Source organism: Paractinoplanes maris, from assembly GCF_023544465.1.
In the GTDB taxonomy this organism is placed as follows: Bacteria; Actinomycetota; Actinomycetes; order Mycobacteriales; family Micromonosporaceae; genus Actinoplanes; species Actinoplanes maris.
Genome location: NZ_JALPVL010000004.1, coordinates 229,004 through 286,674, shown reverse-complemented (window position 1 = coordinate 286,674; position 57,671 = coordinate 229,004). Strand labels below are relative to the sequence as shown.

Below are 57,671 nucleotides of genomic sequence, written 5' to 3'. Positions count from 1 at the left end.
TCTTGTAGGCCAGCGCGTGGCTGCGGTCCTCGAAGACGCTGACGATCACCGGAATGATCTCGCCGCGGTTCTTCGCCGTCGCCTCGTCGTACTCGACCTTGACCGCACGCATGTTGGCCCCGGTCGGACCAAGCATCTTGCCGAGGTCGACCATCGCGGCGTTACCCGCCTCAAGCGCGAGGGTTACCTCATGGGTCTTTTTCTTGGGCGGCATTGCGTAAGGCTCCTTAAGGTGAGCTGCACGGGCCGTCTTGAGAACGCAGCTCGCCAGCTTCTTCGACACACGACAACCCCGAGACCTTACACTCGCCGCTGGAAGCGGGTCAAAACAGGTCTCGGGTCTGCCGACAAGTGTATCTCGGCGCTCAGAACTGGTCGCACTCGCACCGGTTCATCAGCGAGCGCACCGCCGCCACGTACTTCGGATTGGGCAGCGTCTTGCTCTGCGCCGCCGCCTCGATACCGCCCTGACCTGCGTTGTAACCCGAGATGACAACGTTGAGCAGGCACCACGACGTGTGCGACTTGCACTTGCTGGGACTGAGGTTGTAGTTCTCGCCGAAGTAGTTCTGCCCCGCCCATCGGGTGAACCAGGCCATGTAGTTGGCGCCGGCGAACGCGTTGTCCTTGTAGTTCTGGGCGTCGTACTCCAGCCCGAACCGGCCGTTGATGAAATCGACGGTGTCGGGCATCACCTGCATGACGCCGGTGCCGCCGTCGCAGTTGTGGATGTTGGTCTGCCAGCCACTCTCCTGCCATGCGACCGCCTTGACCAGGGGATAGTTCAACTTCAAGGTCGGCGCTTCGGTACGCCAGTAGACGCGCGCCGAGGCGGCCTTGAGCGCCTTCTTGACGGTCCGGCGCGGCACCGGCTTCGTCTTGTCCTTGCGCGCGCACGCCGGCAGCTCGCTCCAGAAGGCGGGCTCGGTGGGCTCGGCCGCCTTGGTCGTCGGCTTGCGGGACGGCTTCTTCGTGGTCGGCGCCGGGGTCGGCGACTCCGTGACCTCGGCGATCGGCTCCGGCTCCCCGGTCGGCTCGGGTGACGCACTCACCTCGGACGCCACCGAAGCCGGCGCGGCCACGTCGTCGTCCTTGCCGCCGGCCAGGCCACACCCCGCAGCCATGATCAACGCGGCCACCGCCGCGCCAACTTTCACTCCTCGCGCCATCAACCCGACCTTCCTCCCCGTTCGTCCTGTGCTGGCGCACGGTAGGCCTTCGTCCCGGTTCGGCGCTGCACCCTTAAAGCAGGGCTGAAACGTCGATCGACCCCGACCCGCGACCGCAACTTTCTCCGGGGACAATGGGTGTATGCAGACCCGCACCGACCTACGCAACGTCGCCATCATCGCCCACGTCGACCATGGCAAAACCACCCTGGTCGACGCCATGCTGCGCCAGGGGAGCCAGTCCCACGCACGGGGCGAGATGGCCGACCGCGTCATGGACTCCGGAGACCTGGAGCGGGAAAAGGGCATCACCATTCTCGCCAAGAACACGGCGATCAGCTACCGGCCCTCCGGGACCGACGAGCCCGTCACGATCAACATCATCGACACCCCCGGCCACGCCGACTTCGGCGGCGAGGTCGAGCGCGGGCTCACGATGGTCGACGGGGTTGCCCTGCTCGTCGACGCGTCCGAGGGCCCGCTGCCGCAGACGCGATTCGTGCTCCGCAAGGCGCTGGCCGCCAAGCTGCCGATCATCCTGATCATCAACAAGGTCGACCGTCCCGACGCCCGGATCAAGGAGGTCGTCGACGAGACGTACGAGCTCTTCCTCGACCTCGACGCCGACGAGCACCAGATCGAGTTCCCGATCGTCTACGCGTGCGCCCGCGACGGCATCGCCTCACTCAACCAGCCCAAGGACGGCACCGTCCCCGAGGACGCGACCGACCTCGAGGTGCTGTTCAACACGATTCTCGAGACCATTCCCGCGCCGACCTACACCGAGGGCGCGCCGCTGCAGGCGCACGTCGTCAACCTCGACGCCTCCAACTTCCTCGGTCGTCTCGCGCTGTGCCGCGTGCACGAGGGCACCATCCGCAAGGGCCAGACCGTGGCCTGGTGCAAGACCGACGGCACGATCAGCAACGTCCGGATCTCGGAGCTGCTGATCACCGAGGGCCTCGAGCGCAAGCCGGCCGAGAGCGCCGGCCCGGGCGACATCATGGCCGTCGCCGGCATCGCCGACATCATGATCGGTGAGACCCTGGCCGACGCGGAAAACCCGATCCCGCTCCCCCTGATCACCGTCGACGAGCCGGCCATCTCGATGGTCCTCGGCACCAATACGTCGCCGCTGGTCGGCAAGGTCAAGGGGGCCAAGGTCACGGCCCGCATGGTCAAGGACCGCCTCGACCGCGAGCTCATCGGCAACGTCTCGCTGCGCATCCTCAACACCGAGCGGCCCGACGCCTGGGAGGTGCAGGGTCGTGGCGAGCTCGCCCTGGCCATCCTGGTCGAGCAGATGCGCCGGGAGAACTACGAGCTCACCGTGGGCAAGCCGCAGGTGGTCACCAAGACCATCGACGGCAAGGTCCACGAGCCGGTCGAGCGCCTGACGATCGACGCCCCCGACGAATACATGGGCGCCATCACCACCCTGCTGTCCACCCGCAAGGGCCGGATGGAAGAGCTGATCAACCACGGCACCGGCTGGCTGCGCATGGAGTGGCTCGTCCCGGCGCGCGGCCTGATCGGCTTCCGCACCGAGTTCCTCACCGAGACCCGCGGCACCGGCATCATGCACCACCTGTTCGAGGACTACGAGCCGTGGTTCGGCGAGCTGCGCACCCGCAGCAACGGCTCGATGGTGGCCGACCGGGCCGGCGCCGTCACCGGCTTCGCGATGATCAACCTGCAGGAGCGCGGCCAGCTCTTCGTCGAGCCGGCCACCGAGGTGTACGAGGGCATGATCGTCGGCGAGAACTCGCGCGAGGACGACATGGACGTCAACATCACCAAGGAGAAAAAGCTCACCAACATGCGGGCCGCCGCCGCCGACAACACCGAACGGCTGATCCCGCCGCGCAAGCTCTCCCTGGAGCAGGCGCTCGAGTTCTGCCGCGAGGACGAGTGCGTCGAGGTGACGCCGGCCGCGGTGCGCATCCGCAAGGTCGTGCTCGACCAGCAGACCCGAGGCCGCGCCGCCGCCCGCCGCAAACACCAGCAGTAGTCCACCGTCGAAGGTTCGTAAATCGCCACGTCAACGGCAGATGTCGTAGCGGGGTGAGTGGTACGGACCGCTGCTCCCGCCGAGGGCCCGGGCAGGGCGAGCAGGGCGCTGGCGCGCCCAGAGCGCTCGCCCCACCCGGGCGACCTGCGTGAGCGGTCACCCTCGAAACCAATCAACCCCTCAGGCCGCCCGGCTTGAGGGGTTGATCTTTGTATTGGGCGTTACCCATCACTCACGTCGCGTGGGTGGGGTGAGCGTTCTGGGCGCGCCAGCGACCAGCTCGCCCCGCCCGCGCGTTCGGCGGGAGTGCCCTGTGTCAACCATTGGGTTGTGGAACTTTGTGGAGCAGGGTTTGGAGGGCTTGATGCTGGGCGGGGTCGTAGGGGGTGGTCCAGCATTTCCAGATCACGGCGAGCCAGGCGCAGGCGAGGATGCGGATGGCGTGGTTGTGTTTCTTGCCGCGGGCACGGGCACGGGCGTAGAGGTCGGCCGGCCACGGGTTCGCTCGGCGGCTGCCGTCGGCGAAGTCGCAGACCGCGGCGCGCAGCTGTTTGTCGACAGCCCAGCGGAACGCGACCACCCGGGTTTTGCCGGACTGCCGGGTCGCGGGGGTTTTCCCAGTCGACACCCGCGAGCATCGCTTCCGCCGACCCCACCTGCTCAGGCACCCTCAACACTGCTTGACCTCGCTGCTCGTATCAGCTGGACAAGCACCTGGCGGGTCCCGGGACATCACTGCCGGACGCTCATTGAAGGCGCTCAACGGCGCAGTAGCCCTGTCGCCAGTCGGGATGTCCCGGACCGCCAGACCCCCGCAAGCCCTCAACCCGGGGTCAGCAACGGTGGGCGGTGAACCCGACGGCCCAGATGCTGCCCCGCCCTACCGGGCCGGGGCAGCATCAATGGTCCAGCAATGAGCAGCGGTCCGAACCACCCACACCGCTACGACATGACCTGCTCTGGTAATTGATCCCGCCGGCTCTGGACGTTGCTCCAGTGGTTGGAGCCGCCGCTCTTGGCGTCGTGTTGGTCTAGTGGTTGGAGGCTGCCAGTTGTTTTTTGGCGTCTCGGGAGGATTTGACGAGGCTGGCGGCGGTGGCGATGCCCAGGGTGCCGATGATGATCAGCAGACTCAGCCAGATCGGGATCTCCGGCGCCCAGTGCACTCCGTGGCCACCGTTGATGAACGGGATGGTGTTGGTGTGCAGCGCCTCGAGGAAGAGCTTGACGCCGATGAAGGCGAGCACCGCTGACAGGCCGTAATTGAGGTAGACGAGCCGCTCGAGCAGACCGCCCAGCAGGAAGAACAGCTGGCGCAGACCCATCAGGGCGAAGACGTTGGCCGTGAAGACCAGGTACGGCTCCTTGGTGATGCCGAAGATCGCCGGGATCGAGTCGAGCGCGAAGAGCAGGTCGGTCGTGCCGATCGCGATCATCACGATCAGCATCGGCGTGAACAGCCGCTTGCCGGTCTCGGTGACCACGGTCATCGTGCCGGGGCCGAACGACGACGAAACCGGCAGGGCGCGCTTGGCCCAGCGGATCAGCATGTTCTCCTTGAAGTCGTCCTCGTCGTTCTCCCCCTCCTTGAGCAGGGAGATCGCCGTGTAGACGAGGAACGCGCCGAAGATGTAGAAGACCCAGGAGAACTGCGCGATCAGCGCGGCACCGGCCGCGATGAACGCGCCGCGCATGAGCAGGGCCAGCACGATGCCGATGAGCAGCACCTTCTGCTGGAGCTGCCGCGGCACGGCGAACCGGCCCATGATGATCATGAAGATGAAGAGGTTGTCGACGCTCAGCGAGTATTCGGTGAGCCAGCCGGTGTAGAACTCCGCGGCGGGCTGCCCACCGGCGAAGAACCAGATGCCGGCTCCGAAGGCGAGGGCGAGCGCCACGTAGAAGGCGACCCAGCCACCCGACTCCTTCATCGAGGGCTCATGCGGTCGACGGCCGACGATCAGCAGGTCGACGGCGAGGACCGCGAGGACGGCAACCAGGGTGACGATCCAGACCCAGGCGGAAATATTCAAGCTATGCCTCCGGCAGACACGGTGCGGCGCTGCGCCCGCACCGGGTGGCGGGAACAGCGGCGTGCGACTGTCGGAGGTCTCTTCCGCCGCCTGCGGCGACCGCCGGCCCCGGGCGCGCCCTGTAGGGGGTGGGCGCTCCGTGTTGACGAGACCGGCACGAGGGAATACTCCCCTCCTACGGCGCTATTGTGTCGCATCGGGCGGCACAACGGCAGGGCACCCCGGCAAACCGTGTCGAGTCTCATCTTCGCGGTAAGCTCCGGGCATCCATCTCCACGCTACCTCCAGCTCATCGCACCCGCTCTAGGCATCCTAGGAACCTAGATTGATGAGGTCTGTGGGAGGCTGTCGGTCATGGTTCTCGAGGTCGCCCTGATCGACATCATCCCCGGCTCCGAAGGGGCTTTCGCCGCCGCCTACAAGAGCGCCCACCCGATTCTGGCCGGCACCCCGGGCTGCCGTTCGGTCCGGATGACCCGGGGCGTCGAGTCACCGTCCCGCTTCGTGCTCCTGGTCGAGTGGGAGAGCGTCGAGGCCCACTTGGAGAATTTCCGCAACAGCGAGCGCTTTCCCCAGTGGCGCGACCGGATCGGCGAGTTCTTCGCCAAGCCACCCCTGGTGGAGCACTACCTGGACGTCCCAGCCGGCACTCACTCCGACGCCGGCCACATCATCCCCGAGTGACCACCCCGCACCTTTGTTGCGAGCCCGCGCTGATCTGCTCTGACCAGCACCGCCGTTCCCCCGCTGAGTCCAGAGCCGGACCGCCGTATAGGCCTCAGCCGGACAGCAGGCAGCAGCCCACAGCCCGTGCGGCACAGCAAGCCACGGCCGGACGGCACAGCAGGCCACGGGCCGGACGGCGGTTCTGCCCCCAGCCGGAGGGCGGTTCAGTCTTCGGCGGGGTTGCCCTTTGTCAAGCAGTAGATGCCGCCGGCCGGGTCGCGGAACGTCGTCCAGTGCGGCCACTCGCCGAGGAAGGTCGCGCCCAGTGACTCGTGCCAGCGGCGCGCGGCTGGGATGTCGGAGCACGACACGTCCAGGTGAGCCGACGCGGGGCGTTCCTCGCCGAGCCGCTGCAGCAGGAACCGGACGGGAATCGGCGGCTCGGGTTGCAACCGCACGAATTCGTCCTCCTTCTCACCCTCGTCGAGCCGCCAGCCGGTCACGGTCTGCCAGAACCGCACCTCTTCGTCGTACACCGAAGGGGCGAGATCCAAGCAGAGCTGATGCGGCCGCAGCGTCACCCCGTCGGGACCGTTGAAGGGCCTCGGACGTACGTGTTGATCACGCACCTCAGCCGTGCAGAACGGCAGTCCAGCCGGCGACCGGAGCGTCTGCCAGCTGCCATGATCAGCCAGCAGGGTTGCCCCGGCCGTGAACGCCCGCCCGTTGAAGCCGGCCAGATCATCCACCCAGAGATCAGGGTGATGGCCGCCGCTCCCTTCACGGACACCCTGGATCTCGAGCCAGTCGTCGCCCGCCGCCGTCTTCAGCCGCACAAAGCCGGGATCTTTCTGCGGCGCCGGCTGCGAGCCGGTCACCGTCGCCCAGAACGCCACCGCGGCATCCAGCGACTCGTTCGGCCGGTCGAGGAAGGCATCCACCCACCGGATCATCGAAGTCACACCTCCGGAACGAGAACCAGCCGGTACGGTCCGCCGGGCGCTGCTCTCGACCCCGCGACCAGGCACGGCGTGTACCCACTTCGACAGCGGCGATACCCCCGGAACGCTCGATCGCCGACGCGCTCACCCGGCCGGTCAACGCACACCGGCACAGGGTCCGCCGGCCCCCGCTCACGGTCAACTTCCACCCGGACCGGGGCTGCTCTCGCACACCGCACAGTTCTCGCGCCGCAGCGCCGCAGCACCGCAGCACCGCAGCACCGCAGCACCGCAGCACCGCAGCAGCGCGACAGCGCGACAGCGCGACAGCTCAGCGTTGAAGAAAGCGCTGTTGCTCACAGAACGAGTGGCAGCTCACGGCTGGAAACGCGCCCGGCGGCCACGGTCGGTGAAGCCGAGACGGCGATAGAGGGCGGCCGCGTCCGGGTTGTTGACGTTGACGGTCAGCCAGGCTTGGGTGCCGCCGACGGCCCGCAGGCGGGACAGCGACTCGGTGATCAGTGCCGCGGCCAGCCCTCGGCGCCGGGCGGCGGGCACCACGCCGACCTGGACCACCCAGTCGCGGGCGATCGTGATGAAGCCGGCGTCGCCCACGTCGGGCAAGGCGACGAGCAGTGAGCAGCCGGGGAGGAAGTCGTCGTCGTCCTCGTTCTCGGCGATCCAGTCGTCGGCCGGCTCGGCCGGGAAGCCGGGGCGGTCCCGGAACGAAGCTTGATAGGTGGAGTGGAAGCGCCGCGCGGCCGGCCCGCTCCAGCTCTCAACGGTCGCACCGTCGGGCCACGCCGCAGCGGGCATGGGGCCGGAGAGGTCGATGCGCATGACGTCCTCGGCGAACACCTGCCGCAGCCCGCGCGACGCGAACAGCGCCACCGCGCCGTCAGTCAAAGTTTCGCTCTCCACCGTGACGACACCGCCGGCGCCGTCCCCGGAGCCGGCGCTTTGAGCCCCCGCCGTGGGAGCACCCGCTGTGTCAGCACCGGCCAGGGAGACGCCCGCCGCATGAGCGCCCACCGCGTGAGCGCCAACCGCGTGCGCGCCCGCTGTGTGAGCGCCGGGCGGGCCGTCGTCGCCGGAGGCCAGGGCCAGGCCGTAGTCGAGCAGGTCGGCGCCCAGCCCGAGGCCGCGGGCGTCCGGGTCGACCAGGCCGGTGAAGGCCGGGCCGCTCGGCGTGAGGCGGACCGCGCCGGCCGCGAGCAGACCGCCACCGTCGTCGGCCGGCAGACCGAACGCCGACACGTCCTCCCCCGCCCAGCGCCGCCCGAGGAAGCCGGGCTCGCCGGCCAGCGGCAACCCGCCGTCAGCCTCGAGGCAGCGCCGCGCGAGGGCGAGCAGCTCCGCCGGGAGGCCGGTCAGCTCGGTCCACCTGGTCTGGCCGCTCGATGTCATCCGGCCAGATTACGCACGGCCCCAGCGGGGCTCGACTTATTTCACCCCCGCCGCGTCCATGCCGCGCAACTCCTTCTTGAGCTCGCCCATCTCGTCGCGGATGCGGGCGGCCAGCTCGAACTGCAGCTCGCGCGCGGCACCCAGCATCTGCTCGTTGAGGTCCTGGATGAGCTGAGCCAGCTCGGTGCGGGCCATGCCCTTGCCGGCCGTGGCCCCGGTCGTGGCGCGGCCCTTGGACCGGGTCTCGGGCACCGGTGCCTTGCCCCGCGAGATCTGCCGGCCACCGCCGCCGACCATCGGGTTGACCTGGGCGTCGGTGTCCTCGGCCTCACGGTAGATGTCGTCCAGGATGTCGTGGATCCGCTTGCGGAGCGCCTGCGGCACGATGCCGTTGGCCGTGTTGTGCGCGATCTGCTTGTCCCGCCGGCGGTTGGTCTCGTCGATGGCGTCGCGCATCGACGGGGTCATCTTGTCGGCATACATGTGGACCTCGCCGGAGACGTTTCGCGCCGCCCGGCCGATCGTCTGGATCAGCGACCGGCCGCTGCGCAGGAAGCCCTCCTTGTCGGCGTCGAGGATCGCGACCAGCGACACCTCGGGCAGGTCGAGGCCCTCACGCAGCAGGTTGATGCCGACGAGCACGTCGTAATCACCCTTGCGCAGCTCCTTGAGCAGCTCGACCCGGCGCAGCGTGTCCACCTCGGAGTGCAGGTAGCGCACCCGGATGCCGTTCTCCAGCAGGTAGTCGGTGAGATCCTCGGACATCTTCTTGGTCAGGGTCGTCACCAGCACCCGCTCGTCGCGCTCGGTGCGGAGCTTGATCTCGTGCATCAGGTCGTCGATCTGGCCCTTGGTCGGCTTGACCACCACCTGGGGGTCGACCAGACCGGTCGGGCGGATCACCTGCTCGACATACTCCCCCTGGGCCTGCTGCATCTCCCACGGGCCGGGGGTCGCGGACAGGTAGACCGTCTGGCCGACCCGCTCGAGGAACTCGTCGAAGCGAAGCGGACGGTTGTCGGCCGCGCTGGGCAGGCGGAAGCCGTGCTCGATGAGGATGCGCTTGCGGGACGCGTCACCCTCATACATGCCGCCGATCTGCGGGATCGTCACGTGGGACTCGTCGATGACGGTGATGTAGTCGTCGGGGAAGTAGTCGAGCAGCGTGTAGGACGGCTCGCCGGGTGAGCGCCCGTCCATGTGCATCGAGTAGTTCTCGATGCCGTTGCAGAAGCCGACCTGCCGCATCATCTCGACGTCGTAGGACGTGCGCATGCGCAGCCGCTGCGCCTCGAGCAGCTTGCCCTGCCGCTCCAGCTCGGCCAGTCGCTCCTCCAGCTCGGCCTCGATCTGGTGGATCGCCCGCTCCATGCGCTCGGGGCCGGCCACGTAGTGTGACGCCGGGAAGATGACCAGGTGCTCGACCTCGCGGACGACCTCACCGGTCAGCGGGTGCAGGTAGTAGAGCTTCTCGATCTCGTCACCGAACAGCTCGATGCGGACGGCGAGCTCCTCGTAGGCCGGGATGATCTCGAGGGTGTCGCCCCGCACGCGGAACGTGCCGCGCTGGAAGGCCATGTCGTTGCGCGAATACTGGATGTCGACCAGGCGGCGCAGCAGCTTGTCGCGGTCGACCTCCTCGCCGACCTTGAGCCCGACGGAGCGGTCGAGGTATTCCTGCGGGGTGCCCAGGCCGTAGATCGCGGAGACGGTCGCGACCACGATCGTGTCGCGCCGGGTGAGCAGCGACATGGTGGCCGAGTGACGCAGCCGCTCGACCTCTTCGTTGACCGACGAGTCCTTCTCGATGTAGGTGTCGGTCTGCGCGATGTAGGCCTCGGGCTGGTAGTAGTCGTAGTAGCTGACGAAGTATTCGACGGCGTTGTTGGGCAGCAGCTCGCGGAACTCCTTGGCGAGCTGGGCGCACAGCGTCTTGTTGGGCGCCAGCACCAGCGCGGGCCGTTGCAGCTTCTCGATCAGCCAGGCGGTGGTGGCACTCTTGCCGGTGCCGGTCGCGCCCAGCAGCACCGTGTTGCGGTCGCCGCGCCGGACGCGCCGGTCGAGCTCGGCGATGGCCGTCGGCTGGTCACCGGCCGGCTGGAATTCACTGATGACCTCGAAGCGGCCGTCGAGTCGGGGAAAGTCGAGCGCCATGGGACCTACCGTACGTCTAGGGTCTGACAAGTTTTCGCCGTCGCACGGGCCGTTGCGGCGCCCGTTGGCGACGGGCGTGCGCAGGGTGCACATTCGGCCGTGCCCGGCGGCATTGTTCCCGGTTGCAGGGGGCGCCTACCCTGGTGCGGTAGGCCGCTCGCGGCGGTCGCCCGGCACCGAGCGGGACCACCACACGGTCCCCTCAGCCGGCCCGTGGTTGTTGCGCCCCGGCTTTCCGGCGTGTGCACCCGCAGGTGGTCGCGCCCAGCGCAGACCAGCCGCCGCGAGCGCCCTAATTCCAACCCCAGGGTCAACCCCTTTCTTCCGTACGCCCTGACGTGCGCCGTGCGGAGGCGATGAAACGCTGGGCCGGCTGTACCCCCGACGTGCGCATTGCGGGACGAGGACACGCTTGGCACGCCGTACCGCGTTGCGGAGACGGGACACGCTCGGCACGCCGTACCGCGTTGCGGAGACGGGACACGCTCGGCACGCCGTACTGCAATGCGGAGACCGGACGCGCCGGGCGGGGACGCGGGGCCGGGTCAGACCGGGCGAGCGTCCGGGGGCGGCTGCCAGGCGGTCGCCTCGGCCCAGTCGTCGGCGGCGCGGGCCTCGTCGTCGAACCAGGGTTCCTTGGCCTCGGCGTACGTGTAGCGGTCCTGGTGCTCGGCGGCCCACCGGGCTTTGGCGGCGGCGTAACAGTCACGGGCCTCGGGAACAGCCCGCAGGTGGTCACGCATCAGCAGGGCGAACCGCCAGCCGGGCGACCCGGTGACCCGGACGTGCAGGTTCACCGGCCGGCCGGGGTCGGTCCCGCCGTGCAGGCGCTTGGGCCAGGTCTCGCCGGGCATGCCGCGCGCGTTGTCGACCCACTCCCCCGGCCGTTTCGGGAAGCCGGCGCCGGCCAGCCGGTCGGCCAGCGCGTCGGCCTCGTCGAGGGTGCGCACGGCCAGCATGAGATCGATGATGTCCTTGGCCGGCAGCCCGGGGACGGCCGTCGAGCCGATGTGCGACACCGTGACGCCCGGCGGCAGGGCGTGGCCGATCCGGGCGATGAGGCGTCCGGCCTGCTCGGGCCAGGTGGGGTCGGGCTCCGCGATGTGCAGCCGGCGGTCGGGGCGGGCCGAGACGCGTAGCCGCAGGTTGTGCTCGTACGGGCGCAGCCTCACCCGGTGGAGCCGGTCGACCTGGGCGTTCAGCTCCTCGAGCGAGCCGTCGTTGGTCAGCACCACGTCGGCCGCGCGGCGCCGATCGTCGTCGCCGGCCTGCGTGGCGATGCGGGCCTCGGCCTGCTCGGCGGTCATGCCGCGGGTCTCGACCAGCCGCCGGATCCGCCGGTCGCAGCCGGCCTCGACGACGAGCACCAGATGATAGGACGGGGCCAGCCCGGTCTCCACGAGCAGCGGTACGTCGTTGACGACGATCGCGTCGGCCGGGGCCCCGGCGGTCAGTTCGACGGTCCGGGCTCGTACCCGGGGGTGAATGATCTTTTCCAGGGTGCGGCGGGCCGGCTCGTCACCGAAGACCTTGGCCGCCAGCGCCGGTCGGTCGAGCTCGCCGCCGGCCGTGAGCACGCCGGCCCCGAACGCCGCGACGATCTCGGCCAGCCCGTCCGTGCCGGGCGCGACCACCTCGCGCGCCAGCACATCGGCGTCGATGATCAGCGCTCCGCACTGAGCGAGGCGTCGCGCCACCGCGCTCTTGCCCGCCCCGATCCCACCGGTCAGCCCCACCTTCAGCACCCGCTCAGTATTACCGGGCCGGCTGTGAACGGAACAGCCCGTCCCATCGGAACAGCTGGGTACAGCGAAAGGCCGCCCCGACCGAAGTCGGAGCGGCCTTCCTACGCTGCTGCGGGCTGACTCAGCCGGTGGGGCTGGATCAGGCCTTGCCGCCGGCGAGCTTCTCGCGCAGAGCGGCGAGGGCCTCGTCGGTGGCCAGGGTGCCGGACGGCTCCTCGTTGGTGCGCGCCGGGGCCGGCGAGCTCGACGAGGAGGAGGACGACGTCGACGTGGACGACGAGGTGGTCGCCGCACCGACCGGGGTCGGGTTGAGAGCGGCCTCGGCGTCGGCGTCGCGAGAAGCCTGCACCTGCTTGGTGTGGGCCTCCCAGCGCTCGCGGGCGTCGGCGTACTGCTTCTCCCACGTCTCGCGCTGCTTGTCGAAGCCCTCGAGCCACTCGCCCGTCTCGGGGTCGAAGCCCTCCGGGTAGATGTAGTTGCCCTCGTTGTCGTAGGTCGCAGCCATGCCGTAGAGGGTCGGGTCGAAGTGCTCCTCGCCCTCGACGAAGCCCTCGTTGGCCTGCTTGAGCGACAGCGAGATGCGACGACGCTCGAGGTCGATGTCGATGACCTTGACCAGGACGTCGGAGCCCACCTGCACGACCTGCTCGGGCAGCTCGACGTGCCGCTCGGCCAGCTCGGAGATGTGCACCAGACCCTCGATGCCGTCGTCCACGCGGACGAAGGCGCCGAACGGAACCAGCTTGGTGACCTTGCCCGGGACGATCTGGTTGATCGCGTGGGTGCGGGCGAACTGGCGCCACGGGTCTTCCTGGGTCGCCTTCAGCGACAGCGAGACGCGCTCGCGGTCCAGGTCGACGTCGAGCACCTCGACCTCGACCTCCTGGCCGACCTCGACAACCTCGGAGGGGTGGTCGATGTGCTTCCAGGAGAGCTCGGAGACGTGCACCAGGCCGTCGACGCCGCCGAGGTCGACGAACGCGCCGAAGTTGACGATCGAGGACACGACGCCCTTGCGGACCTGGCCCTTCTGCAGCTTGTTGAGGAACTCGGTGCGGACCTCGGACTGCGTCTGCTCGAGCCAGGCACGGCGGGACAGGACCACGTTGTTGCGGTTCTTGTCCAGCTCGATGATCTTGGCTTCGAGCTCGCGGCCGACGTAGGGCTGCAGGTCGCGGACGCGACGCATCTCGACCAGAGAAGCCGGCAGGAAGCCGCGGAGGCCGATGTCGAGGATGAGGCCACCCTTGACAACCTCGATGACGGAGCCGCGAACGACGCCGTCGTCCTCCTTGATCTTCTCGATGGTGCCCCAAGCGCGCTCGTACTGCGCGCGCTTCTTCGAGAGGATCAGACGACCTTCCTTGTCCTCCTTGGTGAGGACGAGGGCTTCGATGTGGTCACCGACCGACACCACTTCCGCGGGGTCCACGTCATGCTTGATCGACAACTCGCGCGAGGGGATGACACCCTCGGTCTTGTAGCCGATGTCGAGCAGGACCTCGTCCCGATCGACCTTGACGACGGTGCCTTCGACAATGTCGCCGTCGTTGAAGTACTTGATGGTCTCGTCGATGGCGGCGAGGAATGCTTCCTCGGACCCGAGATCGTCGACGGTGACCCGGTTGGCGCTCGAGGTGGCCTCGATGCTGCTCGTCATGTGGACTGTTGCTCCGAACGGATGGATTCGTGGTGTCTCTCGCGCGCCGCGGAACTGCCGGCGGGCACGGCACGAACGAAGCAACCGGACCGGGCTACCCAAAAGCACCAGAATCCCTGCAGTCGATCATGTCGAGACCGACGACCACGGAACCTGCTCCCTGCCGAGGCACACGATCCGCGAGCGCATCGACTAGCTTACCGTGCGCATTACCACAGGTTGCAAGCCCTCCTGACGAGCCAGGCACAATGTTCGGTCGAAAGCCCGCAGCATGCCCGTTATGTGCGGAATCGGGACAGCCGGTCGTCCTGCCGTACCGTGTCGGCGTGACCGAGATCAACCCGCCCGCCGCCGGCGAGCCCCGGCATCGGGCGATCACCGACGCTCAGAGCCGGGTCGCCAGCCGCGGCTGGTGGGATTCCGATGCCGACGACTACCAGGCCGAACACGGCGCCTTCCTGGGCGATCTCGACTTCGTCTGGTGCCCCGAGGGGCTGCGCGAGGCCGACGCGCGGTTGCTCGGCGACGTGCGCGGCAAGCGGGTGCTGGAGCTCGGCGCCGGCGCCGCGGCGGGTGCGCGCTGGCTCGCCGGGCAGGGGGCCGAGGTGACTGCTCTCGATCTCTCGGCGGGCATGCTGCGGCACGCGCGGGCGGCCGAGGATCGTACGGGGGTGAGCGTGCCGCTCGTGCAAGCCGACGCGCTCGCGCTGCCGTTCGCGGACAGCGTATTCGACATCGTGTGCACGGCCTTCGGGGCGATCCCGTTCGTGGCCGACTCGGGCGCGGCGATGCGGGAGGTGGCGCGGGTCCTGCGTACGGGAGGCTCCTGGGTCTTCTCGATCACGCACCCGATGCGCTGGATCTTCTGGGACGAGCCCGACGAGAGCGGCCTGATCGCCCGCAACTCCTACTTCGACCGCACGCCGTACGTGGAGACCGACGAGAACGGGGTGCCGGTCTACGTCGAGCAGCACCGCACACTCGGCGACCGGGTGCGGGAGCTGGTGGCGGCCGGGTTCGTGCTGCGCGACCTCGTCGAGCCGGAGTGGCCGGCCGGGCACGAGCAGATCTGGGGTCAGTGGAGCCCGCTGCGCGGCCGGCTCTTCCCGGGCACCGCGATCTTCGTGTCGGACCTGCCGGATTGAGTCGTTTTCGCAGGCTGTGCCGGGGTATCCGGCAGTCATGGCGGACGACAAGGGCCTGAAAAAGGGCGACGACGTGACCTGGAAGAGCCATGGGCAGAACGTCCACGGCGAGGTCGAGCAGAAGATCACGAAGCGGACCGAGGCGGCCGGGCGCACCGTCGACGCCTCCCCCGACGATCCGCAGTACAAGGTCAAGAGCGACAAGACCGGGCGCGAGGCCGTGCACAAGCCGGGAGCGCTGAAGAAGGATGGCTGAGCAGGACACGTACGCCGAGTTCCAGGACGCGGTGAACATGACCGCGAGCGAACTCGACAAGTGGCTGAAGACGGACGAGTCGAAGGAGGTCGGCCAGAAGTCGTCGGCCGGCGCCGAGTCGGTCGGGCACGACTCCGGCCGGAAGATCATCAAGATTCTCGGTACGAAGAAGGCCGACCTGACCGAGGCCGACGAGGCGCACATGCGCAAGGTCGTGGGCTACGTGCACCGGCACCTGGCCCAGCACCCCAAGGGTGACGTCGAGGACACCAAGTGGCGTTACTCGTTGATGAACTGGGGCCACGACCCGCTCAAGAAGTGAGCCTCAGACCGGATTGCAAGTCTCGAGCGTCAGACCGGGATGCCCGTCTCGAGCAGGGCGCCCATGATCGCCAGGGCGGCCGGGATCATGCGGTAGTAGACCCAGGTGCCCCGGCGGTCGCTGTCGACCAGGCCCGCCTCGCGCAGCACCTTGAGGTGGTGCGAGATGGTCGGGCCGGTCAGATGGAACTCGCCGGTCAGGTCGCAGACGCACACCTCGCCGCCGCGGGCCGAGGCGATCATCGACAGCAGCCGCAGGCGCACCGGATCGCCGAGCGCCTTGAACATCGGCGCGAACGTGTCGGCCTGCGTCGAATCGAGCGGCTCGCGGGTGAGCGGCCCCCCGGCTGCGGCGTTTTCCATCGTCTGCCTCCCCATGGCGTCACCCTTGCAAAGCGGCGCAACCGCGACCGATCACGGCGCTCCGACTCCCGCGGCCGCGACAGCACGACCGCGGAGAGCGTACGCCGTCAGATCAACTGATGGTGATCCGGAACCGCGTGCCATGGTCGGCCGGGTCGGCATCGGTGAGCTCGGTCACCCACGACGCGCCGGCGGCCACCGGGCCGGTCAGTGGTCGGCGCCGTTCCAGTCGCGGCCGTGGCCGACGGAGACCTCGAGCGGGACGGACAGCGGGTAGGCGCCGCCCATCTCGCGGCGGACCAGCTCCTCCAGTTGCTCGCGCTCGCCGGTGGCCACGTCGAAGACCAGCTCGTCGTGGACCTGCAGGAGCATCCGGGACGCGAGGCCGGTCTCTTTGATCGCCCGGTCGACCCGGAGCATCGCGACCTTGATGATGTCGGCCGCGGAGCCCTGGATGGGGGCGTTGAGCGCCATCCGCTCGGCCATCTCGCGGCGCTGACGGTTGTCGCTGGACAGGTCGGGCAGGTAACGACGCCGGCCCATGATGGTGGCCGTGTAGCCGTCCTGGACCGCGCGTCTCACCACGGCCTGCAGGTAGTCGCGAACGCCGCCGAAACGCTCGAAATACTCGTCCATGAGGCCGCGGGCCTCGTCGGTCGGGATGGTGAGCTGGTTGGACAGGCCGAACGCGCTCAGGCCGTAGGCCAGGCCGTAGTTCATCGCCTTGATCTTGCGGCGCTGGTCGGGCACGACCTCCTCGACCGGCACGTGGAACACCGACGAGGCGGTGGCCGCGTGGAAGTCGAACGCCGAGTTGAAGGCGGCGATGAGCGCCTCGTCCTTGGACAGGTGCGCCATGATGCGCATCTCGATCTGGCTGTAGTCGGCCGTCATGAGCTCGTCGAAACCCTCACCGACGACGAACGCCCGGCGGATGCGGCGGCCCTCCTCGGTGCGGATCGGGATGTTCTGCAGGTTGGGGTCGGTCGACGACAGCCGGCCGGTGGCGGCGACGGTCTGGTTGAACGTGGTGTGGATGCGCCCGTCGTCGGAGACCGACTTGAGCAGCCCGTCGACGGTCGACTTGAGCTTGGCCACGTCGCGGTGGCGCAGCAGGTGCTCGAGCAGCGGGTCGGCGGTCTGGGTGAACAGGCTCTGCAGCGCGTCGGCGTCGGTGGTGTAACCCGACTTGATCCGCTTGGTCTTGGGCAGGTTGCGCTCGACGAACAGGATCTCCTGCAGCTGCTTGGGTGAGCCCAGGTTGAACTCGCGGCCGACCTCGGCGTGCGCGGCCTGCTGGGCCGACTTGACCTCGGCGGCGAAGTGCGACTCGAGCTCGGACAGGTAGACCGTGTCGGCCGCGATGCCCAGGTGCTCCATCTCGCCCAGCACCTCGGACAGCGGCTGCTCGACCTCGATGAGCAGCGTCTGGGACTCGCCGCCGTCGCGGGAGAGCTCCTCGGTGAGCACGTCGGCCAGGTCGAGCGTGGCCCGGGCGCGCAGCATGACGTTCTGCTCGGCGGCGCCGTCGTTGCCGTCGAGGCCCTGCAGCAGGTCGAGCTGGCCGGTCGCCGGCTCCTCGACCCGCAGCTCGCGCTTGAGGTAGCGCAGGGCGAGGTCGGTCAAGTCGTAGGCCCGCTGGTCGGGTTTGGCCAGGTAGGCCGCGAGCGCCGTGTCGACCCGGACGCCGACCAGGTGCCAGCCGTGGGCGCGCATGGCCAGCGAGGCCGGCTTGGCGTCGTGCAGCACCTTGGGCCGGTCGGGGTCGGTGAGCCAGGCGGCGACGGCCCGCTCGTCGGTCTCGTCGAGGGCGGCCGGGTCGAACCAGGCGGCCGGGCCGTCGCCGGTCGCCACGGCGACACCGGTGAGCGAGCCCGTGCCGCGGCCGAACGTGCCCGTGACGGCCACCCCGACCGGTGCCGCGGCGGCGTGCGCGGTCAGCCACGGCGCCACCTCGCCCGCGCCGAGCACACGACCCTCGATGTCGAAGCCGGCCTCGGCCTCGGGCTCGACCGCGTCGAGGTAGGAGTAGAGACGCTCGCGCAGCACCCGGAACTCGAGCGCGTCGAAGACCTGGTGGACGGCCTCACGGTCCCAGCCGTGCCAGCGCACGTCCTCGGGGCGCAGCGGCAGCTCGAGGTCTGTGCGCAGGGCGTTGAGCTCGTAGTTGAGCATCACCGACGACAGGTGGGCTCGCAGGTTGTCACCGGCCTTGCCCTTGATCTTGTCAGCGTTGGCCACGACGCCCTCGATGCCGCCGAACTCGGTGATCCACTTGGCCGCCGTCTTGGGCCCGACACCGGGGACGCCGATCAGGTTGTCGCTGGTCTCGCCGACCAGGGCCGCCTTGTCCCGGTAGAGGTGGGGCGGGACGAGCTGCTTCTCCTCGACCAGCGCGGGGGTCATCCGCCAGACCTCGGACACGCCGCGGCTCGGGTAGAGGACCGTGGTGTGCTCGTCGACCAGCTGCAGGGCGTCGCGGTCACCGGAGGAGATGAGCACCTGCATGCCGGCCGCACGGGCCTGGGTGGCCAGGGTGGCGATGACGTCGTCGGCCTCGAAGCCGGGCTTCTCCACATAGGGGATGCGCAGCGCGTCGAGGATCTCCTTGACCAGGCTGACCTGGCCCTGGAACTCCGGCGGCGTCGCGGATCGGCCGGCCTTGTACTCCGGGTATTTCTCGGTGCGGAAGGAGACGCGGGAGACGTCGAACGCGACCACGATGTGCGTGGGCTTCTCGTCGCGCAGCATGTTGATCAGCATCGAGGTGAAGCCGAAGACGGCATTCGTGTGCTGACCGGTCTGCGTGCTGAAATTCTCCTTGGGCAGCGCGTGGAACGCGCGGTAGGCCAGGGAGTGGCCGTCGAGCAGCAGCAAACGGGGGGTCTGGGCGTCGTCGCTCACGTCGAGGAACTCTAGTCGTGAGGTGTGACAGAAACCGGGACCACCCCGTTCACTCAGAGCACCTTGCTCAAAAATGCCCTGGTTCGCTCATGCTGCGGGTTGGTGATCACGTCACGGGGCGTACCCTGCTCCACCACGACCCCGCCGTCCATGAAGATCAGCTTGTCGCCGACCTCGCGGGCGAAGCCGATCTCGTGAGTCACCACGACCATCGTCATGCCGTCCTGGGCCAGGCCCTTCATGACGTCGAGGACCTCCCCCACCAGTTCCGGGTCGAGGGCGCTGGTCGGCTCGTCGAAGAGCATCAGCTTGGGCCGCATGGCCAGCGCCCGGGCGATCGCCACCCGCTGCTGCTGACCGCCGGAGAGCTGACCGGGGTAGTTGCCGACCTTCTCGCCCAGCCCGACCCGCTCGAGCAGGCTCAGCGAGCGGTCCCGGACCTCGGCCTTGGACTCGCGCTTGACCCGGCAGGGCGCTTCCATCACGTTGTCCAGCACCGTCATGTGCGGGAACAGGTTGAAGCGCTGGAAGACCATGCCGATCGACCGGCGCTGCTTGGCCACGTCCTTCTCGCCGAGCTCGTGCAGCTTGCCGCCGCGCTCGCGATAGCCCACCAGCTCGCCGTCGACCAGGATCCGGCCCGCGTTGATCTTCTCGAGGTGGTTGATGCAGCGCAGGAACGTCGACTTGCCGGAACCCGAGGGCCCCAGCACGCAGCACACCTCACCCGGCTTGACCACCAGGTCGATGCCCTTGAGCACCTCGAGCGAGCCGAACGACTTGTGCACGTTGTCCGCGCGCACCATCTCGGTCGCGGTCATGGTCCCTCCCCGACGCCGGTGATCCGGCCTCCCTGCTCGACCTGGATGTCCCGCAGCCGCTGCCGGGCCTTGGCGGCCGCGCCGTACCCCTTGCCGAAGTGCCGCTCCACGAAGAACTGGGCGACCATCAGCACGGTGCACAGGATCAGATACCAGATCAGCGCCGCGACGATGACCGGCAGCACCACGAACGTACGGGCCGAGACCTGTTGCAGTTGGAACCACAGCTCGAAGGTCACCGGCACGAACGCGACCAGCGACGTGTCCTTGACCATCGCGATGATCTCGTTGCCGGTCGGCGGCACGATCACCCGCATCGCCTGCGGCAGGACGACCCGGCGCAGCACCTGCCCGCGGGACATGCCCAGCGCGACCGCCGCCTCCGACTGCCCCTCGTCGATCGACTGGATGCCGGCCCGCACGATCTCGGCCATGTAGGCCGCCTCGGACAGGCCCAGCGCCAGCATGCCGGCCACAAAACCGGCGAGCAGGTCGCTGGCCTTGATGCTGTAGAACTGCCCGTCGAAGCCGTCGAGGCCGAACAACTTGCCGATCTGGGTGCCGAACGGCAGGCCGAAGCCGATCCGCTCCCACAGGATGTTCAGGTTTCCGAAGAGCACCGCCAGCACGAGCCGCGGCACCGCCCGGAAGAACCAGGTGTAGACGAAGGCCACCGACGACAGGATCCGGTTCTCCGACAACCGCATGATCGCGATGACGATGCCGAGCCCGATACCGATCGCCATCGACGAGATCGTCAGCAGGATGGTGCCGCGCAGGCCGTTCAGGACCGGCTCGGTGAACATCACACCGCGCTTGCCGTCCTGATACTCCAGGAAGATGAACGACCAGCGGAACCGGTCGTTGGTCACCAGCAGGTGCACGAACATCGCGACCAGGATCGCGATGACACCGAGGCCCACCCAGCGGGCGGGGTGCCGCACGGGCACGGCCTTGATCGGTTCAGGCCGTGCCCGTACGGATGTGGATTCGTCGCTCATGCCAGGGTCAGACCGACGGGTTCACTTCGGCGGTGGTGACCGCGCCCGCGGTGACGCCCCACTTGTCGAGGATCGTCTTGTAGGTGCCGTCGGCGATCAGGGCCTGCACCGCCTCGCCGATGACATCGGCGAACTCGGTCTGGTCCTTGGCGATCGCGTAGCCGTACGGCGCCGCGTCGTAGATCTCGCCGACCAGCGCCAGCTGCCCGCTCGTCTGCTTCACCGCGTACGCCACGATCGGCGAGTCGGCCAGCATGGCCTCGTCCTTGCCGGTCACCACGGCGTTGGTGGCGTCCGACTGCTTCTGGTACTGGTCGATCGTGATCTTGGCCTTGCCGCCGTCGGTGCACTTCTTGGACCGGGCGTTCAGGTCGTCCACCTGCACGGTCGCGGTCTGCACGGCGATCTTCTTGCCGCACACGTCGTCCGGGTTGATCGTCACGCCGGTCTTGGCGGCCCACTGGGTGCCCGCCGAGAAGTAGGAGACCATGTTGACCTCCTTCAGCCGATCCGCGTTGATCGTGAACGAGGAGACCCCCACCGCGTACTTCTTGGTGGTCACGCCCGGGATGATGCTGTCGAACGTGGCCGAGGTCCACTCCGTGGTCAGGTTCAGCTTCTGCGCGACCGCGTTGAACAGGTCGACGTCGAAGCCGATGACCGTCTTGCCGTCGCTGTCGAGATATTCGTTCGGCGCGTACGACGAGTCGGTCCCGATGGTGAGCTTGCCCGCGCTCTTGATGTCGGCGGGAACCTTGTCGGCCAGAGCGGTGTCGGCGGACGCGCTCGGCGCCGGGGCGCCGCTCGAGCCCGAGTCGTCCGACTCCGAGCCGCAGGCGCCCAGCGACAGCGTCAGCGCCGCCGCGGCGGCCAGGCCGAGGATCGCCCGGCGGCCGGGGGTGGTGCGGAACATGATGACTCCTAGTCGTCGAAAATCGTGTTACGCGACGCCGAGGTAGGCGTCCTTGACGGCCGGGTCGTGCAGGAGCTCGGCACCGGTGCCTTCCTTGACGATCCGCCCGGTCTCCAGAACGTACGCGCGATGCGCGCGGGACAAGGCCTGTTGGGCGTTCTGTTCCACGAGCAGCACGGTCGTACCCTGCTGGTTGATCTCCACGATGATGTCGAAGATCTGCTGGATCAGCATGGGGGCGAGACCCATCGACGGCTCGTCCAGCAGCAGCAGCTTGGGCCGGCTCATCAGCGCCCGGCCGACCGCGAGCATCTGCTGCTCACCGCCGGACAGGGTGCCGCCCGCCTGCTTCTCCCGCTCCCTGAGCCGGGGGAAGAGGGTGAACGCCCGGTCCATGTCCTCGTCGATCTCCGACCGGTTACGCCGCGTGTAGGCGCCCATCTCCAGGTTGTCGCGCACCGACATGCCCGGGAAGATGCCCCGGCCCTCCGGCGACTGCGACACGCCACGGACCACCCGCAGGTCGGCGCGCAGCTTCGAGATGTCCTCGCCGTCGAACCGGATCGTGCCCTGCGACAGCGGCCGCAGACCCGAGATGGCCCGCATCGTCGTCGACTTCCCGGCGCCGTTCGCACCGATCAAGGCGACCACCTCGCCCTGGGCGACCGTCAGGCTGATGCCGTGCAGGGCCTGGATACGCCCGTAGGACAGCGTCACATTTTCGACTTCAAGCAGCATCGGTCGGCACCCCCAGGTACGCGGCGATGACCGCCGGGTTGTCCCGCACCTCGGCGGGCGTCCCCTCGGCGATCTTCTTGCCGAACTCCAGCACCACGATCCGGTCGGTCACACCCATCACCAGGCGCATGTCGTGCTCGATCAGCAGCACCGTCACGCCGGTGTCGCGGATCTTGCGGATCAGCGCCAGCAGCTCGACCTTCTCCGCCGGGTTGAAGCCGGCGGCCGGCTCGTCCAGGCAGAGCAGGGTCGGGTTGGTCGCGAGAGCACGGGCGATCTCCAGCCGGCGCTGCTCACCGTACGAGAGGTTGCGGCTGACATCGCCGGCCCGGTGCCCGATCCCGACGAAGCGCAACAACTCGATCGAACGAGCACGCCCCGACTTCTCCTCCCGCCAGAATCGCGGCAGGCGGAACAGCGCGCTGAGGACGCTCGTCTTGTGATGCGCGTCCGCGCCCACCATGACGTTCTCCAGCGCCGTCATCTCGGGGAACAACCGCACGTTCTGGAACGTCCGCGCGATGCCACCCCGGGTGATCTCGTGCTTCTTCTTGCCGACGACCGACTCGCCCTGGAACCGGATCGCCCCGCTGGTCGGCCGGTAGACGCCGGTCATCGCGTTGAAGCAGGTGGTCTTGCCGGCGCCGTTCGGACCGATCAGACCGAAGATCTCACCCTTGCGCAGCGAGAAGCTGACGTCGTTGAGCGCCACGACACCGCCGAACCGCAGCGTCACGTGGTCGACCTCGAGAAGGACGTCCTCATCCCGTACGCGATCGGACGTCGACCCTCGGCCGGTGCCACCGGTCGGCTCGGGCTCATCCACCGGGCGCTCGTTGGCCCGGTCGAGCTCCTCAGGAGTCTCCATGTGCGGCTCACTCACTGGGGAGCCACCTCCTTCTCCCGGTCCTTGAGCTCCATGGCCCGGCGACGGCTCGGGATCAGACCCTGCGGCCGCAGCACCATGATGATGATGATCACGGCGCCGAACAACGCGAACCGGTACTCGTACAGGTCGGTGTCGCCCAGCGAGATACCCCGCAGACGGTCCGGGATGTACGAGATCAGCGCACCGCCCAGGATCGCCCCGGCCATGTTGCCGGAACCACCCATGACCACGCCCGCCAGCACCAGGATCGAGAACTGCAGCACGAACGTCTGCGAGTTGATGAAGCCCTGCTCACCGGCGAACAGCACACCACCGAGACCACCGATGAACGCGCCGATCGCGAACGCCCACAACTTGTACTTGATGGTCCGCACGCCCATGATCTCGGCGGCTTCCTCATCCTCGCGGATCGCCAGCCACGAACGGCCGACCCGGCTCCGGTCGAGATTCCGCACACCCAGGATGACCAGGATGATGACCACCAGGCCGAGCCAGAAGTACGGCACCGCGTCGGTCACACCGAAGATCGGTTTCCCGCCCCACTCACCCGGCGGGTGCGGGATGCTCGCGAAACCACGGTCACCGCGCAACGTCGTCGTGCTCGTCGCGAAGATCCGGATGATCTCGGCGAAGCCGAGCGTCACGATGGCCAGGTAGTCACCGCGCAACCGCAGCGTCGGCCAGCCCAGGATCAGGCCCGCCACCATGGTCAGCGCCAGCGCCACCGGCACCGCCATCAGCCACTTCCAGCCCGTGTCCGCATACAGGACCGAGTCCGGAGAGGTCAGCAGAGCCGTGCCGTACGCGCCGACCGCGAAGAAGCCGACATAACCGAGGTCCAGCAGACCCGCGTAGCCGACCACGACGTTCAGGCCCAGCGCCAGCAGCACGTAGTAGGACATGTTGAACAGCGCGCTCGGCCAGTCGATGCCCTCGGTGACGATCTGCGGGCCGAGCAGCGGGATGTCACCCGCGTACGGCAGCAGGAACGCCAGCACCAGAGCGACCGCCACGACCACACCGCGCACCCACACCGGCTGCCGGCCGAACCAGCCCCGCACACCGCCGCTGCTGCGGAAAGTTGCCTTCTCGCTCACGCTCATGCTCGAGCCCTTCCCAGCGACTCACCCAGCAGACCGGTCGGACGGAACAGCAGGATGACCACGAGCAGCACGAACGAAGCCGCGTGCAGCCACTGCGAACCGAACAGACCGGCCGCGTACGCCTGCAACACACCGAGCAGCAAGCCGCCCAGCAGTGCACCGCGCAAGTTACCGATACCGCCCAGAACAGCCGCCGCGAACGCGTCGATGCCGAGCAGGAAGCCCGCGTCGTACCGGGTCACGCCGATCTTCAGGTTGTACATCACCGCGGCGACGCCGGCCATCAGACCACCCAGCAGGAACACCAGCCCGATCACCCGCGACTTGTTGACACCCATCAACGCCGCGCTGTCCGGGTTCTGCGCCACCGCGCGGATACCCCGGCCCAGACGGGAACCGTTGATGAAACGATCCAGCAGGAACATCATCACCAGCGCCAGCACAATGATGAGGAGCTGCAGGTTCGTGACCGTCGTGTCGCCGATCGTGAAGAGCGGCTTCGCCTGGATGACCGGCGGCACACCCTTCTGATTGCGGTGCGTCAGCACACCGGTCAGCTCGGAGATGAACAACGAGGCGCCGATGGCGGTGATCAGGAACGCGAGCGGCGGCGCGTTACGCCGGCGCAGCGGCCGGTAGGCCACCAGCTCCACCGCGAGGGCCGTGGCCCCCGACGCGATGATCGCACCGACCAGGCCGATCACCAGGTAGAGCAGCATCAAGCCGACCGAGGGGGCCGCCGAGTTCTGGTCGAGTCCGAACAGTCCCCACACGAACAGACACGCGTACGTGCCCATGAGGAAGACCTCGGAGTGCGCGAAGTTGATGAGCCGCAGAACACCGTAGACCAGCGTGTAACCCAGGGCGAACAACGCGATGATCGCGCCCTGGGCGAGACCGGAGACGGTGAGCGGCCCGAAATCATTGATCAGACCGGAAAAATCCACAGAGGGGCTCCAAAACGAAGAGGTCGGTGCGGCCGGAGATCATCCGGCCGCACCGGCCCAACAGAGAGTTAGCGCTACCCGATCAGGAGGTCTTGATCTCCACGTCGGCCTTCGCGTCGCCCGAGCTGTCGAACTTGAACGCCCACACCTTGATCAGCGACGGGTCGAGCTCGCCGGTCTCGGTGAACTTGTAGGTGTTCGCGATGCCCTTGTAGTTCACCGTCGACAAGTAGGTGTTGAGCTTCTCCGTGGTGTTGTTACCCGCGTCGATGCCCTGCAGGAAGATGTTCGCGGCGTCGAACGCCACATCCGAGTACGTACCCGCGTCGACGTTCCACTTCGCCTTGTAGTCGTTGACGAACGTGCCACCCGCAGCCTCCGGAGGCGAGCACGGGCAGGTCACCACGGTGCCCACCGCCTGCTGCACACCCGAAGCCTTCGACAGGCCCAGGTCCTTCATGCCGTCACCGCCGATCAGCGTGCCCTTCCAGCCCGCCGCGCTCAGCTGCTTACGGATGATGCCCGCGTTCGTGTAGTAGCCGCCGTAGAACAGCGCCGTGGCACCGCTCGACTGGACCTTCTGCACCAGCGCCGAGAAGTCGGCCTGCTTGCCGTCACCCTCGGTCTTGTCGCTGGCGACCACCAGCGCACCCAGCTTCGACTTGACGACATCGGCCAGGCCGGCACCGTACGCCGACTGGTCGTCCGCCACGAAGACCTTGGTGGCCTTCATGTTGTCCTTGATGTACGCCGCAGCCGCCGGACCCTGCGAGTCGTCGTTCGCGACCGCGCGGTGGAAGGTCTTCCACCCCTTCGACGCCAGCGACACCCGGGTCGCCGACGGCGAGATGGTCGGGATGCCGGCCGCCTCGAAGATCGGGTCGGCCGCCTCGGACTCACCCGAGAACGGCGGGCCGACGATGCCGAGGATCTTCTTGTCCGCGACCAGGCTACGAGCGACACCAGGAGCGACCGAAGCCTCACCCTGGGAGTCGAACTTCGCGACCTCGATACACGTCGAGCCCTTGGCCTTGTTGTACTGCTCGATGGCCAGCTCGAAGCCTTGCTCGATGTTGACACCGAGGTTGGCGGCCGAGCCGGTCAGAGCGCCGAAGTATGCGAGCTTGTAGCCGCAGTTCGAACCGCTCGCGGTGTCGTCGCTGCCTGAGTCGCTATTGCAAGCAGCGGCACCGGCGATGAGCCCGATGATGGCCACCCCGCCGATGGCTCGTGCGAGAACCTGCCTCAAGGTTGAAACCCTCCTCCATACGAACCCACCGAGCCACCGCTGATCGATTGGCACTTGCGTGCGACGACGACCACCTGTGCCCCGTTCTGGGGCGGGACGCTATCCCAGGTACGCGGCCTGCCAAAAGACTTCACTCGGGCTTTCACCGAACCGTTACGTCCGGTGACCCGCAGGCCAGAGTTGGTGTTACAACCGGGCTACCTCAAGATCAACTCGTGGCGGGCTGCTCGCCGCTCGTTTCCTGACCCTCCGCCAGGATGCGATCCGCCACCTCACGCATCGTCATCCGGTGATCCATCGCCGTGCGCTGAATCCACTTGAACGCCTGCGGCTCGGTCATCTGATACTTCGTCATCAGCTCACCCTTGGCCCGCTCAACCGACTTCCGCGTCTCCAGACGATCAGTCAGACCGGCGACCTCGGCCTCCAGCACGGCGATCTCCGAATAGCGCGACAGCGCGATCTCGACCGCCGGCACCAGATCCGACTTCTGGAACGGCTTCACCAGATAAGCCATCGCGCCGGCCGCCCGGGCCCGCTCCACCAGATCACGCTGACTGAACGCTGTCAGAATCACGACAGGCGCGATCCGGCCGCCCGCGATCCGCTCCGCGGCCGCCAACCCGTCCATGATCGGCATCTTGATGTCGAGGATGACGAGGTCGGGGCGCAACTCCTCGGCCAGGCGCACGGCGGTCTCCCCGTCGCCCGCCTCACCGACGACGTCGTAGCCCTCCTCGACGAGCATCTCCGCCAGGTCCAGGCGGATGAGCGCCTCGTCCTCGGCGATCAGAACCCGCTTGCGCTCGGCGCCAGCCTGCGAGTCGGCCACGGAACCCCTACCCCCAACGTTCCCGAAGTCGCGACACCCCGGTATCCGGGTGTCGTCGCCCTAAGCCTAGTGGGTAGTCTGTCTTCTGCTTGGGTCAGCGTGGCCTTGTCGCGATGAACCAGGCATGCCGGGGTGGCGCAATCGGCTGACGCGGATGACTCAAAATCATTTGTTCGAGAGAACATGCGGGTTCGAATCCCGTCCCCGGCACCACAGAAAACTGTCGTACCCCTGTACGACAATGACTATATGCATCCAGCCCATCTCCGCGAGCGAGCCATCCAGTTGCGCGCCGACGGCATTACCTTCGGCGAGATATGTCGCGATCTTGGGCTGCCGCGGCGGACAGTGGGTAACTGGTTCTACGGCGATCGCCCGCGACGCCGCGTGGAGCGCGAGGCGAACCGACCCCGATGCGCTCGTTGCGCCGACCCCCCACGTGACGTCTCCGACGGCGATGCTTACGCCTACCTTCTCGGGCTTTACCTCGGAGACGGCCACCTCGTCACTTCCGTGAAGGTTCCCGTGCTCCGTGTCTACTGCACTGCGGCGTGGCCGGGCCTCGTCGCCATGTGTGAAGAGGCGATGCTGCGCGTCCTCGCGAGAAAGGTCCACCGTGTGTCACGCGATGGCTGCGTCGTGGTGGAGAGTTCCTCCAACCACTGGCCCTGCTTCTTCCCTCAGCACGGCCCCGGCAAGAAGCACGAGCGCCTCATCGCACTGACTCCCTGGCAGACGAACATTGTCGACGTATTTCCCCAAGATTTCCTCCGCGGCCTGTTCCATTCTGATGGTTGTCGAGTGATGAATAAAGTGCAACGCGGTGACAAGACGTATCAATATGCGCGATACATGTTCGCGAACGAGTCAGCAGACATCATGGCCTTATGCCAGGGCGCTTTGGACGGGTTGGCGATCAAGTGGCGGATGTGCCGGACCAACCTTCTTTCGGTGGCGCGCCGGGAGGCCGTGGCGCGGTTGGACGAGTTCGTTGGCCCGAAGTGGTGACCGTTCGCCCCCGCCCCGGCGCCATGAACGGGCACGTCGGCGACCGCTGTGCGTGACCGCTGACCTCGTCCGGCATCCCTGAGTCACTCCGGTTGGCCACGCTCCGCGCTGTCCGTCGTGGGCGCGGCTACGCCCGGTGAGCCGGCGTTGTGCTTGTCCGTGTTCTTCTTCGGCTCCCGGCTCTTACTCGGCTTGCCGGTCCCTCGGGGCACGTCGGTCGGCTTGCCGGTGTGGGTCGGCCGGCCCGGTTTCGACGGCGGTGTCGCGGTGGGTACCGGTTCCGAGGTCGCCGGCAGTCCCGGTTGGACGGGGTCCGACGGGCCGAGCGGCGCCGGTGTCGGCGGTGCTGACGGCGTCACCGGTGTGGACGGCGGTGCCGAGGGTGACGGGCTCGCCGACGCTGACCGGTGCAGGTCCCGGCAGTACTTTCCGATGTGTTTCTCTCCCCCGGCGGCTTTGCTGAGTCTGCGCCGGTCCTCGCGGCTCAGCGGCCGGTCGGCGCCGCCCCAGGCCTGGCACCAGGTGAGGGCGGTGACGTCGAGGGAGGGACGGGGCCCCGGCCGGCTGGGTGACGGGGTGGTCGGGGTGCCTGTTCCCGGCGCAGGTACGCCCAGCGCCGAGAACAGGCTGTGCGCGTGCTGCTGGGCTCCTTGGGGCAGGTTGCCGGTGCGGGCGGCGACGGCGGTGCCGGTGAGAATGAGGAGAGCCAGACCGGTCGTGGCGGGCACGAGCACGGCCCGGATTCTCGCCTTGGCGTGGCGGCGTCGTTCGCTGCGGGCAGCACTTCTGCGGTGGGCGACGAAGGCGGCGACCATCTCGTGTTCGCCGGCGAGTTCCTCCGGGGTGGCGGGGGCTCGGGCGGCGTCGAGGAGGTCGGCGAGGCCGGGGTGATCGGGTGTGGCGATCGGGTCGGTCTCGGGGTGCTTCCGTCGCGTGCGCAGTGCACGGAGGAGAGCGTGGAGGGCGCGCATTTTGTTACACCCCCTCTCTCGTACGGATTTGGGGATGCAGGGCGAGGCGGCGGAGTCCGCGCATGGTGGCGATGCGGACGGCGCCGGGTTTTTTGCCTAGGATGCCGGCGGTGGTGGCGACGTCGAGTCCGATGACGATGCGGAGCATGACGGCTTCGGCCTGGTCGGCGGGGAGGCCGGCGATGACGGTGAGGGCCCAGGTGGTGGCGGCGCCTTCGGCGGCCTGGGTGGCGGCGTCGGGGGCGGTCCGGGTGGGTGGGGTCGCGGTTTCCCGCGTACGGGATTGGCGTCTTTTCTCGTCGATGCCGCGGTGCCGGGCGATGCGGAAGAGCCAGCCCCGGAAGCCGTCGTGGTCGCCGTCGAAGTGCTGGAGGTCGCGGATGACGTGGAGCCAGGTTTCGCTGGCGGCGTCTTCGGCGTGGTCTCCGGCGAGGACGCGCAGGTAGCGCAGCACCGAGGGGTGGTGGGTGCGCCAGAGTGTGGCGAAGCCGGCTGCGTCGCCTTGTTGTGCGGCGCGCAGGGCGTCGGTCAGGTCAGTGTCGGGCACGGCCTCTCCGGAGGGTGGGAGCGCTCGTCTGGTACCCGGCTGTGAATCTGCGTGAACCTCGGGTTCGGGGGTCGGCCGGATGTTGTCATGGCAGGGACACGTTCGGCTGGAGGCCTCATGTTGTGGTCCGGTTCTTCGCCCCTGTCTGCGATGCGCGAGAGCATGTGGGGGTTTCTGCTGTTCGCCGGGGTGGCGTGGCTGGCGATCGGGTGGAGTGTATTGCGGCTGGAGCCGGCCGATGTGGTGGCGGTGGCTGGTCCGGTGATTTTCTTCGGTGCCTTGTGTGAGGTGGTGCGGGCGCTCGCCGGGACGAGGACGTGGTGGGTGAACGCGTCGATGGCGGCGTTGTTCACGGCGACCGGTGTGGTGGTGCTGCTGGATCAGGGTTCGACTTATGCGACGACGGTGTCGCTGGTCGGGTGGTTCCTGATGGTGCGGGGTGCGGTGGACATCGCGGTGGCGACGATGAATCGGGGCACCGACCGGACCTGGGGCCTGATGGTGACGTTGGGGGTTTTGCAGGCCGGCCTGGGGTTTTATGCCGCGGGGCCGCTGGCTCGGGCCGCTGACCCGGTGATTGTGACGTTGGGTGCGCTGGGTTTGTTGCGGGCGGTGGCTGATCTGGTGACCGGGTTGCGGTTGCGGGAGGTGTCCGCGGCGCGGCAGGACGTGTTGCGGTTGCCGCCGGAGCGGGCGGCCGGCGTGGCTGGTTATTCGGCTGGTCTGGCGGATTTCGAGGCGCATCCGCGGCATCGGGCCGAGGCCCTTCACGAGCCGGATGCTGTCGAACGTTAGAGCTTTGGTCTCCCCTGCCCCGCCGGGCCGGGATCCGTTGTCGGCCAGTCGCCGGGCCGGGGTCCGGGCCGGGCGGGGCTCCCGGTTATTTGCGCTCGCCGACCCGTCTGAGCAGGCCTTCCTGTACGGCGCTGGCGATGTGTACGCCGTCCTCGGTGTACATCCGGCCGCCGGCCAGGCCGCGGCTGCCGCTGGCGGAGGGGCTGGTGCAGTCGTAGAGGAACCAGTTGTCGGCGCGGAACGGCCGGTGGAACCAGAGGGCGTGGTCGAGGCTGGCGCCGATGACGCCGCCGGGGCCCCAGCTTTCGCCGTGGACGGAGAGCACCGAGTCGAGCAGTGACAGGTCGCTGGCGTACGTCAGGGCGCAGGCGTGGATGAGCGGGTCGTCGGGCAGGGTGCCGTTGACGCGCATCCAGACCCGTTGTTGTTCGCTGGCGTTGCGGTCACCCGGGGGCACCCAGCCGGGGTCGTTGACGTAGCGGACGTCGACGGCGCGCGGGGCGGCGTTGAAGGAGGCTCGCCGGCTGGGGTATTTGCGCACCCAGTCGGCCATCGTCTGGACCTCGTCGGGGCCGGGGACGTCGTCGGGGGCCGCGGTGTGGTGGTCGAGGCCGACCTCGCGGACCTGGAAGGACGCCGACATGAAGAAGATGGTCTTGCCGTGTTGCTCGGCGGTGGACCGCCGCACCGAGAAGGAGCGTCCGTCGCGGATGGTCTCGACGGCGAACGTGATCGGCTCGGTCGGGTCGCCGGGCCGCACGAAGTAGCCGTGCAGGGAGTGCACGGTGCGTTCGGGGTCGACGGTGCGGCCGGCGGCGACGAGGGCCTGACCGGCGACCTGCCCGCCGAAGACACGCTGGGCGCCGGTCTGCGGGCTTTCCCCGACGAAGGTGGCCGGGTCCAGCTGCTTGAGGTCGAGGACCTCGAGCAGCTGGTCGACGGCGGCTTGCCCGCTCAGCGGTTCGGTCACAGCGTGGCGGGGTCGACGAGGTCGCCGAGCCGGTGCACGCGCAGGGTGTTGGTGGAGCCGGGCGCGTTGGGCGGGGAGCCGGCCACGACGACGACGTAGTCGCCCGGCTTGGCCAGGCCGAGGCCGAGCATCTTGGCGTCGACCTGCCGGAACATGTCGTCGGTGTGCTGCACGAAGTCGGTGAGGAACGTTTCCACGCCCCAGGCGACGGCGAGCTGGTTGCGCACCTCGGGGACCGGGGTGAACGCGTAGAGCGGCAGCTCGCAGTGCAGGCGGGCCAGGCGGCGGACGGTGTCGCCGGTCTGCGAGAAGGCGACGAGGGCCTTGGCGCCGATGTTGCGGGCGATCTGCGACGCGGCGACGGTGAGGGCGCCGCCGTGGGTGCGCGGGTCGTGCTGCAGCCGCGGGACCGGGATGGAGCCGCCCTCGGTGGTGGTGACGATCTTGGCCATGGTGCTGACCGTGAGCACCGGGTATTTGCCCACGGAGGTCTCACCGGAGAGCATCACGGCGTCGGTGCCGTCGAGCACGGCGTTGGCCACGTCGGACGCCTCGGCGCGGGTCGGCCGGGAGTTCTCGATCATCGAGTCGAGCATCTGGGTGGCCACGATGACCGGCTTGGCGTTCTCGCGGCAGAGCTGGACGGCGCGTTTCTGCACCAGCGGGACCTGGTCGAGCGGGAGCTCGACGCCGAGGTCGCCGCGGGCCACCATGACGCCGTCGAAGGCGAGCACGATCGCTTCGAGGTGCTCGACCGCCTCGGGCTTCTCGACCTTGGCGATGACCGGGACGATGCGTCCCTCCTCGGCCATGATCTCGTGGACGAGCTTGATGTCGTCGGGCGAGCGCACGAACGACAGGGCCACGATGTCGCAGCCCAGGCCGAGGGCGAAGCGCAGGTCCTCGGCGTCCTTGTCGCTGAGGGCGGGGACGCTGACGGCGACGTTGGGCAGCGAGACGCCCTTGTTGTTGCTGACCGGGCCGCCCTCGACGACCAGGCAGCGGATGTCGGTGTGGTCGTCGATCGCGGTGACCTCCACGGCGACCTTGCCGTCGTCGATGAGCAGGCGGTCGCCGGGCTTCACCTCCAGCGGCAGCTTGGTGTAGGTGCAGGAGACCCGCTCCCGGGTGCCGAGGATGTCCTCGCTGGTGATGGTGACCAGGTCGCCGGTGTTCCAGACGTGCGGCCCGTCGGCGAACTTGCCGAGCCGGATCTTGGGCCCCTGCAGGTCGGCGAGCACGGCGACGGCGCGCCCGGTTTGCTCGGCGGTGCTGCGCACGAGGTCATACACCTTTTGGTGGTCCTCGTGGCTGCCGTGGCTGAAGTTCATCCGGGCCACGTCCATGCCGGCCTCGACAAGCCCGAGCATGCGCTCGGGGGAGGCGGTCGCGGGCCCCATGGTGCAGACGATTTTTACGCGGCGTGTCACGGCCATCAGGCTAGTCTCTCTTTCTCATCGGCCTGGCGGCCGACCCCCGTACTCGGGGTGAACTGCGTCTGTCGGGCGGCGGCGAGGCTGCTCGGGCTCCCGCAACAGGAACCGGCGCGCTGCGCTGCGCTTGTCCACGGGCTTCAACGACCGCACCTTCACCTTATCGGCCCGGCTTCGACTCCCCTCCCGCAACGCCCTCATGAGCATCAACCGGGTGGATGGACGGACCATCGCCAGCTGACAATGCACCGACTACATTCCGTATTGCCGTGTTCGTGCCCGCGTGATCCGGAGGGGCTCTGGTGGGTGATTGGGGACTGCTGGGTTCTGTGCTCGCCGAGAAGGCCGGGCAGCGTGACCAGGCCAACGTTCAGGAATTGGTGGCCCACGCGAAAAGCCTGCTTCAGCTCGTGCCGGAGACGTTTCCGAACTACACCGCCCACGATGAGGTGCACGCCGGCAACGTCATTCGGCTGATGGGTGAGCTGGCTGCCCCGCGCCGGGACCGGATGAGCGGGCTCGAGGCGGCTCTGCTGATCCTGGCCGCTTACTTCCACGACACCGGCATGGCGTTCTCGGCGGACGAGCGGGCCGGAATCACCGACGACGACGAGTTCGAGGAGTTCCTCGACGGGCACGACGAGGCTTACCTCGCTACGCAGCGCAACGGCGGCGTTCCGCCGGACTTCGTCGTGGAGCAGTACTGCCGGTCGCGCCACGCCGACCGGGTACGGGTGCACCTCGACGCCGTTGACCGGTCCTTGCTGCAGTGGGAGAACAAACCGATCATCGACGCCCTCGAGATGGTGTGCCGCAGCCACAACGAGCCGACCGCCGCCCTCTACGAACCGCGTTTTCGGACTGACTACCTCTACGGTGCCGACCTCAGATTCTGCGCTGTCGCGCTCCGCCTGGGGGACATCCTCGACCTGGACGACAGTCGCACGCCGACCGTCATCTACGACCACCTGCGCCTCGCCGATCGCCGGACGCCGGAGGCTTCGGTGAGCGACCGGGAATGGCGTAAGCATCTGGCCGCCCGGGGCTTCGAGTTCCCGCCGCAACGGAGCCCGAACTACCGCGTTCAGTTCGTCGCCGAGCCCTCGGATCCGGGCGTCGAACATGACCTGCGCACGTTCCTCTCCATCATCGAGGAGGAGATGCTGCATTGCCGCAGCGTCGTGGACTACTGCGGAGAACGCTGGCGCGGCGTCCCGTTGCCCGGCGAGATCGACAAGCTGGCGATCACCAGCAACGGCTACCGCTACGGCGAGTTCCGCTTCGAATTGGATCGCGCCGCTGTGCTCGAGCTCTTCACCGGCGAGCGCCTCTACGAGGACCCGCACGCGTTCATCCGTGAGCTGCTCCAGAATGCCTTCGACGCCGTCCGCGCACGGGAGCATTTGTTCGGCCACTTGTCCACGGGGATCAAGGTCACGTGCTGGGAGGACGACGGTGGCTTCGTCTGGGTGAGCGTCGACGACGACGGCATCGGCATGGATGAGCACACCTTGCGCGACTACTTCCTGCGGGTGGGCAAGTCGTATTACAGGTCGGCCGAGTTCCGCGCGTCTCTGGGAAGGCGCGGCGTCGCCGACCAACCGTTCGAGGTCATCAGCCGGTTCGGGGTCGGGGTGCTGGCCTGCTTCATGGTGGGTGACCGGGTGGAGGTCTCCAGCCGCGCGGCCGGCGAGAACGGCGGCCGGGCGGTACGGCTGTCGATCAACCGGCGGGACGACTACTTCGTGCTGCAGGACTCGAGCCGTAAGGGACGGCCGATGCCGGGCCGGGGCGGCCCCACACCCGCGTTCCGCAAAGAACCGGGGACTCGCATCGCCGTCCGGATCAATCCGAATTACGCGACCACGGAACTGGCGACCGTCGTCGCGAAGGTCAATTCGTACGTCATGGCCCCACCCATCCCGGTCTCCTGCAACGGAGAGCCGGTGAAGGTGGCGTCGCTGGATTTCACCACGAACCCTGTGCTGAGCGAGCCGGTCGTCAAGGAAGTCGACACCGCTGAGCTCAAGCCGTATTCGCCCGACAACGTCCTGCCGTTCCTCGGCACCGTCCAGGTGGCAGCAATCCCGTTGAACCTCACGCGGGTTGCGGAATGCCCGGATGTTCAAGGCCAGCTCGTGGCTTACGTCATTCTTCCGCCGGCCGACGATGAATCCGCCGACCTGCTCAAGGGCTGGCCGGTAAGAAACGAAGAGCTCCGGAAGACACTCAATAAAGCGGTAATGTCCACAAAGTACGCTCTCCATTTCCACAAGAGGTCGTACGAGGACGGGACAGCCCGCTACATCATACAGTTGTCCGTTGACCGGATCGTCGATTCGAAAAAACTGCGACACGCCTATCAGACTCTGGCCAAGGACACGTACCGAACGACCGAGGAGAGCGCGCCTACTCGCGCCAGCACGGCGGAGCAATGGTCCTCGTTTCTGGCCGAATCTCCCCTGGAACTGGCGCTTGTCCTCAAGAGACACCTGGATATCGACGGCGTCCGTGAGCAGGCGTACGCGGGGTCTGAATACTCAATTAGACTCATCGATCTACCCTGCGGCCCCGAGCTGGCCGAGCTCTTGGACCGTCGGCATTCCTGGTGGTCTCACAACGGTATTGCGTTGCCCGCCCCCCGGCCAGGTCTGAGAGAACTTGAACTGGACGTGTACAACGCCGTATTGCTGGGCAACTTGAGCCTGTCCGGACAGTTACGCCCTGACTTGTCAGTGTCTCGTTCCGACGTCCGCGCCGTCCGGTTCGGAGTGCAGTCGGGTGTGCACCTGGCCATCCGCCATGCCTTACGTCACGCTATCGGCTCAGATGAGCGCCTGACCGGCGCATTCGATCAGATCGGCACTGTCGCACTCATGCACGCCCCGGCCCCTGCGGAGCCGTATACGGCCTCGACACTGCGCGACGACCTCCTGCTGCGCAATGGGGTATGGAACACGGAGGCCGTGATCGACACTGCGGGCGGAAAGCGTAGCGTCGATCAAATTGCCGCCGCGGTCCGCGCCGGAGGCAGGCCCACAGTCAACCTTCCTTACGTCGAGCCCTGGAGCAGATCCGGAGGTTCGATGCCTTTCTTCTACGACTATCTTGCGGCCGGACTGATCCATTTCTTTCTCGACGTCGAGTACGATGTGGCGACCCGTTCTTTTGCTGTCGCATCCGACCGGACTCCCGAGCATCACGCCGGGACCCTTTCTTTTCCGCCTCTTTTCGCCGTTACTTTCCGAGGGCCGGAGAAGCTTATCCGCACGCGCGGGGTGCTCAACCTGCATCATCCCCTCACCCAATGGATGGTGAACAATGCAACGGTCCTCGAGCGGGACTTCCCGGCACCGTTCCAGCGTGTGTTCTGGCAAGCTGGGTCGCTTCAGGAGGTGGGAGAGCTGAACAGGGCGCTGGAGCAGGTGGCGCTCAGCCGGCCGGACATTGCCCCGCCGCCGGCGGCTTACGCCCGCCAAGACGACGCCGGACTATGGTGGTCGCGGTGACAGAGCCTGGTCAGATCGACCGGGCGCAGGCGTTCGAGGTCGAGCGGTACAAGTTTCTGTTGCAGCAGCTTCACACCGTCAACGAGAACGTCTACCGGTTCCTGGCCATCTATCAGACCCTGGCCACCGTGCTGGTCGGGGCGGCTCTCACGCTTTTTGTGCGGTGGGACGAATGGAAGATCGAGCGGGGCATCGCGCAGATCGGGATCGTGTCGATTCTGCTGCTGGTGACCGTCATTGCGGCGTTCACCGTTCTGCTCATCGTGATCGGGGTGTTCACCTGGCTGGACTACCGGCGGGAGGAGTGTGCGCTCACCGAGGAGGCTGTCCGGCCGGGGTATCGGAAGGCACCTGAGCCGCGGAACTTCTGGCGGTGGTACGAGACTTACATCCTGCTCTTCATCGTCGGGTCGGTGGGGTTCATGTGGCTCGGGGCCGCCTTCGTCCTGTTGCCGGCCATGTCATGAGGCCGGGGCACGACTTCATCGGCGTCGGGGTGGGCGCGATGGTCTTCGACGACGACGGGCGGGTATTCCTGGCCCGGCGTGGGGCGGCGGCACGGAACGAGGCCGGGCTCTGGGAGTTTCCGGGCGGCATGGTGAGCTTCGGGGAGACGCTGGCTGCGGCCGTCGTGCGGGAGTTCGACGAGGAGTACGGGATGGCCGTTGAGGTCGGCGCGCTGCTCGGGGTCTCCGATCACATCCTGCCGGATGAGGGACAGCACTGGGTCTCGCCGTCGTTCGCCGCGCGGTGGATCGGTGGCACACCGGCGATCCGGGAGCCCGGCAAGTGCACCGCGATCGGCTGGTTCCGGGTCGGGGCGCTTCCCGAACAGCTCACTCAGGCCAGCCGGGACACCCTCACCGCGTACAGGAAGAAAGGGCCCGCCTGAAAACCAGGCGGGCCCCTCCAGGAAAGAACTAGGCGCTGATGGGCTGGGCCATCGAGTTGACGGGGGCCGGCAGCTCGCCGGCGGCGCCCAGGTAGTCGTGGATGGCGGAGGCGGCCGAGCGGCCCTCGGCGATCGCCCAGACGATCAGCGACGCGCCGCGGTGCATGTCGCCGGCCACGAAGACGCCGGGGGCCGACGTCTGCCACGTGATGTCGGCGTCCAGGACGCCCCGGCGGTTGCGCTCGATGCCGAACTGCGCCAGCAGCGGCTGCTTCTCGGTGCCTTCGAAGCCGATCGCCAGCAGGACCAGGTCGGCCGGCAGGTCGCGCTCGGAGCCCTCGGCCACCGTGACCGTGCGGACGCCGTTGATGCGCTCGACCGTCACGTCGGCCACGCGCACGGCCTTGACGTTGCCGTTGCCGTCGTCGACGAACTCCTGGACGGCCACCCCGAAGACGCGTTCGCCGCCCTCCTCGTGCGCGGGGTAGTTGCGCAGGATGACCGGCCACGTGGGCCACGGGTGCAGTTCGCCGGCCCGCTCCGAGGGGGGCAGCGGGTACTGGTCGAGCTGGATCACGTTCGCCGCGCCCTGGCGGTGGGCCACGCCCAGGCAGTCGGCGCCGGTGTCGCCGCCGCCGATGATGACGACGTTCTTGCCGGCGGCGTCGATGGGTGCCGTGTCCTGCAGGCCGGCCACGACCCGGTTGGCCGGGACGAGGTGTTCCATGGCCAGGTGGACGCCGTTGAGGGTGCGGCCGGGGGTGTCGTGCGCGTCCCGGCCGGCCAGGGCCCCGGCCGCCAGCAGGACCGCGTCGAAGCGGTCGCGCAGGTCGTCGGCGGTGACGTCGCGGCCGACCTCCACGCCGGTTTCGAAGACGACGCCCTCGGCGGCCATCTGGGCCAGGCGGGCGTCCACCACCGTCTTCTCGATCTTGAAGTCGGGGATGCCGTAGCGGAGCAGGCCGCCGATGCGGTCGTCGCGCTCGTAGACCGTCACCGCGTGACCGGCCCGGGCCAGCTGCTGGGCCGCGGCCAGGCCGGCGGGGCCGGATCCGACGACCGCGACCTTCTTGCCGGTCGCCACGGGTGCGGGCTGGGGGCGTACGTATCCCAGGTCGAACGCGTGGTTGGCGATCTCGACCTCGACCTGCTTGATGGTCACCGGGTCGTCGGCGATGCCGAGCACACACGCCGCCTCGCAGGGTGCGGGGCACAACCGTCCGGTGAACTCCGGGAAGTTGTTGGTGGCGTGCAGCGACTCGGCCGCGGCCTCCCAGGCCCCGGTGCGGACCAGGTCGTTCCAGTCGGGGATGCGGTTGCCCAGCGGGCAGCCCTCGTGGCAGAACGGGATGCCGCAGTCCATGCACCGGGTGGCCTGGTCGCGGATGAGCTCCTCACCCGCGGGCGGGTAGACCTCCCGCCAGTCCTGGATGCGGACCGGCACCGGGCGGCGCTTGGGCAGCTGCCGCTCGTAGCGAAGAAATCCGTTCGGATCAGGCACTCCGGCCTCCCATGACCGCCTCGTCGACGTTGCGACCGGCGGCTTCGGCGGTCCTGATCAGTTCCATCACTCGCTTGTAGTCACGCGGCACGACGGCGGTGAACCGGTCGACGGCCGCGGGCCAGTCCTTGAGCAGCCGCTCGGCCACTGTGGAGCCGGTCTCGGTGGCGTGCTTCTCGACGAGGTGGCGCAGCGTCTCCTGCTCCTCGCCGGTGAGCGGGGTCAGGTCGACCAGCTCGGGGTTGACCTTGGTGGGGGCCAGGTCGAGGACGAACGCGGTGCCGCCGCTCATGCCGGCCGCGAAGTTGCGACCGGTCGGGCCGAGCACGACGACCGTGCCGCCGGTCATGTATTCGCAGCCGTGGTCGCCCACCCCCTCGACGACCGCCTGGCCGCCCGAGTTGCGGACGGCGAAACGCTCGCCGGCGCGACCCCGCAGGAACACCTCACCGGCCGTGGCCCCGTACAGGATGGTGTTGCCCGCGATGATGTTGTCCTCGGCCACGAACGGCGCGGTGTCGTCGGGCCGCACGATGACCCGGCCGCCGGACAGTCCCTTGGCGACGTAGTCGTTGGTGTCGCCGATCAGCCGCAGGGTGACGCCGCGGGGCAGGAACGCGCCGAACGACTGCCCGCCGGTGCCGCGCAGGGTGAACGAGATCGTGTCCTCGGGCAGTCCGGCGCCGCCGTGCCGGCGGGTCACCTCGCCGCCGAGCATCGCGCCCACGCTGCGGTTGTCGTTGCGGATGTCGATCTCGGCGTGCACCGGGGCGCCCCCGGTCAGGGCCGGTGCGGCCAGCTCGATCAGCTTGTTGTCGAGTGCCTTGTGCAGCTCGTGGTCCTGGGCGACGATGCCGCGCCGGGCCGTGCCCTCGGGGAGCTCGGGGACGTAGAGGATCGGCGACAGGTCGAGACCCTTGGCCTTCCAGTGGTCGACCGCCGGACGCACGTCGAGGATCTCGGCGTGCCCGATCGCCTCGTCGATGCTGCGGAAGCCCAGCTCGGCCAGGTATTCGCGCACCTCCTGGGCCAGGAACAGGAAGAAGTTCTCGACGAACTCGGGCTTGCCGGTGAACCGCTCGCGCAGCACCGGGTTCTGCGTGGCGATGCCGACCGGGCAGGTGTCGAGGTGGCAGACCCGCATCATGATGCAGCCGCTGACGATCAGCGGGGCGGTCGCGAAGCCGAACTCCTCGGCGCCCAGCAGAGCGGCCACGATCACGTCGCGGCCGGTCTTGAGCTGACCGTCGACCTGCACGGTGACCCGGTCGCGCAGCTTGTTGAGCAGCAACGTCTGCTGGGCCTCGGCCAGGCCCAGCTCCCACGGGGAGCCGGCGTGCTTGAGCGAGTTGAGCGGGGACGCGCCGGTGCCGCCGTCGTGTCCGGAGATCAGGATGACGTCGGCCTTGAGCTTGGCCACCCCGGCGGCGACGGTGCCGACGCCGATCTCGCTGACCAGCTTGACGTGCACCCGCGACATCGGGTTGACGTTCTTGAGGTCGTGGACCAGCTGAGCCAGGTCCTCGATGGAGTAGATGTCGTGGTGCGGCGGCGGCGAGATCAGGCCGACGCCGGGGGTGGCATGCCGGGTCTTGGCGATCCACGGCCACACCTTGTTGCCGGGCAGCTGGCCGCCCTCGCCCGGTTTCGCGCCCTGCGCCATCTTGATCTGCAGGTCGTCCGCGTTGACCAGGTATTCGCTGGTGACCCCGAACCGGCCGGAGGCGATCTGCTTGACCGCGGAGCGGCGCCGCGGGTCGTGCAGGCGGTCGACGTCCTCGCCGCCCTCCCCGGTGTTCGACTTGCCGCCGAGGTTGTTCATGGCGATGGCCAGCGTCTCGTGCGACTCGGCGGAGATCGACCCGTACGACATGGCGCCGGTGGCGAAGCGCTTGACGATCTCGGATGCGGGCTCGACCTCGTCGATCGGCACCGGCGTGCGGCCGGCCTTGAACTCGAACAGCCCGCGCAGCGACCCGGCCTCGGCGGCCAGTCCGTCCACCGTGGACGTGTATTTGCGGTAGACGTCGTACTGCTTGGACCGGGTGGCGTGCTGGAGCAGGAACACCGTCTCGGGGTTGAACAGGTGCACCTCGCCCTCGCGGCGCCACTGGTATTCGCCGCCGACCTCGAGCCGGCGGTGGGTGCGCTCGGCCGGGTTGGACGGGTACGCCTTCTCGTGCCGCGCCTTGACCTCGGCGTGGATGTCGGCCAGCGACGCCCCGCCGATGCGGCCGTTGGTGCCGGCGAAGTAGCGCTGCAGCAGCCGGTTGTCGAGACCGACCGCCTCGAACACCTGGGCGCCGCAGTACGAGGACACCGTCGAGATGCCCATCTTCGACATGATCTTGAGGACGCCCTTGCCCAGCGCCTTGACGTAGTTGCGCACCGCGGTCTTGGGGTCGAGCCCGGCCAGCGGGCCGGTGGCGATCAGGTCGTCGACCGACTCGAAGGCCAGGTACGGGTTCACCGCCGCGGCGCCGTAGCCGATGAGCACGGCCGCGTGGTGCACCTCACGGCAGTCACCCGACTCGACGACCAGCGCGACCTGGGTGCGGGTCTGTTCCCGTACGAGATGCTGGTGCACCGCCGCGGTCAGCAGCAGCGACGGGATCGGGGCCAGATCGGCGTTGGAGTCCCGGTCGCTGAGCACGAGGATGCGCACGCCGTCCTCGATCGCCTCGGACACGTGCCGGCAGATCTGGGTCAGGCGGGCCTTGATGCCGGCCGCGCCGTCGCGCAGCGGGTAGAGGCCGGAGACCCGCACCGCCTTGAAGCCGGGCAGGTCGCCGTCGTCGTCGATCGACAGCAGCTTGGCCAGCTCGTCGTTGTCGATGATCGGGTAGGGCAGCACGATCTGGCGGCAGGACGCCGGGCCGGGGTCGAGCAGGTTGGCCTCGGGCCCGATGGTGGTGGCCAGGCTGGTCACCAGCTCCTCGCGGATGGCGTCCAGCGGCGGGTTGGTGACCTGGGCGAACAGCTGGTGGAAGTAGTCGAACAGCAGTCGCGGCCGCTTCGACAGCGGCGAGATCGGGGTGTCCGTACCCATCGAGCCGAGCGGCTCGGCGCCCGAGCGGGCCATCGGTCCGATGAGGATCTTCAGCTCCTCCTCGGAGTAGCCGAAGATCTGCTGACGGCGCAGCACCGAGTCGTGGGTGTAGATGACGTGCTCGCGGGGCGGCAGGTCGTCGAGCTGGATCAGCCCGGCGTGCAGCCACTCGTCGTACGGCTCGGCCGCGGCCAGCTCGGCCTTGATCTCGTCGTCGTGGACGATGCGGCCGGCCGCCGTGTCGACCAGGAACATCTTGCCGGGCTGCAGGCGGCCCTTGGCGATCACGGTGGCCGGGTCGAGGTCGAGCACGCCCGCCTCGGAGCCCAGCACGACCAGGCCGTCGGAGGTGTGCCACCAGCGGCCGGGGCGCAGCCCGTTACGGTCGAGGACGGCGCCGATCATCGAGCCGTCGGTGAACGCGACGCTGGCCGGGCCGTCCCACGGCTCCATCAGGCTGGCGTGGAAGCGGTAGAAGGACCGCCGCTTCTCCTCCATGCCGGGGTCGTTCTCCCACGCCTCGGGGATCATCATCAGCATGGCGTGGGGCAGGCTGCGGCCGGACAGGTGCAGCAGCTCGAGCACCTCGTCGAAGCTGGCCGAGTCGGACGCGTCGGGCGTGTTGATCGGGAAGAGCCGCTTGATGCTGCCGGGCAGCGTGGTGGAGCGCAGCAGCGCCTCGCGGGCGGCCATCCAGTTCTTGTTGCCGCGGATCGTGTTGATCTCGCCGTTGTGGGCGATGAACCGGTAGGGGTGGGCCAGTTTCCAGGCCGGGAACGTGTTGGTCGCGAAGCGCGAGTGGACCAGGGCGATCGCGCTCGACACGCGCTCGTCGACCAGGTCGGGGAAGAACTCGGGCAGCTGGTCGGGCGTGAGCATGCCCTTGTAGGTCACCGTGCGCGAGGACAGCGACGGGAAGTAGGCGGAGACGCCGCGCTGCGCGGTCTCCCGCTCGGCCTGCTTGCGGATGGTGAAGGCCACCCGGTCGAGCTCGATGCCGCTGAGCTTGGCACCGGCCGGGCCGGCGGCCGAGCCGGAGAGCCGGTGGGCACCCAGGAACACCTGCATGATCGCCGGACGGGCGTCCTCGGCGGTCTGACCCAGCCCACCCGGGCGCACCGGGACCTCACGCCAGCCGAGGACGTCGCCGCCCTCGACGAGCGCGTACTTCTCGAAGACCTTGATCGCACGAGCGCGCTCGTCGGCGTCCGTCGGCAGGAAGACCAGGCCGGTGGCGTAGTGCCCGGCGGCGGGCAGCTCGAAGCCGGCGACCGCGCGGTAGAACTCGTCCGGGACCTGGATCATGATGCCGGCGCCGTCGCCGGTGTTGTACTCGGCGCCGCGCGCGCCCCGGTGATCGAGGCGGATGAGTGCCGACAGGCCCTTGGCGACCACATCGTGGGAGCGCCGCCCATACAAATCCGCCACGAAGGCGACACCACAGGCGTCGCGCTCCTGAGACGGGTCGTACAGCCCCTGGGGGTGCGGAAAAGCCACCGGGCCTCCTGTCGTCGCTGGTGTTTCAGTTCAAGGTCGGGACGACGTCGGCCCTGCAAAGTCTCTGAAGTCTACGTTAGTGGGTACCGATCTCCGCCAGTTCAGATGGATCACACTTGAATCGGGCGTCATCGACCTTCACGGCATAATGGGGTAGCCGAACATCCGCTGTGGTTGGGTAGTCTCGCGCGGTGGCGCAACAGGATACCGACGTCTTCGTCAGGCTCGAGCGGTTTTACGACGCCCTGCCCCGGCCCTACGCACGGGCCGAGGAGTTCGGCGGGCTGGTGCTCTTCGTCCGCGAGGGCGAAGGCTGGCCGTACTACGCCCGCCCCCGCATAGGGGCGGACACTCCCTCTGCGGCCGATATTACTGCCGTTCGCCAGAGGCAACGAGAGCTGGGCCTGCCCGAGGCTTTCGAGTGGGTGCACGAGACGACCCCGGACCTGCTCGCCGTGGCCCGCTCGGCCGGCCTCGACGTGCTGCTGGCCCCGCTGCTGACGCTCGACCCGGCCGCGCTCGTACCCGACCTGCCGGTCGAGGGCGGCACCATCCGCTTCCTCGACCCGGACGCGCCGTCCTTCGCCGCCGACCTGGCCGCCTCGCACGCGGTGGCGCAGCTGGGCTTCGGCGCGCCCGCCGCGGCGGTGTCGCCGCTGGAGGCCGGGGGCGGCGCCCTGCTGACCGTGCCGGCCGGCCCGGCCGAGCGCGACGCCGCGGGCGGGGAACTCAGCAAGCCCCTGGTCGAGAGCCAGCGGGAACGCAGCGCGGCCGGCGACTACTACACGGCGGTGGTCGACTCCCCCGACGGGATCCTGGCCACCGGCGCCGTGATGCGCTCGGGTGACGTGGCCGAGGTGGCCGGTGTGGCGACCCTGCCGTCGGCCCGGCGGCGCGGCTACGCCTCCCAGCTCACCGCGGCACTGGCCCGCCGCTCGCTGGACGACGGGGTGCGGCTGGTCTTCCTGTCGGCGGGTGACGACGACGTCGCCCGCCTCTACACGAAGGTGGGATTCCGGCGGATCGGCACCGCGTGCATCGGCGAGCCGGCCCCGGCGTCGCTGTAGGCGCGACGGCGTGCGGCGGTGGTCGACAGGTGGCGTCAGCGGCGCCGGCGGATCCGTCCGAGGGTGGCGAACGCGACACCCAGCAGGACGAGCAGACCGCCGGCGAGCGCGATCCACATCACGGGTGAGCCGGTGATCGGAAGGCCACCACCACCGCCACCGCCGCCGTCGCCACCGTTGTCGTCGCCACCGCCGTTGTCGTCGCCGCCGCCGTTGTCCGCCGGGCCGGAGACTCCGCTCACCTTCATGGCCGCCGTTTCCGCGTACGCGAGAGCCTGATCACCCGGCACCCAGGGCACCGGCGGGGCGACCACCCGGTATTCGCGGGTCCCGGTGAAACCGGCGGTCACCGAGTACGTGCCGTCGGTGCGGCTCTTCGTCGTCGCCACGGTCTGCCAGGAACCGCCGGCCGAGGTCCGCGCCTGCAGTTCCAGCTCACGGTCCCCGGTGGGCCACTCGGCGTTGTCACAGGCGGCCAGATCACAGCTGCGGAGCAACTCGGTCACCTTGCCGGTGGCGGTGAGCCGGCCGCCGACCGGCCGCGACGACGGCAGCTTCACGGTCAGCTTGCTGCCGTTGATCGACGCGCTGGCCCCGCGGTAGCCGTACCACTCGTTCTCGAAGTTCTGCAGGCCGACGTTGAGAGGGACCTGGCGACCCCGCACGACCAGGGAACCCGCCCCGCGCACCGGCGGGCCGAACGGCTCGTAGTCGGGCATCCCGTACTGGGTGACGACCGGCTGGTAGCGCGGCGGGTCCTCGGCCGGCAGGTCCAGCGGGTCCCCCGGGTTGGAGTCGGTGTAGCGGCCCGGCACCCAGGAGAACCGGACCGAGCCGTCCACCTGCGGGACCGCGCTGGTGATCCGGGCCGGCACGGTGCGGTCGGTGTCGAACTCCGGGGAGTAGGCCGGCTCGCTCAGCTCGGTGCCGTCCGCGTCGACGACGACCACCCGGATCTTGTAGTCGGTGTCGTAGAGGCCGGTGTTCATGACGACCCGGTTGGGCTCACCGGGCTCGATGAACTGGCTCGCGATGAAGGTGGGCTCGCCGTCCACCCGCTCAGTGTCGATCTTGTTGCGGACGTCGCCGGCCTCGTCCCAGGTCACGGCGAACTCGTTGTGCTCGCCGGAGGTCCAGGCCAGCTCGACACCCGTCGGTGCGGGCTCGGTGGGAGCGAGCACGACCGGTGCGGGAGTCAGGGCCAGCAGGGCCACCAGAGGCGCGATCACGGCCGGATCGTAACGACGTCACGCCGGGGTCGCGACCCCCTCGGTCAATCCGGTGGCGACCACTGCGACAACGGCGCGCTGAGGATGCGCGGGCGCAGGTGGCTCAGCGCCGCGTCGCGGGCGCGCAGGGCCAGCCGGCCCCGGGCCTGGACCACGGCCGACATTCGCCGGGTCTGCCGGACGACCGTGGTCGCGCGGGGTTGCCGCAGGCGGCTGTAGGCCTCCAGCGCCGCGGTCAGCGTGGCCCCCGGGGCGGCCTGGCCGGCCAGCGAGCGCAGGGTGGCCGCGTCCTCGAAAGCCAGGCAGGCGCCCTGACCGAGGTGGTGGGGCATGGCTTGGGCCGCGTCGCCGAGCAGCACGACCCCGCCCGGGCCGGACGGGAACGCGTACGCCCGGGGCAGCGGACGCAGCTCCCGCACCTCCTGCGGGACCAGCTCCTCGGGGTGGGTCGCGGCCAGCAGGTCACCCACCGGCGACGGCCAGCCGGCGAACCAGCGCCGCAGCAGATCGAGCTGGGTGGCCGGCGACTCCGGGCGGGGGGCCCCGGCCGCGGTGGCCACCCAGTAGACGCCGCCCCGGCCCGCGGCCCGATCCCCCAGCGGGATCGACACGAACCGGTAGCCGGCACCCAGCGTCTCGCCCCCGGCGACCTCACCGGGCGGGCGCGACGGCACCCGGTAGCCGGGGACGACGGCCTGCCACGCGGCGAACCCGGAACCGGCCGCGAGCGACTCGGGGGCCAGGGTGCGGCGGATCGCACTGTCGATGCCGTCGGCCGCCACGACCAGGTCGGCCTCGATCTCGGTGCGGCCGTCACCGACCACCGGGCGGCGGGCCGGACCCGTACGGATCGTGGTGACCGCGAAGCCGGTGCGGATCTCGACCAGGTCGCCCAGCCCGGCCACCAGCGCGTCGTAGAGGTCCTGGAGGTGCACGGCGCCGGGCGCGGAGCCGGTCCCGCCGGGCCGCGGGGTGACCAGCCATTGACCGTCCGGGCGGCGCACCCCGCCGTCGGGCAGCGGGGCGATGATCGCCGGCCACCCGCCGTCCGGGTCGAGCGATTCCAGCGCGCGGCGGCCGTTGGGCCACAGCACCAGGGCGGTGGGCGGGGCGGCGACTCGTTCGGCGCGCTCCAGCAGCACCACATGCCAGCCACAACGAGAGAGGGCGCCGGCCGTGGCCAGACCGGCCAGACCAGCGCCCACCACAACCGCTGTGCGCACCTGGGTCAGCGTTCGTCGCCGCGGGACTCCGGCTCGGCGTCGCCGCCAGGTGCCTCCCGGCCCGACCCGGCGGCCTTGCCGGTGGCCAGCAGTGCCTCACCCATGCCGGCCGGGCCGGCCGGGTCGCGTTCGACGGGGTGACCGCCGGCGGCGATCTCCTCGGCCATGTCGGCCGGGGTGTCGGGGGGCAGGATCCCCGTACGCCGGTAGGCCTGGAACCTCGACTCGCTGACCACCTGATAGCCCTGGGGGGTCGCGCTGGGCGAGGCCGCGGCGGCCGTGACGTCGACCTGGGAGACGTCGCCGGTCGCGGCCGGCTCGGGCTCCGTCTCGGGCGCGTCGTCGGGCACCACGTAGGCCCGCGGCCCGCGCACGACCAGGAAGTAGATGAGCCCGCCGAGGAAGACGACGATCGAGGTGAACACGTTGAGCCGGACGCCGAACAGGTGGTTGGCCTCGTCGACGCGCAGCATCTCGATCCAGGCCCGGCCCACCGTGTAGGCCATCACGTAGAGCGCGAACGCCCGGCCCCGGCCGAACTTGTATTTCCGGTCGGCCAGCCAGACCAGCAGCGCGACACCGAGATTCCAGAGCAGCTCGTAGAGGAACGTCGGGTGATACAGGTCGGGCAGCGTCACCGCCTGCCCGTCGATGCGGGTCGCGTGCCCGGGATTCGACCGGTCCATGTCGTGGACCTCGAGACCCCACGGGAGCGTGGTGACCTTGCCGTAGAGCTCGTTGTTGAACCAGTTGCCGATCCGGCCGACCGCCTGCCCGACCGCGAGCCCCGGGGCCAGCGCGTCGGCGACCAGGCCCAGCGGCAGGCCGAGCTGACGGGCGCCCAGCCAGGCGCCGACCGCGCCGCCGAGCACCGCGCCCCAGATGCCGAGGCCGCCCTCCCAGATGTAGAAGGCGCGGACCGGGTCACCCCCGGCACCGAAATAGTCCTGCGGGGACGTCGCGAGGTGATAGAGCCGCGCGCCGACGATGCCGAACGGGACCGCCCACACCGCGATGTCCAGCGAGGCCCAGCGGGCCACCCCCCGGCTGCGCAGGCGATATTCCATGATCAGGCAGGAGGCGACGATGCCCAGGACGATGCAGATCGCATACGCCCGCACGGGCAGGCCGAGCACGTGCCAGACAGACGTTGTCGGACTGGGAATAAGCGCGAGGTCCACGGGTGCACACGCTACCGGTTCACTTGACCGGGTTACGCACACCCTCGGCCAGTTCCGCGCTCAGCGTCCGGAGCCGGGACAACCCGGTGGCCCGGTCGGGGGCTTCGAGCACCTGCCGGATCAGCGCACTGCCCACGATCACCCCGTCGGCGAAACCGGCCACCTCGGCCGCCTGCGCGCCGGTGCCCACCCCGAGACCCACCCCCACCGGCATGTCCGGATTGGTGTGCCGCACCCGGTCGACCAGCTCCGGGGCCTGCGAGGACACCGAGGTGCGGGCGCCGGTGACACCCATCAGCGCGGTCGCGTAGACGAAGCCGCGGCAGTGCGCGACCGTCATGGCCAGGCGGTCGTCGGTCGAGGAGGGCGAGACCAGGAACGTCCGGTCGAGCCGGTGCTCGTCGGCGGCGGCGATCCACTCGGCCGCCTCGTCCGGGATCAGGTCGGGCGTGATCATGCCGGTGGCGCCGGCCGCCGACAGGTCCCGGGCGAACGCGTTGACCCCGTACTTCTCCACCGGGTTCCAATAGGTCATCAGCACGACCGGGGCGCCCGTGCCCGCGACCGCCTCGATGATCCGCAGCGTGTCGCCGGTGCGCACCCCGCGGCTCAGCGCGATGTCGCTGGCCCGCTGGATGACCGGGCCGTCCATCACCGGGTCGGAGTAGGGCAGCTCGACCTCGATCACGTCGCAGCCGGCCTCGTGCATCGCGATCATCGAGGCGATGCTGTCCTCGACGGTCGGGAAGCCGGCCGGCATGCAGCCGACCAGCACCGCGCGGTCCTCCGCGCGGGCCTTGGCGAAGACCTCGGCGATGCTCACGCGTTCTCCCCCGGGACCAGCGCCTCGACCGGGTCGAGGATGCCGAAGTAGGCGCCCGCGGTGTGCACGTCCTTGTCACCGCGGCCGGACAGGTTGACCACGATGGTCGGTGTGCGGCCCAGCTCCGCGCGCAGCAGCGGCGCGATGCGGGCGACACCGGCCAGCGCGTGCGCGCTCTCGATGGCCGGGATGATGCCCTCGGTGCGGCAGAGCAGCTGGAACGCGGCCATCGCCTCGTCGTCGGTGACCGGCTCGTACTCGGCGCGGCCGGTGTCGTGCAGCCAGGCGTGCTCGGGCCCGACCCCCGGGTAGTCCAGACCGGCCGAGATCGAGTGGGACTCGACCGTCTGGCCGTCCTCGTCCTGCAGGACGTACGTCCGGGCGCCGTGCAGCACACCCGACGAGCCGCCGGTGATCGACGCCGCGTGCCGTCCCGTGTCCACCCCGTCGCCGCCCGCCTCGAAGCCGTAGAGCTGCACCGACTCGTCGGGGACGAACGCGTGGAAGATGCCGATCGCGTTGGAGCCGCCACCCACGCAGGCCGCCACCGCGTCGGGCAGCCGGCCCAGCATGGCCAGGCACTGCTCGCGGGCCTCGACGCCGATGCCGCCCACAAAATCGCGCACGATCTCGGGGAACGGGTGCGGGCCGGCCGCCGTGCCGAGCAGGTAGTGCGTGGTGTCGACGCTGGCCACCCAGTCGCGCAGCGCCTCGTTGAGCGCGTCCTTGAGCGTGCGCGAGCCGTTGGTGACCGGCACGACCGTGGCGCCCAGCATGCGCATGCGGGCCACGTTGAGCGCCTGCCGCTCGGTGTCGGTCTCACCCATGTAGACCACGCACTCGAGGTCGAGCAGGGCGGCCGCGGTGGCGCTGGCCACCCCGTGCTGACCGGCACCGGTCTCGGCGATCACCCGGGGCTTGCCCATCCGCTTGGCCAGCAGCGCCTGCCCCAGCACGTTGCGGACCTTGTGGGCGCCGGTGTGGTTGAGATCCTCCCGCTTGAGCAGGATCTCGGCGCCCAGCTTCTCGGAGAGCCGCTCGGCCCGGTAGAGCAGCGACGGCACGCCGGCGTAGTTGACCAGCAGATCGTCGAACCGGGCCCGGAAGGCCGGGTCGGCCTTGGCCGACCGGTAGGCGGCGTCGAGCTCGTCGAGCGCCCGGACCAGGGCCTCCGGGACGAACCGGCCGCCGTAACGCCCGAAATGGCCGGACAGGTCGGGCAACGAGGGGGCGCTCATCGCACCGGCCTCGGCGTCGCCGGGTGGTTGCCCGCGTTGACCAGCTCGGCCACCGCGTCCCGCGGCGATTTCTGGGTCACCAGACCCTCCCCCACCAGCACGGCATCGGCGCCCGCGGACGCATACCGGATCAGGTCGTGCGGCCCGCGCACCCCCGACTCGGCGATCTTCACGACATTGTTGGGCAGGCCGGGCGCGATGCGCTCGAAGACCGACCGGTCGACCTCGAGTGTGCGCAGGTCGCGGGCGTTGACCCCGATGACCTTGGCGTTCGCCTCCAGGGCACGGTCGGCCTCCTCCTCGTTGTGCACCTCGACCAGCGCGGTCATGCCGAGCGACTCGATCCGCTCGAGCAGGCCGACGAGCACGTTCTGCTCGAGCGCCGCGACGATGAGCAGCACCAGGTCGGCGCCGTGGGCGCGGGCCTCGTGCACCTGATAACTGGAGACCACGAAATCCTTGCGGAGCACCGGGATCTGCACCGAGGCGCGCACGGCCTTGAGGTCGTCGAGCGACCCGCCGAACCACCGGCCCTCGGTGAGCACGCTGATGCAACGGGCGCCGCCCGCCGCGTACTCACCGGCGAGCTCGGCCGGGTCGGGGATGTCGGCCAGCGCCCCCTTGGACGGCGACGACCGCTTCACCTCGGCGATCACGGCCACGCCGGCCTTGCGCAACGCCGCATAGGCGTCGATGGCCGGCGGCGCCGCGGCTGCGGCCTCCCGTACCTGCTCCAGCGGCACCTGCTCCTGCCGGACGGCCACGTCCTCGCGCACTCCGGCGAGGATCTCCTCCAGCACGTTCTGCGGTCCGCCAGAACCCGCTTGCGCCTGCTGATCGGATGTCACGAAACGACTCCCCTCTCCGGGTGTCCTCCGCCCGATGCTAGGAGGTCGTGGTCGCTCGAGGCGCCCCGGGGTATGGCCCGCCTCACCAGGTGGCCTGGGGCATAATGCGGCCTGCTCGGGCGCGTTCTGTCACTTCGGTCACAGCGGTCACGCGCTCTCCGGCCCGCTGTGCAGGGACACCTCATCTGATCGGTGGATCCCACAGCGTGTTGACGGAGTCGTCACGCACCGGAAATAGGGTCCGGTCATGATGAGGCCGAGGCAGACTGGTTCCCGGCGTCAGCGAACGCCAGCCAGCTCAGAGCGATCGATGTGGAGTTTGCCGTGGCCGCTACCCGGACAGTCGAGACCGAGCCCGCCGGCTTCGTCACCGTCTCCCGCGCCCTCGTCTCCGCCGCCGCCGAGCTCGTCACCGGCGTGCAGCGCCGCGTGATCGGCGACGACAAGGTGCGCACCGCCCGCGACAACGCCTGGGCGGCCACCCTGGAGATCCGCGCCCGCCACGAGGCCAGCGCCGCGCTGAGCCGCGAGGTCGCCGCCCTGGTGGCCCGCCGCCCCGACCGGCGCGAGCTCGCCCACACGCGCTGAGTCCTGCGCGGTCGGCTCGCCGCCCTTTCAAGCAGTCGGGTCGTCGCCTTCTTACGCGGTCGGGTCGTCGCCTTCCTACGCGGTCGGGTCGTCACCGCGGTCCAGGGAATCCCATGCGGCACGGTTGTCGACCGGCTTGGTGTTGAGACCGGCCGGTGCCGGCGCCGCCGTCGGCGGTGCGGGCTTCCGGTCGTACCGGGCCGACATGCGCGGCCACCGATGACCCTGACGCGCGGCAGTCAGCCCGCCCAGCGCCACCACCGCGCCGCCGAAGGCGCAGGCCACCGGCCACACCGTGCCGCCCGCGCCGGCCGCTCCCGGGTCGAGACCGACCCGGCCGGCGATCGCGCCGACGACCACACCCGCCCCCACCAGGGCGAGCAGAACGCCCACGCCGCGCCGGAGCCGGCCGTGCGTGGCCAGCAACGCCCCGGTGCCGGCCAGGCCGACCAGGGCCAGGCCGATCACCCAGGGCGCGACGTCGGCACCGGTCCGCTCGGTGCGCAACTCGGACATGCCGGGCCGGGGCACCTCCAGCACCGACCAGGTGCGGGTGGCCCCGTACGCCGCCAAGCCGGCACCGGCCAGGCAGGCCAGCAGCGACAGCAGGTAGGAGCGCCGGCTCATCGAGCCGCGCGCAGCGTCTCGGCGGAGGCGATCGCGGCCAGCACCGCGGCCGCCTTGTTACGGGTCTCCTGCTCCTCGGCGGCCGGGTCGGAGTCGGCCACGATGCCCGCCCCGGCGCCCACGTAGGCCACCCCGTCCTTGATCAGCGCGGTGCGGATCGCGATCGCCATGTCCATGTCACCGGCGAACCCGAAGTAGCCGACCGTGCCGCCGTACAGGCCGCGGCGGGTCGGCTCGAGCGACTCGATGATCTCCATGGCGCGCACCTTGGGCGCGCCCGACAACGTGCCCGCCGGGAACGTCGCGGCCAGCGCGTCGAACGCCGACCGGTCGTCGCGCAGCTCACCGGTGACCGTCGAGACGATGTGCATGACATGGCTGTAGCGCTCGATGCGGGCGAACTCCGGCACCTCGACCGAGCCGGCCCGGCACACCCGGCCCAGGTCGTTGCGCCCCAGGTCGACCAGCATGACGTGCTCGGCGCGCTCCTTGGGGTCGGCCAGCAGCTCGGCGGCCAGGGCGTTGTCCTGCTCCGGGGTGGCGCCACGCCAGCGGGTGCCGGCGATCGGGTGCAGCAGCGCGCGGCGGGTGCCCTCCTCGTCGGCGCTGACCTTGAGGTGGGCCTCGGGGGACGAGCCGACGATGTCGAAGTCGTCGAAGCGCAATAGATACATGTACGGGCTGGGGTTGGTGGCCCGCAGCACCCGGTAGACGTCGAGCGGGTCGGCGTCGGTGGGCCGCTCGAAGCGCTGGGCCACGACGATCTGGAAGCACTCGCCGGCCCGGATCGCCTCCTTGGCCTCGTCGACCGCCTTCTGATACTCCCCCGGCGCGGTCCGGCTGACCGGCTCCCCGGCCGGCCGGCGCTCCACCGTGGAGATCATCGGCGGGGTCGGGCGGGACAGCGCCGTGGTCATCGCGTCGAGCCGGCCCACCGCGTTGTGATAGGCCGCCCGCTTGGCCTGGTCGTCGGCGTCGTCGGCCAGCACCGCGTTGGCCACCAGGACGGCCGAGCCGTCGTAATGGTCGAGCACGACGAGGTCGGTGGCGAGCATCATGCCCAGCTCGGGCAGGGCCAGGTCGTCGGTCGCCGAACTCGGCAGGCGCTCGAAACGCCGGACGAGGTCGTAGCTCAGGTAGCCGACCATGCCGCCGGTCAGCGGCGGCAGGTCGTCGGCGGACGGGCCGTCGGCCAGCGCCGCGACCGTCTCGCGGAGCGCGGTCACCGGGTCGCCGTCGAGCGGCACGCCCGTGGGCGGCGAGCCCAGCCAGTGCGCCTCGCCGTCCCGCTCGACCAGCGTCGCCGCGCTGCGCACGCCGACGAACGAATAGCGCGACCAGGCCGCGCCGGACGGGCCCGCACCCTGCTCGGCCGACTCCAGCAGGAAGGTGCCGGGGCCGCCGGCCAGCTTCGTGTAGACCCCGACCGGGGTCTCGCCGTCGGCCAGCAGCCGGCGGGTGACGGGGACCACGCGGCGCCGCTCGCGCAGGAAAGCCGCCTCGTCGGGATGGACCGCTCCGCTGGTCACGACCCGGTCACCACCGGCAACTCGTCGAAGAAGCAGGTGCGCTCGCCGGTGTGGCAGGCCGCGCCGACCTGCTCGACCGTGACCAGCAACGCGTCGCCGTCGCAGTCGAGGGCGACGCCGTGCACGTACTGGTGGTGGCCGGAGGTCGCGCCCTTCACCCAGTACTCCTGCCGGCTGCGCGACCAGTAGGTCGCCCGCCCGGTGGTCAGCGTGCGGTGCAACGCCTCGTCGTCCATCCAGGCCAGCATGAGCACGTCACCGCTGCCGTGCTCGCGCACGATCGCCGCGACGAGCCCGTCGGGGGTGCGCTTGAGCTTGGCCGCGATGGCCGGATCCAGTTCGGTCTTGACTGCCACGCGACGATTCTCCCCCATGCCGGGCGCACGGTCGTGCCGCGGTGGGGGCCACGATCCGGGCACGGGTAGTGCCTCGGACCGGCTGGTTAGGTACCGTCGTCGTGCGTTGCACCCTGCCAGGGGTGCTGATGACCGCCTCCGAGAGGGTTACCGCAGCTCAGGTGAGCGGGTGGCGGAGCCGCAGCGACGGGAGTCTCAAACCGATGGAGCCGACGTCCAACCCCGACAACGCTCGGCCGACGCGCGGACTGGCCAGATTCTGGCCGGCCGAGCGCGACGCCGACAGCGAGGCGGCCACGTCCGAGCCCTCCGCTGTGCCGGGCACTCATTCGGGTGAAACCGAGATGGTGGCGCTGGGCTCACGGCGCTCGTCGGAGGGCCTGGACGCTTCCGTCAGCGGGCCGCCCAGCCCTCAGCCACCGGTCGGCGAGCCCGTCCCGGGCGGGCCCCGGCTGCCCTTCGCCGCGGGCACCTACGGCCCGGCCACGCCCTCGGCGATTCACAGCCCCGGCGGCGGCAACGACCCGTTCGGCGGCAACGACCCGTTCGGCGGCAGCGGGCCACTCGGCGATCGCGGACCGCACGGCGATCGCGGACCGCACGGCGGGGATGGTCCGGCCGGCAGCGGTTCGAGTGGCGGGCCTGGTGGCGCCTTCGGGGCGTCCGGCCGCGGCCCGGGCCAGGTGCCCGGGCCGGTGAGCGCGTCGCCCGCACCGACCTCGGGCCCGGTCAGCGGGCCCCCCGCACCGGTCAGCGGCCCGCCCGCGACCGGCGACGGCGATCCTGATCACTCCCGCGCCGCGAGCGAGAGCGCGAACGGTGGCCCGGCCGTAGAGTCCGGCCGGGGCAACCCCTGGGACCGCGATTTCGGTGGCTTCGGGCTGGGCGGGCGCAACAGCCGGTTCCTGTTCGGCGGGCGCGCCCCGGCCGAGGCACGACCCGGTCTCAACGGGCACGGGCCGGGCGAGACGAACGGGCGATCCGCCGCGGCCGACCTGCCGGCCGTTCCGGGCACCGCCGGCCGGGGGGACGAACCCGACCACGCGGGGACGCGAGACGAGAACGGGCGTGATGACATGAACGGACGGACCGGTTACCCCGGTGTCCCGACCTCCGGCGCCGGGGCGGTCGCGCCGGTTTCCGGCCCGGGCGCCGGACCCGACGACCTGTCCGGCCGCCGCGCCGCCTCCGGCCCGGAAACCAACGACCTGTCCGGCCGCCGCCCCGCGCCCGGCCCTGAGACCGACGACCTGCTCGGCCGCCGCCCCACGCCCGGCCCGGAAACCGACGACCTGCTCGGCCGCCGCCCCACGTCCGGCCCGGAAACCGACAACCTGTCCGGCCGCCGCCCCACGCCCGGCCCGGAAACCGACAACCTGTCCGGCCGCCGCCCCACGCCCGGCCCGGAAACCGACAACCTGTCCGGCCGCCGCCCCACGCCCGGCCCGGAAACCGACGAGCCGACCGGCCGCCGGGCCTTTCCCGGCTCCGGGTTCGAGGAGCCGACCGGCCGCCGCGCTTTCCCCGGCCGGGAGAGCTTCGCCGGCCCCGACGAGGACAGTCGCCGGAGCGCCCCCGAGGATGACGGGCGCCGGGCCGCCTCGGGCTGGGCGTCCGTGCCCACCTCGACCCACCCGATCGTCGCGCCGACCTCGTCGCCGCCGGTCTCCGCCCCGCCGGCCTCGAGCGCCCCGGTCTCCGCCGCGCCCGTGTCCGGCGGCCCGTCCTTCGGTGCGAGTTTCGGCCAGCCCCCGGCCTACACCCCGGCCCTGCCCGACCCGGCGGCCGGACCGGTCTCGGGCGTCCCGGCGCCGCGGGCCGCGACCAGCATCCCGGTGCCCGTGGCCAAGCCGCAGCCGGCCGAGCCCGCCCGCGAGGAGAAGCCCCAGGTGAGCATCAGCTTCGGCGACCTCGACACCCAGCCCCAGCCCCAGCCCCAGCACCCGGCGCCGGCGCAGCCTCAGTCGCCGGACGAGTCGGACGAGCCGGACGTGCCGGACGCCGGCGAGCCCACGCCGCGCCGCTCGGCCAGCCTGGAGGACGCCGAGCCGGCCCGCCGCGGCCGCCGCGCCGCCCCGGACGGTCCCGGTGACGAGCCGGAGGCGCCGCTGCGCCCGGGTGACGTCGCGGCCGGGCACATCGCGTTCTGGGACGACGACGCCGTACGGCACTTCCGGGCCGCCTGGCACGAGGTGAAAGCCGAGTTCGTCGACGATCCCGAGACGGCTCTGACCCGGGCCCACGACCTGCTCACGGACGCGGTCAACGAGCTCACCGAGGCCCTGCTGGCCGAGCGCGACGAGCTCGACCCGCTGCGCGGCAACGGCAAGCCCGACACCGAGAGCATGCGCATGGCGATGCGGGGTTACCGCGAGTTCCTGGACCGCATCATGGCTCTCTGAGCGAACAGGAAGGCCCCGATCCCCGTACGGAAGGGATCGGGGCCTTTTTTCGATCTCGGAATTCATCTACCGTTGATTTCAACACCTGATGAATTATTCGGAGGCCACCATGACCCACGCGATCGAGGTTCGCGACCTCGTCGTCGAGCGCGGCAAGAGACGCGTGCTGCACGGCATCTCCTGCGACATCCCGGCGGGCAGCGTCACCGGCCTCCTCGGCCCCAGCGGCAGCGGCAAGACCACCCTGATCAGGGCGATCGTCGGAGTTCAGATCGTCCGATCGGGCCAGGTCACCGTGCTGGGCCAGCCGGCCGGCAGTGCGCCGCTGCGCCGCGAGCTCGGCTATGTGACGCAGGCTCCGAGCGTCTACGCCGACCTTTCCGTACGGGAGAACGCGCGCTACTTCGCAGCCCTGCACGGCCTGGGCGCCGCCGAGGCCGACCGCGCGATCACTGACGTCGGCCTGGCCGGGGCCACCCACCAGCTCGTCGGCAACCTCTCGGGCGGGCAACGCAGCCGGGCCTCGCTGGCCTGCGCGCTGATCGGCGAGCCCAAGCTGCTGGTGCTCGACGAGCCGACCGTGGGGCAGGACCCGGTGCTGCGGGCCGACCTGTGGTCCCGCTTCCACCAGCTGGCCGCGGCCGGCACCACGCTGCTGGTGTCGAGCCACGTGATGGACGAGGCCGGCCGCTGCGACCGCCTGCTGCTCGTTCGCGAGGGCCGTCTGATCGGCGACGACACCCCGGCCGCGATCCGGGCCCGTTCCGGCACCGACGACCTCGAAGAGGCCTTCCTCCGGTTGATCCGCCAACTCGACGAGGTGGCGGCATGAGCCTGCGGATCACTCTCGCGACGGCCGGGCGCATCCTGCGGCAGCTGCGGCACGACCGCCGTACGGTGGCATTGCTCCTCGTCGTTCCCGCGCTCCTGCTCGGCTTGCTCTATTTCATGTACGACGGTTCCGGCGCGACCTTCGACCGGATCGCCCTGATCATGCTCGGCATCTTCCCGTTCGTGATCATGTTCTTGGTGACCAGCATCGCGATGCTGCGCGAACGCACCACGGGCACCCTGGAGAGGTTGCTCACCACCCCGCTCGGCAAGCTCGACCTGCTGTTCG

At 69.6% G+C, this 57,671-nt stretch carries 50 protein-coding genes and 1 tRNA gene (2 of these 51 running past the window's edge); 16 read left to right on the top strand and 35 right to left on the bottom strand.

What is annotated here, in order from left to right; all coding sequences use genetic code 11:
- A protein-coding gene (locus NAG42_RS13400) for an uL11 family ribosomal protein (RefSeq protein WP_250030560.1) crosses the window boundary here: on the bottom strand, positions 1-283 show its 5' portion. 212 nt of this gene lie to the left of the window's left edge; 283 of the gene's 495 nt are visible here — the first part of the coding sequence; the start codon lies at positions 281-283; its stop codon lies off the left edge, out of view.
- 82 nt (positions 284-365) lie between these two features.
- Positions 366-1,169, bottom strand: a complete 804-nt coding sequence (locus NAG42_RS13395) for a transglycosylase SLT domain-containing protein (protein WP_250030559.1) — start codon at positions 1,167-1,169, stop codon at positions 366-368.
- Between the two features lie 142 nt (positions 1,170-1,311).
- Here NAG42_RS13395 and typA point away from each other — a divergent pair, with 142 nt between their 5' ends.
- A complete protein-coding gene (typA, locus tag NAG42_RS13390) occupies positions 1,312-3,180 on the top strand; it encodes a translational GTPase TypA (protein ID WP_250030558.1) in 1,869 nt (622 codons plus the stop codon).
- A gap of 316 nt (positions 3,181-3,496) precedes the next feature.
- Here the strand turns inward: typA and NAG42_RS13385 are convergent, their stop codons facing one another.
- Complete coding sequence (locus NAG42_RS13385; RefSeq protein WP_250030557.1) at positions 3,497-3,808, bottom strand: hypothetical protein; 312 nt, start codon at positions 3,806-3,808, stop codon at positions 3,497-3,499.
- Positions 3,809-4,211: 403 nt separating this feature from the next.
- Positions 4,212-5,207, bottom strand: a complete 996-nt coding sequence (locus tag NAG42_RS13380; RefSeq protein ID WP_250030882.1) for a TerC family protein — start codon at positions 5,205-5,207, stop codon at positions 4,212-4,214.
- A 360-nt stretch (positions 5,208-5,567) separates the two neighbouring features.
- On the opposite strand from NAG42_RS13380, the gene NAG42_RS13375 reads away from it, so the two are divergent.
- Complete coding sequence (locus NAG42_RS13375) at positions 5,568-5,897, top strand: antibiotic biosynthesis monooxygenase family protein (protein ID WP_250030556.1); 330 nt, start codon at positions 5,568-5,570, stop codon at positions 5,895-5,897.
- Positions 5,898-6,103: 206 nt separating this feature from the next.
- On the opposite strand, the gene NAG42_RS13370 is transcribed toward NAG42_RS13375, so the two are convergent.
- The 5 genes from NAG42_RS13370 to rpsA all read right to left on the bottom strand — a co-directional run bounded on the left by NAG42_RS13370 (position 6,104) and on the right by rpsA (position 13,786).
- Positions 6,104-6,832, bottom strand: coding sequence for a VOC family protein (locus tag NAG42_RS13370; RefSeq protein ID WP_250030555.1), 729 nt, complete (start codon positions 6,830-6,832; stop codon positions 6,104-6,106).
- Positions 6,833-7,195: 363 nt separating this feature from the next.
- On the bottom strand, positions 7,196-8,227 hold the full coding sequence (locus NAG42_RS13365; RefSeq protein ID WP_250030554.1) for a GNAT family N-acetyltransferase: 1,032 nt from the start codon (positions 8,225-8,227) through the stop codon (positions 7,196-7,198).
- Between the two features lie 36 nt (positions 8,228-8,263).
- Positions 8,264-10,381 carry an excinuclease ABC subunit UvrB gene (gene uvrB / locus NAG42_RS13360; protein WP_250030553.1) on the bottom strand — a complete coding sequence of 706 codons (2,118 nt, stop codon included), beginning with the start codon at positions 10,379-10,381 and terminating at the stop codon, positions 8,264-8,266.
- A 545-nt stretch (positions 10,382-10,926) separates the two neighbouring features.
- On the bottom strand, positions 10,927-12,126 hold the full coding sequence (gene coaE, locus NAG42_RS13355; RefSeq protein ID WP_250030552.1) for a dephospho-CoA kinase: 1,200 nt from the start codon (positions 12,124-12,126) through the stop codon (positions 10,927-10,929).
- A 139-nt stretch (positions 12,127-12,265) separates the two neighbouring features.
- Positions 12,266-13,786: a 30S ribosomal protein S1 gene (gene rpsA, locus NAG42_RS13350; protein WP_250030551.1), complete on the bottom strand. Its 1,521-nt coding sequence runs from the start codon at positions 13,784-13,786 to the stop codon at positions 12,266-12,268.
- A gap of 335 nt (positions 13,787-14,121) precedes the next feature.
- On the opposite strand from rpsA, the gene NAG42_RS13345 reads away from it, so the two are divergent.
- From NAG42_RS13345 to NAG42_RS13335, 3 genes are read left to right on the top strand one after another with little or no spacing between them, the layout of a single operon-like run.
- Positions 14,122-14,931: a class I SAM-dependent methyltransferase gene (locus NAG42_RS13345; RefSeq protein ID WP_438872408.1), complete on the top strand. Its 810-nt coding sequence runs from the start codon at positions 14,122-14,124 to the stop codon at positions 14,929-14,931.
- Positions 14,932-14,968: 37 nt separating this feature from the next.
- Complete coding sequence (locus NAG42_RS13340) at positions 14,969-15,187, top strand: hypervirulence associated TUDOR domain-containing protein (RefSeq protein ID WP_250030549.1); 219 nt, start codon at positions 14,969-14,971, stop codon at positions 15,185-15,187.
- Positions 15,180-15,509 carry a DUF3140 domain-containing protein gene (locus NAG42_RS13335; RefSeq protein WP_250030548.1) on the top strand — a complete coding sequence of 110 codons (330 nt, stop codon included), beginning with the start codon at positions 15,180-15,182 and terminating at the stop codon, positions 15,507-15,509. Before NAG42_RS13340 ends, NAG42_RS13335 begins: the two co-directional genes overlap by 8 nt.
- A gap of 29 nt (positions 15,510-15,538) precedes the next feature.
- On the opposite strand, the gene NAG42_RS13330 is transcribed toward NAG42_RS13335, so the two are convergent.
- From NAG42_RS13330 to NAG42_RS13280, 11 genes are all read right to left on the bottom strand, one after another.
- A complete protein-coding gene (locus NAG42_RS13330; protein ID WP_250030547.1) occupies positions 15,539-15,871 on the bottom strand; it encodes an ArsR/SmtB family transcription factor in 333 nt (110 codons plus the stop codon).
- 207 nt (positions 15,872-16,078) lie between these two features.
- Positions 16,079-18,775, bottom strand: a complete 2,697-nt coding sequence (polA, locus tag NAG42_RS13325; protein ID WP_250030546.1) for a DNA polymerase I — start codon at positions 18,773-18,775, stop codon at positions 16,079-16,081.
- 53 nt (positions 18,776-18,828) lie between these two features.
- Entirely contained in the window at positions 18,829-19,596 is a 768-nt protein-coding gene (locus tag NAG42_RS13320; protein WP_284045271.1) for an amino acid ABC transporter ATP-binding protein, read from the bottom strand.
- Complete coding sequence (locus NAG42_RS13315; protein ID WP_250030545.1) at positions 19,593-20,597, bottom strand: amino acid ABC transporter permease; 1,005 nt, start codon at positions 20,595-20,597, stop codon at positions 19,593-19,595. The genes NAG42_RS13320 and NAG42_RS13315 overlap by 4 nt, the downstream gene beginning before the upstream one ends.
- Before the next feature lie 7 nt (positions 20,598-20,604).
- A complete protein-coding gene (locus tag NAG42_RS13310; RefSeq protein WP_250030544.1) occupies positions 20,605-21,510 on the bottom strand; it encodes an ABC transporter substrate-binding protein in 906 nt (301 codons plus the stop codon).
- Between the two features lie 27 nt (positions 21,511-21,537).
- Positions 21,538-22,248, bottom strand: coding sequence for an ABC transporter ATP-binding protein (locus NAG42_RS13305; RefSeq protein WP_250030543.1), 711 nt, complete (start codon positions 22,246-22,248; stop codon positions 21,538-21,540).
- On the bottom strand, positions 22,238-23,131 hold the full coding sequence (locus NAG42_RS13300) for an ABC transporter ATP-binding protein (RefSeq protein WP_250030542.1): 894 nt from the start codon (positions 23,129-23,131) through the stop codon (positions 22,238-22,240). Before NAG42_RS13300 ends, NAG42_RS13305 begins: the two co-directional genes overlap by 11 nt.
- Positions 23,128-24,240: a branched-chain amino acid ABC transporter permease gene (locus tag NAG42_RS13295; RefSeq protein WP_250030541.1), complete on the bottom strand. Its 1,113-nt coding sequence runs from the start codon at positions 24,238-24,240 to the stop codon at positions 23,128-23,130. Before NAG42_RS13295 ends, NAG42_RS13300 begins: the two co-directional genes overlap by 4 nt.
- Entirely contained in the window at positions 24,237-25,187 is a 951-nt protein-coding gene (locus tag NAG42_RS13290) for a branched-chain amino acid ABC transporter permease (RefSeq protein WP_250030540.1), read from the bottom strand. Before NAG42_RS13290 ends, NAG42_RS13295 begins: the two co-directional genes overlap by 4 nt.
- Before the next feature lie 82 nt (positions 25,188-25,269).
- A complete protein-coding gene (locus tag NAG42_RS13285; RefSeq protein WP_250030539.1) occupies positions 25,270-26,436 on the bottom strand; it encodes a branched-chain amino acid ABC transporter substrate-binding protein in 1,167 nt (388 codons plus the stop codon).
- Between the two features lie 208 nt (positions 26,437-26,644).
- Positions 26,645-27,268, bottom strand: coding sequence for an ANTAR domain-containing response regulator (locus tag NAG42_RS13280; protein ID WP_250030538.1), 624 nt, complete (start codon positions 27,266-27,268; stop codon positions 26,645-26,647).
- Between the two features lie 126 nt (positions 27,269-27,394).
- Between NAG42_RS13280 and NAG42_RS13275 the strand changes: the two genes are divergently transcribed.
- A tRNA-Leu gene (locus NAG42_RS13275) sits at positions 27,395-27,481 on the top strand.
- Positions 27,482-27,517: 36 nt separating this feature from the next.
- Positions 27,518-28,276, top strand: coding sequence for a helix-turn-helix domain-containing protein (locus NAG42_RS13270; protein ID WP_250030537.1), 759 nt, complete (start codon positions 27,518-27,520; stop codon positions 28,274-28,276).
- 83 nt (positions 28,277-28,359) lie between these two features.
- Here the strand turns inward: NAG42_RS13270 and NAG42_RS13265 are convergent, their stop codons facing one another.
- Both NAG42_RS13265 and NAG42_RS13260 read right to left on the bottom strand, forming a co-directional pair.
- Positions 28,360-29,247: a hypothetical protein gene (locus tag NAG42_RS13265; RefSeq protein WP_250030536.1), complete on the bottom strand. Its 888-nt coding sequence runs from the start codon at positions 29,245-29,247 to the stop codon at positions 28,360-28,362.
- A gap of 4 nt (positions 29,248-29,251) precedes the next feature.
- Complete coding sequence (locus tag NAG42_RS13260) at positions 29,252-29,794, bottom strand: RNA polymerase sigma factor (protein WP_250030535.1); 543 nt, start codon at positions 29,792-29,794, stop codon at positions 29,252-29,254.
- 150 nt (positions 29,795-29,944) lie between these two features.
- Between NAG42_RS13260 and NAG42_RS13255 the strand changes: the two genes are divergently transcribed.
- Positions 29,945-30,589: a DUF308 domain-containing protein gene (locus NAG42_RS13255; protein ID WP_250030534.1), complete on the top strand. Its 645-nt coding sequence runs from the start codon at positions 29,945-29,947 to the stop codon at positions 30,587-30,589.
- Positions 30,590-30,674: 85 nt separating this feature from the next.
- On the opposite strand, the gene NAG42_RS13250 is transcribed toward NAG42_RS13255, so the two are convergent.
- Together NAG42_RS13250 and pyk are read right to left on the bottom strand one after the other, a co-directional pair.
- The gene (locus NAG42_RS13250; protein ID WP_250030533.1) at positions 30,675-31,559 is read right to left on the bottom strand and encodes an acyl-CoA thioesterase; all 885 of its coding nucleotides are present in this window, start codon (positions 31,557-31,559) and stop codon (positions 30,675-30,677) included.
- Positions 31,556-32,995, bottom strand: coding sequence for a pyruvate kinase (gene pyk / locus NAG42_RS13245; protein ID WP_250030532.1), 1,440 nt, complete (start codon positions 32,993-32,995; stop codon positions 31,556-31,558). Before pyk ends, NAG42_RS13250 begins: the two co-directional genes overlap by 4 nt.
- Before the next feature lie 299 nt (positions 32,996-33,294).
- On the opposite strand from pyk, the gene NAG42_RS13240 reads away from it, so the two are divergent.
- The 3 genes from NAG42_RS13240 to NAG42_RS13230 are packed head-to-tail and all read left to right on the top strand — an operon-like array spanning position 33,295 to position 37,393.
- Positions 33,295-36,501 (top strand): HD domain-containing protein, encoded by a 3,207-nt coding sequence (locus NAG42_RS13240; RefSeq protein WP_250030531.1) that lies wholly within the window; start codon positions 33,295-33,297, stop codon positions 36,499-36,501.
- A complete protein-coding gene (locus NAG42_RS13235; RefSeq protein ID WP_250030530.1) occupies positions 36,498-36,968 on the top strand; it encodes a hypothetical protein in 471 nt (156 codons plus the stop codon). The genes NAG42_RS13240 and NAG42_RS13235 overlap by 4 nt, the downstream gene beginning before the upstream one ends.
- On the top strand, positions 36,965-37,393 hold the full coding sequence (locus NAG42_RS13230; RefSeq protein ID WP_250030529.1) for an NUDIX domain-containing protein: 429 nt from the start codon (positions 36,965-36,967) through the stop codon (positions 37,391-37,393). The genes NAG42_RS13235 and NAG42_RS13230 overlap by 4 nt, the downstream gene beginning before the upstream one ends.
- Positions 37,394-37,421: 28 nt before the next feature.
- Here the strand turns inward: NAG42_RS13230 and NAG42_RS13225 are convergent, their stop codons facing one another.
- Positions 37,422-38,894 (bottom strand): glutamate synthase subunit beta, encoded by a 1,473-nt coding sequence (locus NAG42_RS13225; RefSeq protein ID WP_250030528.1) that lies wholly within the window; start codon positions 38,892-38,894, stop codon positions 37,422-37,424.
- On the bottom strand, positions 38,887-43,440 hold the full coding sequence (gene gltB, locus NAG42_RS13220) for a glutamate synthase large subunit (protein WP_250030527.1): 4,554 nt from the start codon (positions 43,438-43,440) through the stop codon (positions 38,887-38,889). The genes NAG42_RS13225 and gltB overlap by 8 nt, the downstream gene beginning before the upstream one ends.
- 191 nt (positions 43,441-43,631) lie before the next feature.
- Here gltB and NAG42_RS13215 point away from each other — a divergent pair, with 191 nt between their 5' ends.
- Positions 43,632-44,507 carry a GNAT family N-acetyltransferase gene (locus NAG42_RS13215; RefSeq protein ID WP_250030526.1) on the top strand — a complete coding sequence of 292 codons (876 nt, stop codon included), beginning with the start codon at positions 43,632-43,634 and terminating at the stop codon, positions 44,505-44,507.
- Between the two features lie 35 nt (positions 44,508-44,542).
- On the opposite strand, the gene NAG42_RS13210 is transcribed toward NAG42_RS13215, so the two are convergent.
- Genes NAG42_RS13210 through trpC form a run of 6 tightly spaced genes read right to left on the bottom strand, consistent with a single transcriptional unit; the run spans position 44,543 to position 51,001 of the window.
- Positions 44,543-45,736, bottom strand: coding sequence for a hypothetical protein (locus NAG42_RS13210; protein WP_250030525.1), 1,194 nt, complete (start codon positions 45,734-45,736; stop codon positions 44,543-44,545).
- Between the two features lie 44 nt (positions 45,737-45,780).
- A complete protein-coding gene (locus NAG42_RS13205) occupies positions 45,781-46,959 on the bottom strand; it encodes an FAD-dependent oxidoreductase (RefSeq protein ID WP_250030524.1) in 1,179 nt (392 codons plus the stop codon).
- A gap of 5 nt (positions 46,960-46,964) precedes the next feature.
- On the bottom strand, positions 46,965-48,140 hold the full coding sequence (gene lgt / locus NAG42_RS13200; RefSeq protein ID WP_250030523.1) for a prolipoprotein diacylglyceryl transferase: 1,176 nt from the start codon (positions 48,138-48,140) through the stop codon (positions 46,965-46,967).
- Between the two features lie 19 nt (positions 48,141-48,159).
- Entirely contained in the window at positions 48,160-48,963 is an 804-nt protein-coding gene (gene trpA, locus NAG42_RS13195) for a tryptophan synthase subunit alpha (RefSeq protein ID WP_250030522.1), read from the bottom strand.
- Entirely contained in the window at positions 48,960-50,201 is a 1,242-nt protein-coding gene (gene trpB, locus NAG42_RS13190; protein ID WP_250030521.1) for a tryptophan synthase subunit beta, read from the bottom strand. Before trpB ends, trpA begins: the two co-directional genes overlap by 4 nt.
- On the bottom strand, positions 50,198-51,001 hold the full coding sequence (trpC, locus tag NAG42_RS13185) for an indole-3-glycerol phosphate synthase TrpC (protein WP_250030880.1): 804 nt from the start codon (positions 50,999-51,001) through the stop codon (positions 50,198-50,200). The genes trpB and trpC overlap by 4 nt, the downstream gene beginning before the upstream one ends.
- A gap of 372 nt (positions 51,002-51,373) precedes the next feature.
- Between trpC and NAG42_RS13180 the strand changes: the two genes are divergently transcribed.
- Positions 51,374-51,637 (top strand): hypothetical protein, encoded by a 264-nt coding sequence (locus tag NAG42_RS13180; RefSeq protein WP_250030520.1) that lies wholly within the window; start codon positions 51,374-51,376, stop codon positions 51,635-51,637.
- Positions 51,638-51,712: 75 nt separating this feature from the next.
- Here the strand turns inward: NAG42_RS13180 and NAG42_RS13175 are convergent, their stop codons facing one another.
- From NAG42_RS13175 to hisI, 3 genes are read right to left on the bottom strand one after another with little or no spacing between them, the layout of a single operon-like run.
- Complete coding sequence (locus NAG42_RS13175) at positions 51,713-52,264, bottom strand: Trp biosynthesis-associated membrane protein (protein WP_250030519.1); 552 nt, start codon at positions 52,262-52,264, stop codon at positions 51,713-51,715.
- On the bottom strand, positions 52,261-53,793 hold the full coding sequence (locus NAG42_RS13170; protein WP_250030518.1) for an anthranilate synthase component I: 1,533 nt from the start codon (positions 53,791-53,793) through the stop codon (positions 52,261-52,263). The genes NAG42_RS13175 and NAG42_RS13170 overlap by 4 nt, the downstream gene beginning before the upstream one ends.
- Positions 53,790-54,167 (bottom strand): phosphoribosyl-AMP cyclohydrolase, encoded by a 378-nt coding sequence (hisI, locus tag NAG42_RS13165; protein ID WP_250030517.1) that lies wholly within the window; start codon positions 54,165-54,167, stop codon positions 53,790-53,792. Before hisI ends, NAG42_RS13170 begins: the two co-directional genes overlap by 4 nt.
- Before the next feature lie 185 nt (positions 54,168-54,352).
- On the opposite strand from hisI, the gene NAG42_RS13160 reads away from it, so the two are divergent.
- The 3 genes from NAG42_RS13160 to NAG42_RS13150 all read left to right on the top strand — a co-directional run.
- Complete coding sequence (locus tag NAG42_RS13160; RefSeq protein WP_250030516.1) at positions 54,353-56,551, top strand: hypothetical protein; 2,199 nt, start codon at positions 54,353-54,355, stop codon at positions 56,549-56,551.
- A 109-nt stretch (positions 56,552-56,660) separates the two neighbouring features.
- Complete coding sequence (locus tag NAG42_RS13155; RefSeq protein WP_250030879.1) at positions 56,661-57,383, top strand: ABC transporter ATP-binding protein; 723 nt, start codon at positions 56,661-56,663, stop codon at positions 57,381-57,383.
- A protein-coding gene (locus NAG42_RS13150; protein ID WP_250030515.1) for an ABC transporter permease crosses the window boundary here: on the top strand, positions 57,380-57,671 show its beginning. Its footprint extends 446 nt past the window's final position; only the first 292 of its 738 coding nucleotides appear in the window; its start codon is at positions 57,380-57,382; its stop codon lies beyond the right edge, outside the window. Before NAG42_RS13155 ends, NAG42_RS13150 begins: the two co-directional genes overlap by 4 nt.

What these genes read in the sequence shown, in the direction of transcription:
- NAG42_RS13155 (WP_250030879.1), top strand. Translation starts at nt 56,661, where the DNA reads ATGACCCACGCGATCGAGGTTCGCGACCTCGTCGTCGAGCGCGGCAAG.
- NAG42_RS13230 (WP_250030529.1), top strand. Translation starts at nt 36,965, where the DNA reads ATGAGGCCGGGGCACGACTTCATCGGCGTCGGGGTGGGCGCGATGGTC.
- rpsA (WP_250030551.1), bottom strand. Translation starts at nt 13,786, where the DNA reads ATGACGAGCAGCATCGAGGCCACCTCGAGCGCCAACCGGGTCACCGTC.
- NAG42_RS13160 (WP_250030516.1), top strand. Translation starts at nt 54,353, where the DNA reads ATGGAGCCGACGTCCAACCCCGACAACGCTCGGCCGACGCGCGGACTG.
- trpB (WP_250030521.1), bottom strand. Translation starts at nt 50,201, where the DNA reads ATGAGCGCCCCCTCGTTGCCCGACCTGTCCGGCCATTTCGGGCGTTAC.
- NAG42_RS13320 (WP_284045271.1), bottom strand. Translation starts at nt 19,596, where the DNA reads ATGACCGCGACCGAGATGGTGCGCGCGGACAACGTGCACAAGTCGTTC.
- NAG42_RS13255 (WP_250030534.1), top strand. Translation starts at nt 29,945, where the DNA reads ATGCGCGAGAGCATGTGGGGGTTTCTGCTGTTCGCCGGGGTGGCGTGG.
- typA (WP_250030558.1), top strand. Translation starts at nt 1,312, where the DNA reads ATGCAGACCCGCACCGACCTACGCAACGTCGCCATCATCGCCCACGTC.
- NAG42_RS13335 (WP_250030548.1), top strand. Translation starts at nt 15,180, where the DNA reads ATGGCTGAGCAGGACACGTACGCCGAGTTCCAGGACGCGGTGAACATG.
- NAG42_RS13375 (WP_250030556.1), top strand. Translation starts at nt 5,568, where the DNA reads ATGGTTCTCGAGGTCGCCCTGATCGACATCATCCCCGGCTCCGAAGGG.
- NAG42_RS13395 (WP_250030559.1), bottom strand. Translation starts at nt 1,169, where the DNA reads ATGGCGCGAGGAGTGAAAGTTGGCGCGGCGGTGGCCGCGTTGATCATG.
- NAG42_RS13310 (WP_250030544.1), bottom strand. Translation starts at nt 21,510, where the DNA reads ATGTTCCGCACCACCCCCGGCCGCCGGGCGATCCTCGGCCTGGCCGCC.
- NAG42_RS13330 (WP_250030547.1), bottom strand. Translation starts at nt 15,871, where the DNA reads ATGGAAAACGCCGCAGCCGGGGGGCCGCTCACCCGCGAGCCGCTCGAT.
- NAG42_RS13365 (WP_250030554.1), bottom strand. Translation starts at nt 8,227, where the DNA reads ATGACATCGAGCGGCCAGACCAGGTGGACCGAGCTGACCGGCCTCCCG.
- NAG42_RS13175 (WP_250030519.1), bottom strand. Translation starts at nt 52,264, where the DNA reads ATGAGCCGGCGCTCCTACCTGCTGTCGCTGCTGGCCTGCCTGGCCGGT.
- NAG42_RS13370 (WP_250030555.1), bottom strand. Translation starts at nt 6,832, where the DNA reads ATGATCCGGTGGGTGGATGCCTTCCTCGACCGGCCGAACGAGTCGCTG.
- NAG42_RS13340 (WP_250030549.1), top strand. Translation starts at nt 14,969, where the DNA reads ATGGCGGACGACAAGGGCCTGAAAAAGGGCGACGACGTGACCTGGAAG.
- hisI (WP_250030517.1), bottom strand. Translation starts at nt 54,167, where the DNA reads ATGGGGGAGAATCGTCGCGTGGCAGTCAAGACCGAACTGGATCCGGCC.
- NAG42_RS13315 (WP_250030545.1), bottom strand. Translation starts at nt 20,597, where the DNA reads ATGAGCGACGAATCCACATCCGTACGGGCACGGCCTGAACCGATCAAG.
- pyk (WP_250030532.1), bottom strand. Translation starts at nt 32,995, where the DNA reads ATGGCCGTGACACGCCGCGTAAAAATCGTCTGCACCATGGGGCCCGCG.
- NAG42_RS13305 (WP_250030543.1), bottom strand. Translation starts at nt 22,248, where the DNA reads ATGCTGCTTGAAGTCGAAAATGTGACGCTGTCCTACGGGCGTATCCAG.
- NAG42_RS13265 (WP_250030536.1), bottom strand. Translation starts at nt 29,247, where the DNA reads ATGCGCGCCCTCCACGCTCTCCTCCGTGCACTGCGCACGCGACGGAAG.
- NAG42_RS13270 (WP_250030537.1), top strand. Translation starts at nt 27,518, where the DNA reads ATGCATCCAGCCCATCTCCGCGAGCGAGCCATCCAGTTGCGCGCCGAC.
- NAG42_RS13295 (WP_250030541.1), bottom strand. Translation starts at nt 24,240, where the DNA reads ATGAGCGTGAGCGAGAAGGCAACTTTCCGCAGCAGCGGCGGTGTGCGG.
- uvrB (WP_250030553.1), bottom strand. Translation starts at nt 10,381, where the DNA reads ATGGCGCTCGACTTTCCCCGACTCGACGGCCGCTTCGAGGTCATCAGT.